Annotated in this window: 51 protein-coding genes and 1 pseudogene (1 of these 52 only partly in view); 20 read left to right on the top strand and 32 right to left on the bottom strand. The window is 61.7% G+C overall.

What is annotated here, in order from left to right:
• Nucleotides 1-670, bottom strand: a pseudogene (locus AC1RLZ_RS25475) (ring-cleaving dioxygenase) (it extends 273 nt beyond the left edge of the window).
• Between the two features lie 128 nt (nt 671-798).
• On the opposite strand from AC1RLZ_RS25475, the gene AC1RLZ_RS25470 reads away from it, so the two are divergent.
• Entirely contained in the window at nt 799-1,710 is a 912-nt protein-coding gene (locus tag AC1RLZ_RS25470) for a LysR family transcriptional regulator (protein WP_493190888.1), read from the top strand.
• On the opposite strand, the gene AC1RLZ_RS25465 is transcribed toward AC1RLZ_RS25470, so the two are convergent.
• From AC1RLZ_RS25465 to AC1RLZ_RS25450, 4 genes are all read right to left on the bottom strand, one after another.
• Entirely contained in the window at nt 1,707-3,791 is a 2,085-nt protein-coding gene (locus AC1RLZ_RS25465; RefSeq protein ID WP_493190887.1) for an ATP-dependent helicase, read from the bottom strand. The two genes, AC1RLZ_RS25470 and AC1RLZ_RS25465, sit on opposite strands and share 4 nt — an antisense overlap.
• Before the next feature lie 90 nt (nt 3,792-3,881).
• A complete protein-coding gene (locus AC1RLZ_RS25460; protein WP_493190886.1) occupies nt 3,882-5,843 on the bottom strand; it encodes a methyl-accepting chemotaxis protein in 1,962 nt (653 codons plus the stop codon).
• Nucleotides 5,844-6,039: 196 nt separating this feature from the next.
• Complete coding sequence (locus tag AC1RLZ_RS25455) at nt 6,040-6,444, bottom strand: response regulator (RefSeq protein WP_493190885.1); 405 nt, start codon at nt 6,442-6,444, stop codon at nt 6,040-6,042.
• A 68-nt stretch (nt 6,445-6,512) separates the two neighbouring features.
• Entirely contained in the window at nt 6,513-7,202 is a 690-nt protein-coding gene (locus AC1RLZ_RS25450) for a Crp/Fnr family transcriptional regulator (RefSeq protein WP_493190884.1), read from the bottom strand.
• 262 nt (nt 7,203-7,464) lie between these two features.
• Between AC1RLZ_RS25450 and AC1RLZ_RS25445 the strand changes: the two genes are divergently transcribed.
• Nucleotides 7,465-8,217, top strand: a complete 753-nt coding sequence (locus AC1RLZ_RS25445; protein ID WP_493190883.1) for an ABC transporter ATP-binding protein — start codon at nt 7,465-7,467, stop codon at nt 8,215-8,217.
• Nucleotides 8,214-9,737 carry a permease gene (locus AC1RLZ_RS25440; RefSeq protein WP_493190882.1) on the top strand — a complete coding sequence of 508 codons (1,524 nt, stop codon included), beginning with the start codon at nt 8,214-8,216 and terminating at the stop codon, nt 9,735-9,737. Before AC1RLZ_RS25445 ends, AC1RLZ_RS25440 begins: the two co-directional genes overlap by 4 nt.
• Before the next feature lie 62 nt (nt 9,738-9,799).
• Here the strand turns inward: AC1RLZ_RS25440 and AC1RLZ_RS25435 are convergent, their stop codons facing one another.
• Both AC1RLZ_RS25435 and glgX read right to left on the bottom strand, forming a co-directional pair.
• A complete protein-coding gene (locus AC1RLZ_RS25435) occupies nt 9,800-10,648 on the bottom strand; it encodes a transglutaminase-like domain-containing protein (RefSeq protein ID WP_493190881.1) in 849 nt (282 codons plus the stop codon).
• Nucleotides 10,649-10,787: 139 nt separating this feature from the next.
• Nucleotides 10,788-12,893 (bottom strand): glycogen debranching protein GlgX, encoded by a 2,106-nt coding sequence (gene glgX / locus AC1RLZ_RS25430; RefSeq protein ID WP_493190880.1) that lies wholly within the window; start codon nt 12,891-12,893, stop codon nt 10,788-10,790.
• Nucleotides 12,894-13,020: 127 nt separating this feature from the next.
• On the opposite strand from glgX, the gene rocF reads away from it, so the two are divergent.
• The 3 genes from rocF to AC1RLZ_RS25415 all read left to right on the top strand — a co-directional run bounded on the left by rocF (nt 13,021) and on the right by AC1RLZ_RS25415 (nt 16,068).
• A complete protein-coding gene (rocF, locus tag AC1RLZ_RS25425; protein WP_493190879.1) occupies nt 13,021-13,989 on the top strand; it encodes an arginase in 969 nt (322 codons plus the stop codon).
• 132 nt (nt 13,990-14,121) lie between these two features.
• Nucleotides 14,122-14,394 carry a hypothetical protein gene (locus AC1RLZ_RS25420; protein ID WP_371423346.1) on the top strand — a complete coding sequence of 91 codons (273 nt, stop codon included), beginning with the start codon at nt 14,122-14,124 and terminating at the stop codon, nt 14,392-14,394.
• An 87-nt stretch (nt 14,395-14,481) separates the two neighbouring features.
• Nucleotides 14,482-16,068: an alpha-amylase family glycosyl hydrolase gene (locus tag AC1RLZ_RS25415; protein ID WP_493190878.1), complete on the top strand. Its 1,587-nt coding sequence runs from the start codon at nt 14,482-14,484 to the stop codon at nt 16,066-16,068.
• Nucleotides 16,069-16,138: 70 nt separating this feature from the next.
• Here AC1RLZ_RS25415 and AC1RLZ_RS25410 read toward each other — a convergent pair whose 3' ends face one another.
• Nucleotides 16,139-17,830: an alpha-amylase family protein gene (locus tag AC1RLZ_RS25410; RefSeq protein ID WP_493190902.1), complete on the bottom strand. Its 1,692-nt coding sequence runs from the start codon at nt 17,828-17,830 to the stop codon at nt 16,139-16,141.
• 153 nt (nt 17,831-17,983) lie between these two features.
• Complete coding sequence (locus AC1RLZ_RS25405; protein WP_493190877.1) at nt 17,984-19,582, bottom strand: ABC transporter substrate-binding protein; 1,599 nt, start codon at nt 19,580-19,582, stop codon at nt 17,984-17,986.
• 234 nt (nt 19,583-19,816) lie between these two features.
• Here AC1RLZ_RS25405 and AC1RLZ_RS25400 point away from each other — a divergent pair, with 234 nt between their 5' ends.
• From AC1RLZ_RS25400 to AC1RLZ_RS25370, 7 genes are all read left to right on the top strand, one after another.
• Nucleotides 19,817-21,484 carry an ABC transporter substrate-binding protein gene (locus tag AC1RLZ_RS25400; protein WP_493190876.1) on the top strand — a complete coding sequence of 556 codons (1,668 nt, stop codon included), beginning with the start codon at nt 19,817-19,819 and terminating at the stop codon, nt 21,482-21,484.
• A gap of 104 nt (nt 21,485-21,588) precedes the next feature.
• On the top strand, nt 21,589-22,542 hold the full coding sequence (locus tag AC1RLZ_RS25395) for an ABC transporter permease (protein ID WP_175365626.1): 954 nt from the start codon (nt 21,589-21,591) through the stop codon (nt 22,540-22,542).
• A gap of 28 nt (nt 22,543-22,570) precedes the next feature.
• Nucleotides 22,571-23,449: an ABC transporter permease gene (locus AC1RLZ_RS25390; protein WP_493190901.1), complete on the top strand. Its 879-nt coding sequence runs from the start codon at nt 22,571-22,573 to the stop codon at nt 23,447-23,449.
• 4 nt (nt 23,450-23,453) lie between these two features.
• Nucleotides 23,454-24,518: an ABC transporter ATP-binding protein gene (locus tag AC1RLZ_RS25385; protein ID WP_493190875.1), complete on the top strand. Its 1,065-nt coding sequence runs from the start codon at nt 23,454-23,456 to the stop codon at nt 24,516-24,518.
• Entirely contained in the window at nt 24,515-24,712 is a 198-nt protein-coding gene (locus tag AC1RLZ_RS25380) for a hypothetical protein (RefSeq protein ID WP_493190874.1), read from the top strand. The genes AC1RLZ_RS25385 and AC1RLZ_RS25380 overlap by 4 nt, the downstream gene beginning before the upstream one ends.
• A complete protein-coding gene (locus AC1RLZ_RS25375; protein ID WP_493190873.1) occupies nt 24,709-26,124 on the top strand; it encodes an amidase in 1,416 nt (471 codons plus the stop codon). Before AC1RLZ_RS25380 ends, AC1RLZ_RS25375 begins: the two co-directional genes overlap by 4 nt.
• Nucleotides 26,121-27,104 carry an ABC transporter ATP-binding protein gene (locus AC1RLZ_RS25370; protein WP_493190872.1) on the top strand — a complete coding sequence of 328 codons (984 nt, stop codon included), beginning with the start codon at nt 26,121-26,123 and terminating at the stop codon, nt 27,102-27,104. The genes AC1RLZ_RS25375 and AC1RLZ_RS25370 overlap by 4 nt, the downstream gene beginning before the upstream one ends.
• A gap of 7 nt (nt 27,105-27,111) precedes the next feature.
• On the opposite strand, the gene AC1RLZ_RS25365 is transcribed toward AC1RLZ_RS25370, so the two are convergent.
• The 4 genes from AC1RLZ_RS25365 to AC1RLZ_RS25350 all read right to left on the bottom strand — a co-directional run bounded on the left by AC1RLZ_RS25365 (nt 27,112) and on the right by AC1RLZ_RS25350 (nt 30,976).
• Complete coding sequence (locus tag AC1RLZ_RS25365) at nt 27,112-27,594, bottom strand: CinA family protein (protein ID WP_493190871.1); 483 nt, start codon at nt 27,592-27,594, stop codon at nt 27,112-27,114.
• Complete coding sequence (locus AC1RLZ_RS25360; RefSeq protein ID WP_493190870.1) at nt 27,591-28,547, bottom strand: MBL fold metallo-hydrolase; 957 nt, start codon at nt 28,545-28,547, stop codon at nt 27,591-27,593. Before AC1RLZ_RS25360 ends, AC1RLZ_RS25365 begins: the two co-directional genes overlap by 4 nt.
• A 95-nt stretch (nt 28,548-28,642) precedes the next feature.
• On the bottom strand, nt 28,643-29,962 hold the full coding sequence (locus tag AC1RLZ_RS25355; protein ID WP_493190869.1) for an MFS transporter: 1,320 nt from the start codon (nt 29,960-29,962) through the stop codon (nt 28,643-28,645).
• 114 nt (nt 29,963-30,076) lie between these two features.
• A complete protein-coding gene (locus tag AC1RLZ_RS25350) occupies nt 30,077-30,976 on the bottom strand; it encodes a transcriptional regulator GcvA (protein WP_371423357.1) in 900 nt (299 codons plus the stop codon).
• A gap of 136 nt (nt 30,977-31,112) precedes the next feature.
• Between AC1RLZ_RS25350 and AC1RLZ_RS25345 the strand changes: the two genes are divergently transcribed.
• Complete coding sequence (locus AC1RLZ_RS25345) at nt 31,113-31,316, top strand: DUF1127 domain-containing protein (RefSeq protein WP_371423358.1); 204 nt, start codon at nt 31,113-31,115, stop codon at nt 31,314-31,316.
• 30 nt (nt 31,317-31,346) lie between these two features.
• The gene (locus AC1RLZ_RS25340; RefSeq protein WP_493190868.1) at nt 31,347-31,961 is read left to right on the top strand and encodes a GNAT family N-acetyltransferase; all 615 of its coding nucleotides are present in this window, start codon (nt 31,347-31,349) and stop codon (nt 31,959-31,961) included.
• 241 nt (nt 31,962-32,202) lie between these two features.
• On the opposite strand, the gene AC1RLZ_RS25335 is transcribed toward AC1RLZ_RS25340, so the two are convergent.
• Together AC1RLZ_RS25335 and AC1RLZ_RS25330 are read right to left on the bottom strand one after the other, a co-directional pair.
• Nucleotides 32,203-33,036, bottom strand: coding sequence for an enoyl-CoA hydratase (locus AC1RLZ_RS25335; RefSeq protein WP_493190867.1), 834 nt, complete (start codon nt 33,034-33,036; stop codon nt 32,203-32,205).
• 22 nt (nt 33,037-33,058) lie between these two features.
• Complete coding sequence (locus AC1RLZ_RS25330; protein ID WP_493190866.1) at nt 33,059-33,760, bottom strand: SDR family NAD(P)-dependent oxidoreductase; 702 nt, start codon at nt 33,758-33,760, stop codon at nt 33,059-33,061.
• 90 nt (nt 33,761-33,850) lie between these two features.
• Between AC1RLZ_RS25330 and AC1RLZ_RS25325 the strand changes: the two genes are divergently transcribed.
• Nucleotides 33,851-35,608, top strand: coding sequence for an acyl-CoA dehydrogenase family protein (locus AC1RLZ_RS25325; protein ID WP_493190865.1), 1,758 nt, complete (start codon nt 33,851-33,853; stop codon nt 35,606-35,608).
• 14 nt (nt 35,609-35,622) lie between these two features.
• Here the strand turns inward: AC1RLZ_RS25325 and AC1RLZ_RS25320 are convergent, their stop codons facing one another.
• The 8 genes from AC1RLZ_RS25320 to AC1RLZ_RS25285 all read right to left on the bottom strand — a co-directional run bounded on the left by AC1RLZ_RS25320 (nt 35,623) and on the right by AC1RLZ_RS25285 (nt 44,535).
• Nucleotides 35,623-36,777 (bottom strand): alpha/beta hydrolase, encoded by a 1,155-nt coding sequence (locus tag AC1RLZ_RS25320; protein WP_493190864.1) that lies wholly within the window; start codon nt 36,775-36,777, stop codon nt 35,623-35,625.
• 67 nt (nt 36,778-36,844) lie between these two features.
• On the bottom strand, nt 36,845-38,083 hold the full coding sequence (locus tag AC1RLZ_RS25315; RefSeq protein ID WP_493190863.1) for a class I SAM-dependent RNA methyltransferase: 1,239 nt from the start codon (nt 38,081-38,083) through the stop codon (nt 36,845-36,847).
• Nucleotides 38,076-38,831, bottom strand: a complete 756-nt coding sequence (locus AC1RLZ_RS25310) for a TlyA family RNA methyltransferase (RefSeq protein WP_493190862.1) — start codon at nt 38,829-38,831, stop codon at nt 38,076-38,078. The genes AC1RLZ_RS25315 and AC1RLZ_RS25310 overlap by 8 nt, the downstream gene beginning before the upstream one ends.
• A gap of 2 nt (nt 38,832-38,833) precedes the next feature.
• On the bottom strand, nt 38,834-39,376 hold the full coding sequence (locus AC1RLZ_RS25305; RefSeq protein WP_371423366.1) for a nucleoside 2-deoxyribosyltransferase: 543 nt from the start codon (nt 39,374-39,376) through the stop codon (nt 38,834-38,836).
• Nucleotides 39,377-39,577: 201 nt separating this feature from the next.
• On the bottom strand, nt 39,578-41,503 hold the full coding sequence (gene dxs / locus AC1RLZ_RS25300; RefSeq protein WP_493190861.1) for a 1-deoxy-D-xylulose-5-phosphate synthase: 1,926 nt from the start codon (nt 41,501-41,503) through the stop codon (nt 39,578-39,580).
• Nucleotides 41,504-41,846: 343 nt separating this feature from the next.
• The gene (locus AC1RLZ_RS25295; protein WP_493190860.1) at nt 41,847-43,154 is read right to left on the bottom strand and encodes a hypothetical protein; all 1,308 of its coding nucleotides are present in this window, start codon (nt 43,152-43,154) and stop codon (nt 41,847-41,849) included.
• A gap of 101 nt (nt 43,155-43,255) precedes the next feature.
• The gene (locus AC1RLZ_RS25290; RefSeq protein WP_089265989.1) at nt 43,256-43,507 is read right to left on the bottom strand and encodes an exodeoxyribonuclease VII small subunit; all 252 of its coding nucleotides are present in this window, start codon (nt 43,505-43,507) and stop codon (nt 43,256-43,258) included.
• Between the two features lie 92 nt (nt 43,508-43,599).
• Complete coding sequence (locus tag AC1RLZ_RS25285; RefSeq protein ID WP_493190859.1) at nt 43,600-44,535, bottom strand: histone deacetylase family protein; 936 nt, start codon at nt 44,533-44,535, stop codon at nt 43,600-43,602.
• 373 nt (nt 44,536-44,908) lie between these two features.
• Here AC1RLZ_RS25285 and AC1RLZ_RS25280 point away from each other — a divergent pair, with 373 nt between their 5' ends.
• Nucleotides 44,909-46,975, top strand: a complete 2,067-nt coding sequence (locus AC1RLZ_RS25280; RefSeq protein WP_493190858.1) for a putative bifunctional diguanylate cyclase/phosphodiesterase — start codon at nt 44,909-44,911, stop codon at nt 46,973-46,975.
• Nucleotides 46,976-47,845: 870 nt separating this feature from the next.
• On the opposite strand, the gene AC1RLZ_RS25275 is transcribed toward AC1RLZ_RS25280, so the two are convergent.
• From AC1RLZ_RS25275 to AC1RLZ_RS25245, 7 genes are all read right to left on the bottom strand, one after another.
• Nucleotides 47,846-49,474 carry a bifunctional metallophosphatase/5'-nucleotidase gene (locus AC1RLZ_RS25275; RefSeq protein ID WP_493190900.1) on the bottom strand — a complete coding sequence of 543 codons (1,629 nt, stop codon included), beginning with the start codon at nt 49,472-49,474 and terminating at the stop codon, nt 47,846-47,848.
• A gap of 338 nt (nt 49,475-49,812) precedes the next feature.
• Nucleotides 49,813-50,574, bottom strand: a complete 762-nt coding sequence (locus tag AC1RLZ_RS25270; protein WP_493190857.1) for a crotonase/enoyl-CoA hydratase family protein — start codon at nt 50,572-50,574, stop codon at nt 49,813-49,815.
• Nucleotides 50,575-50,681: 107 nt separating this feature from the next.
• The gene (locus AC1RLZ_RS25265) at nt 50,682-52,457 is read right to left on the bottom strand and encodes an acyl-CoA dehydrogenase family protein (RefSeq protein WP_493190856.1); all 1,776 of its coding nucleotides are present in this window, start codon (nt 52,455-52,457) and stop codon (nt 50,682-50,684) included.
• A gap of 314 nt (nt 52,458-52,771) precedes the next feature.
• Nucleotides 52,772-53,902: a sensor histidine kinase gene (locus AC1RLZ_RS25260; protein ID WP_493190855.1), complete on the bottom strand. Its 1,131-nt coding sequence runs from the start codon at nt 53,900-53,902 to the stop codon at nt 52,772-52,774.
• Nucleotides 53,903-54,170: 268 nt separating this feature from the next.
• Nucleotides 54,171-54,431, bottom strand: coding sequence for a hypothetical protein (locus AC1RLZ_RS25255; RefSeq protein ID WP_493190854.1), 261 nt, complete (start codon nt 54,429-54,431; stop codon nt 54,171-54,173).
• A gap of 88 nt (nt 54,432-54,519) precedes the next feature.
• Complete coding sequence (locus AC1RLZ_RS25250) at nt 54,520-54,750, bottom strand: hypothetical protein (protein ID WP_493190853.1); 231 nt, start codon at nt 54,748-54,750, stop codon at nt 54,520-54,522.
• Nucleotides 54,751-55,006: 256 nt separating this feature from the next.
• The gene (locus tag AC1RLZ_RS25245; protein WP_493190852.1) at nt 55,007-55,222 is read right to left on the bottom strand and encodes a hypothetical protein; all 216 of its coding nucleotides are present in this window, start codon (nt 55,220-55,222) and stop codon (nt 55,007-55,009) included.
• 543 nt (nt 55,223-55,765) lie between these two features.
• Here AC1RLZ_RS25245 and AC1RLZ_RS25240 point away from each other — a divergent pair.
• Nucleotides 55,766-56,104 (top strand): hypothetical protein, encoded by a 339-nt coding sequence (locus AC1RLZ_RS25240; RefSeq protein WP_493190851.1) that lies wholly within the window; start codon nt 55,766-55,768, stop codon nt 56,102-56,104.
• Nucleotides 56,101-56,307 carry a hypothetical protein gene (locus AC1RLZ_RS25235; protein ID WP_493190850.1) on the top strand — a complete coding sequence of 69 codons (207 nt, stop codon included), beginning with the start codon at nt 56,101-56,103 and terminating at the stop codon, nt 56,305-56,307. Before AC1RLZ_RS25240 ends, AC1RLZ_RS25235 begins: the two co-directional genes overlap by 4 nt.
• 21 nt (nt 56,308-56,328) lie before the next feature.
• On the opposite strand, the gene AC1RLZ_RS25230 is transcribed toward AC1RLZ_RS25235, so the two are convergent.
• Together AC1RLZ_RS25230 and AC1RLZ_RS25225 are read right to left on the bottom strand one after the other, a co-directional pair.
• The gene (locus AC1RLZ_RS25230; RefSeq protein WP_493190849.1) at nt 56,329-56,517 is read right to left on the bottom strand and encodes a TenA/THI-4 family protein; all 189 of its coding nucleotides are present in this window, start codon (nt 56,515-56,517) and stop codon (nt 56,329-56,331) included.
• Nucleotides 56,518-56,702: 185 nt separating this feature from the next.
• On the bottom strand, nt 56,703-56,834 hold the full coding sequence (locus AC1RLZ_RS25225; protein ID WP_493190848.1) for a hypothetical protein: 132 nt from the start codon (nt 56,832-56,834) through the stop codon (nt 56,703-56,705).
• Between the two features lie 235 nt (nt 56,835-57,069).
• Here AC1RLZ_RS25225 and AC1RLZ_RS25220 point away from each other — a divergent pair, with 235 nt between their 5' ends.
• Nucleotides 57,070-57,273: a cold-shock protein gene (locus tag AC1RLZ_RS25220; RefSeq protein WP_068734860.1), complete on the top strand. Its 204-nt coding sequence runs from the start codon at nt 57,070-57,072 to the stop codon at nt 57,271-57,273.
• The last annotated feature ends 102 nt before the right edge of the window (nt 57,274-57,375 follow it).

Raw genomic sequence — 57,375 nt, 5'->3', positions numbered from 1 at the left:
ATCGACGGCGCGGAAGGCGACGTGATGCACCGAACCGCGGCCCTGACGGCCCGGCAGGAAACCTCCGGCCTCGTAGATGTCGACGATGCCGCCTTCGACACTGTCGGCGCTCAGGCGAATGATCGAGCCTTCGCGGGCGGTTTCCTTGAAGCCGAACACGTCGGTGAGGATGGCGCTGGTCTTCTCGGCCTTCTCGAGCAGCAGCGTCACGCCATGGAAGCCGCGGATCGCGTGTTCGGCCGGGACGTCGCCATTGCTCCAGCCGGGCTCGTTCTCCGCGCCGCTGATACCGACCAGCGCGAGGCTCATGCCGTCCGGATCGGTGAAGGGCAGCACCGCTTCGCCGAAGCGCTTTTCGAGCGCCTCATGGGCAATGCCCTTCTCGATAAACCGATGCGTCCAGTAGCCGAGCGAACGGGCCGGGACCCGGAACGAGGTCTGCTGGGTCTGACCCACGCCGCCGCGCCCGGGGGCGGCATGCTCCCACGGGAAGAAGGTTAGGATGGTGCCCGGCTTGCCGGTCTCATCGCCGTAATAGAAAGTGGTAAGTGCCCGGATCGTCGAAATTGACGGTCTTCTTGACGAAGCGCATGCCCAGCGCGCGGGTGTAAAAGTCGAAGTTCCGCAAGGCGTTACCGGCGATTGCGGTCACATGGTGGATACCTGACATGGTCTGTCTCCTGGTTGGGAAGGCGTTTCGTCTTCCGTTGCCGGGATAATTGGGCGATACCAGATCAAAGACAATCCGGCCATTTGTGACATTACTGTCTATATTTTGAGGACAGTCAGGACGATCCCATGGACAAGCTCAACAGCCTGCGCGCCTTCGTCAAAGTGGTCGAACTCGGCTCCTTCTCGGAAGCCGGGCGGCAGTTGCGGCTGTCGCGCTCGGTGATCTCGAAATATGTCGGCGAGCTCGAACAGGATCTCGGCGTTCAATTGCTCAACCGCACGACGCGTCACGCCAGCGCCACCGAGAATGGGCAGGCCTATTTCGAGCGGGCCCTGAGTATTCTCGCCGATCTCGATGCCGCCGATCAGGCGGTGGCGCAGGCGCAATCGACGCCGCGCGGACTGCTGCGCGTCAATGCGCCGATGTCGTTCGGCACGCTGCAGCTTGGCCCGGCCATCGCCGATTTCATGGCGCAGTGTCCGGAGCTGCAGATCCAGCTCGTGCTGTCGGACGACCAGGTCGATCCGATGCAGGGCGGCTTCGATGTGACCTTGCGCATCGCCGATCTGGAATCCTCCAGCCTCATCGCGCGAAAAATCGTCGCCATTGATCGCGTGGTCTGCGCGTCACCGGACTATCTCAAGCAGCACGGCACGCCGAAACTGCCGGAAGATCTGCGCAGCCACGCGCTGCTGACCTACGGTTTCTTGCTCACCGGCAATCAGTGGAAGCTGACCGGAAAAAATGGCGACGATCACTGGATCCAGCCGAGCTGGACGCTATGCGTCAACAATGCCGAGGTGCTGCGCGATGCCGCCATCAAGGGCAGGGGCGTCGCGCTGCTGCCGACGTTCATTGCCGGCAATGCATTGCGTGCGGGCTCACTGCGCAGCATGCTCAATGCCTATAAGGCACCGCCGCTGACGCTCTATGCGATCTATCCGCCGACGCGGCACCTTGCCGTGAAGGTGCGGCTGTTCATCGATTTCCTGGTGGCACGCTTCAGCGGCGTGCCGGAGTGGGACAAGAAGCTCTAGCGCCAGATCGCGCGCATCCGCGAATTGATGTCCATGCGCACGCCCTGTGCTGCCGCACGCGCCGGATCTGCCGCGGCCACCTGCGGCCAGGTCGTTCGCTCGAACAGGCCGAGCAGCGCCTCGGGGATGAAGCGGGTACGCGACGCATAGACGTGGCGATCACCCTGCGCGTGCTGACCTTGGGTAAAGAAACGCTGCGGCACCATCAGATGCAGATCATCCTTGGCGCGCGTCATCGCCACATACAGAAGCCGGCGCTCTTCCTCGATCTCGGCGGATGTCCCGGTGCCCAGATCCGACGGCATGCAGCCATCGACCACATTCAGCACATAGACTGATTTCCATTCCTGCCCCTTGGCGGAATGGATGGTCGAGAGGATCAGATAGTCCTCGTCGAGCAGCGGTACGCCGGATTGATCGCTGGTTGCATCCGGCGGATCGAGCGTGAGTTCGGTGAGAAAACGCTCGCGCGACGGATAGCCCGAGGCTATCGCTTCGAGCTGGATCAGGTCTGCGCGACGCGTCAGCGAATCCTCGTGAATGCGATCGAGATGCGGCTCATACCAGCGTCGCGCCAATTCCAGCTCGGCGGGCCAGCCCGGGCGGCGTGACTTGATCTCGCTGATGACTTCGACAAAGCCGCGCCAGTCGGTGGCCGCGCGCGGCGGCGCCGGTGCATGCGTCAGCGCGTCAATCGGATCGGGGGCCGCGATCATGTGATCCAGCGCGCGCTGTGCGGATGCCGGGCCGACGCCGGGCAGCAATTGCATCAGCCGGAAACCGGCGACGCGGTCGCGCGGATTCTCGACGAAACGCAGCAGTGCCAGCATGTCCTTCACATGCGCGGCATCAAGAAACTTCAACCCGCCGAATTTGACGAACGGAATGTTTCGCCGTGTCAGTTCGACCTCAAGCGAGCCGCTATGTGACGAGGTGCGGAACAGCACTGCCTGCTCCTTGAGCTTCATGCCGCCTTCGCGATTGTCGAGCACGCGTGCGACGATGGCGCGGGCCTGATCGGTCGCGTCCCGAATGGTGACGAGTTGCGGCTTGGCGGAGGAGGCGCGGTCGGTCCAGAGATTCTTGGTGAAGCGTTCGCGCGCGAGATCGATCACGCCATTGGCCGCGGCCAGGATCGGCTGCGTTGAGCGATAGTTGCGGTCGAGCGTGATAATCTGTGCCGGCGGGCTGAACTGCCTGGGAAAATCGAGAATATTGCGCACGGTGGCGGCGCGAAACGAATAGATCGATTGCGCGTCATCGCCGACAACGGTGAGGCCCGCCCCGTTGGGCTTTAGCGCCAGCAGGATCGCCGACTGCAGCCGGTTTGTGTCCTGATATTCGTCGACCAGCACGTGATCGAAGCGGCCGCCGATATCGCTCGCAAGCAAAGGTTCGCTGGCCATCTGCGCCCAGTACAAAAGCAGGTCGTCGTAATCGAGCACGTTCTGCTTCTGCTTGGCCTCGAGATAGCCGGCGAACAATTCGCGCAGCTCGGCCGACCAGGCCGCGCACCACGGATAGGACGCGCCGAGCACCTGATCGAGTTCGGTCTCGGCATTGACGCAGCGGGAATAGATCGCGAGGCAGGTGCCCTTTGTCGGGAACCGCGTCTCGGTCCTGGAGAAGCCGAGTTCGTGCCGGACCAGATTCATCAGGTCGGCGGAATCCTCGCGGTCGTGAATGGTGAAAGCGGGATCGAGTCCGATCTGTTCGGCATAGTCGCGCAACAGCCGCGCGCCGATGCCGTGAAAGGTGCCGGCCCATGCCAGCGCGTCGGTCATGACGCCGGCATTGTCGCCCATCACCTTGCGCGCAATGCGTTCGACGCGGCGGCTCATTTCGCTGGCGGCGCGGCGCGAGAATGTCATCAGCAGGATGCGGCGCGGATCGGCGCCATTGACGATCAAATGGGCGACGCGATGGGCCAGCGTATTGGTCTTGCCGGAACCGGCGCCGGCGATGACCAGCAATGGCGGCGCGGATGGTGCGTTATCGTCCCCAGGCGGGAACACGCCATGTTCCACGGCGCGGCGCTGTTCCGGATTCAGGGCGTCGAGATAAGAGGCTTGGGCGAGCACGAGATGTATCCGAGGTGACGAATCACGCTCGCTGATTCCCGCTTTGTTCGCAATGGAAGAGCGGCGCGCCTAAGCGCGCCGCTGGAAGAATTATGCCGCCCGCACTTCGCGCAGGAACATATCGACCTGCGTGCGCAGGTCTTCGCCGTTGCGCGAGAGGTCCCCGGCCGATTCCACCACGCGCGATGCGGCGAGGCCGGTCTCGCGGGCGGCGTCATTGACGCCGGCGATGTTCTGCGAAACCTCGCCGGTGCCCCGGGCGGCTTCTGCGACGTTGCGTGCGATTTCGAGTGTGGCTGCGCCCTGTTCCTCGACGGCGGCGGCGATGGTGCTGGCGATCTCGCTGACGCGGCCGATGGTCGAGGTGATGCTCTGGATCGAATCCACCGAGAGCTTCGTTGCGCTCTGGATCGCGCCGACCTGTGCCGAGATTTCATCCGTCGCCTTCGACGTCTGGGTGGCCAGCGCCTTTACTTCGGATGCGACGACCGCGAAGCCGCGGCCGGCTTCACCGGCGCGGGCGGCTTCGATGGTGGCGTTGAGTGCGAGCAGGTTGGTCTGCGCCGCGATCTCGCTGATCAGCTTGACCACGTCGCCGATCTTCTGCGCGGCCTCGGCGAGGCTGTGCACTTCGCCATTGGTGATATTGGCCTGCGATACTGCATCGCCGGCCACGCGCGCGGACTCGTTGACCTGCTGTGCGATCTCGTTGATCGAGGCATTGAGCTCCTCGATGGCGGCAGCAACAGCCTGTGCGCTCTGCGTGGCTTCTTCGGAGGCTGCCGCAACGGCGGCGGTCTGCCGGGTGGATTCCTCGGCGGTGGCGGCCATCGACTGCGCGGTGTTGCGGAGTTCGCCGGCGGCCGAGCCGACGGCATTGACCACGGTGCCGACGCCGCTCTCAAAGCGCGAAGCCAGCGCGTTCATGGTGTCACGGCGATCGTGCTGGGCCCGCTCGCGCTGTTCTTCCTGCGCGGCGCGCAACTGCTCCGTCTCGATCAGGCCGGTCTTGAAGATCTCAACGGCGCCCGCCATCGAGCCGATCTCGTCCTTGCGGCCTGCACCCGGCACTGCGATCGTGTGATTACCGCCCGCAATGGTGCGCATCGCAGTTTCGAGTGCGCGGATCGGCTTCGCCATCGAGCGGCCCATGAAGGTTGCGATGGCGCCGGCGAGCAGCAGCACGCAAGCAGAAATGATAGCCAGCCAATTCAGCGAGGATCGCATCAGGCTGTGATATCCGCTGGTATCGCGGGTGATCTCGAAGACGGCGATGTTATCGCCGGAAAAGCTTTTTATCGCGCCGAAGGTTGTGGCAACGGGCTTGTTGTCGAGTTCGCCATATTGGGTCACGACCTCACCGGCGAGCGCGCGACGCAGCGTATCGACACCCGGAGCAGCCGATTTCAACGTGGAAGCCAGTGTCTTGCCGGCCTGGCCGTCGATCTGGTGGATGCCGACATCGACACCGAAGCGCGACTTCATGGTGTCGACGAAAGTCTTGCCGAACGGAGCGCCGACATCGATGGTGCCGAGAATGGTGTCGCCATCCATCGCTGGTGCTACGCCGAAGACGTTGAGCGCATCACGGCCGGGCTCGATGCCGCCAACCGACTTCTTGCTGGTCATCGTCTGCACCACCATCTTGCGGCGCTCGGAAACGTTGTCGCCGAACGTGCCGGGATTATGGATGCGGGCGAAGCTGATCGCCGGAGGTGTTTGAATCGTGATCAGTTCAAGGCCGCGCGGTTTGATACGCTGATGAGCTTCCTTCAGATGCGCAAGCGCATTGGCACGATCCTGCGTCTTGATGGCGTCCTTGATCGGCTGCGACGACGCGATCGACTCGGCGACCGCGAGCAGGGTTCGCGTCTCTGCGTTCAGCGCCGCGGTGAGGTTGGCGTAGTCGTCATGCGCTTCGCGATTGAGGGCGGTATCGATGATCGCCTGCTGCTGCCACATGCTGAAGGCCGCAAGCGCGCCGCACGATCCGGCAGCAACGAGCGTGATGGCCACAATCATACGTGCCGAAATAGAATTTAGTGCTTGCATCGATATGCCCCTTGGACCGCGGCAAGCAATTTTGCTGCGGCACTCATAGTTCCCACTCAAAAAATAGGGAGGCCGAATGAAGGAGCTCTTAATTACCTTTGGATTGCAGGTGTTATGGTATCATGATCCCTTTATGCCGCAGCATATCGAGGCATCGGCAATGCCAATGCTGGTCGCGATTGATTGTGTGACCATCCTAGTGGAGCCAGGATGAGCCATTTCCCTGCATCAGGCATCGATCCACATGCGACAGCAGAACCGCTGATTTGAAAGGCTTGTGCAGGCTGGAGACGGCGCCGAGCCGGATGGACATTGCGGGAAAATCGGGCGCAGGCGCGGCGGCGGATGACACCGGGTGAGATGAAATGACGATGATCGGAACTTCCGGCCGGCATAGATGCGCGAGCTTCATGGTCTCCAGCCCGTCCATCTCCGGCATGAAAACATCGATAATGAACAGATCGAAGTCCATATGGCGGAACATATGGAGCGCGCGCGGACCGGCGCTCGCGCAGGTGACGCTGTGGCCTTCGCGCTCAAGCATCAATTTGGTGACGATCTGAACTGCCTTGTCATCGTCGACGATCAGGATGCTTGCCATCTGCCGGTCTTCCGAATGCCGTCGCGTCAAGGCGCACTATGGTCTTGTCACACGCGCATCGTTGCACGTTACGAATGCAAATGCGGTTTCCTGTTCAACACCGCAGCGAGCAGCGAGCTGTGGACCTGAATATGTCCGTCATAGCTGACGAGGCCGAGCTTGCGAAACTTGTTCATGAAGAAGCTGACACGGGACCGTGTGGTGCCGATCATCTCCGCCAGCATCTCCTGGCTGATGTCGATATCAATGGGATGGCTGACGCCTTCCTCGCCATAGTGGGCGAGGATCAGCAACAGGCGCGCGAGGCGCTTCTCGCTTGAATTGAACAGCTGGTCGATCAGATCTTCTTCGATACGGTTGTTGCGCGACAGAAGATAGGCGACGAAGAATTCCGCGAAAGCCGGCTCGTCGCGCAGATGGGCGAGCATCGCCGATTTGGTGATCGTAACGATCGTGCAGTCTTGCATCGCCGTCGCTGTGACGGTGCGCAGCGGATGACCATTCAGGCAACCCTCACCGAGGAACTGTCCGGGTTCGAGCAGGCCGACGACGGCTTCCTTGCCTTGTTCGGACAGGACCGTGAGCTTGATACGCCCGTTCAGGATGTAACAAACCGAATCTGCGGTCTCTCCCTGACAGAAGATGTTCTGGTTCTTCTTGTAGTCGGTCGTAACCTTTCCCATGCCGGGACAGGTCAGAAAATACGCCGCATCGAATTCGGCTGGAGCAGGGACCTTCAAGGCAGCTCGCCGCGTCATCACGAATCTCCGAACGTCGATCTTTGTCAGGTTAGCGTAAATCTATTCAAGGTTGTATTGTTCCCGTCCGATCTAGTTAAATTGCTGATCCGAGATCAGAAACGCACGTGCGCGAGTGCAGGGATTAATGGGGGCATCAATCGTGATGCGCATATAGATACCACCAAGCGGGGGAGGCGGCATAGTTACGTCGTCGGATTCACGGCCCTGAAACAACTTCGATCCATGTTGCTACGCAACGTAACGCGCAGATCGTCTGGTCATGATCACAACACACGCTGCCCTTGAATTGCGAGGGTTAATGAAACGTTTCGATCGGCCCGCCGTCGACGGGCTTGATCTCACGGTTCGTGCCGGCGAGTTTTATGCGCTGCTGGGCGCCAACGGCGCGGGCAAGACGACGACATTGCGCATGGTCGCGGGATTGCTGCGTCCTGATGCAGGATCGGTGTCCATACTTGGCATCGATGCGCTTGCCGATCCCGTTGCGGCAAAGCAGGTCATGGCCTGGGTCTCCGACGAGCCGATGATCTATGACAAGCTGACGCCGCTTGAATATCTCGAATTCGTCGCCGGTCTATGGGGCTGCGATGCTGAAACGGCAGAGCGCTCGTCGCATGGACTGTTGGCATCGCTAGGTCTTGGACCACATCTGCATGAGCGATGCGAAGGCTTCTCCAAGGGAATGCGTCAGAAGGTGGCGCTGGCCGGTGCGCTGGTGCACGAGCCCCGGCTGATCATTCTCGATGAACCTTTGACGGGGCTCGATGCCGTGTCGGCGCGACACGTCAAAGGCCTGCTGCAGGATCGCGTGCGCGCCGGCTGCGCTGTCATCATGACCACGCATATTCTCGAAGTCGCCGAGCGCATGGCCGACCGGATCGGCGTGATCGCCGCAGGCAGGCTGATCGCCGAAGGTACCCTTGCCGAATTGCGCCAGCAGAACGGACAGGGCGACACCAGCCTCGAGGATATGTTCGTGGCGCTGGTGGACGGCGCGCCGGTCGCCGCATGACGCCATCCGCCAATGTGATGTGGTTTGCCGGCCACGAAGTCCGGCTGGCATGGCGCGAGATGCTGGGCATGCTCACGGCGGGCCGTCGCTGGCGTCCGCGCAGCATTTCGCTCTTGCTGATCGTTTTCGTGATCTTTCTGCATCTGCCGGCCTATGCGGTGGTTGGCCGCTTTGCCGACGTGCAGACGCCGCTCGATCAATCGACGGCCATTGTCATTACCGCCAGTATCTTCCTCGCCTGGGCGCTGGTTCTGTCGCAGGCTATCGAGTCGGTTACCCGCGTATTTTATGCGCGCGCCGATCTCGATCTCATCATGTCGTCGCCTGCGCCGCTCACCAACCTGTTCTCCGTCCGCATCGCGGCCATCGCATTGACGGTGACCCTAATGGCGATGCTGCTAGCGACGCCTTTCGTCAACGTACTGGTGATCGGCGGCGGCGCGCGCTGGTTCTCCGCCTATGCCGTCGTCATCGCGATGGGTCTTTCCGCATCGGCCTGCGCGATCGCCATCACCGTCGGACTGTTTCAGCTTTGCGGCCCTGCGAAGACGCGACTGGTCGCGCAGATCATTTCGGCGGTTACTGGCGCCGGTTTCGTTATCGCATTGCAGGTCGCGGCGATTCTCTCCTACGGCACGCTGTCACGTTTCGCCGTGCTGACCTCCGATGCCGCGGCAGCCTTTGCGCCTGAGGCCAACAGCCCGGTGTGGTGGCCCGCACGGGCGATGCTCGGTGATGTCGCGACGCTGGTGCCGTTGCTGGCAGCTGGGTTGTTCCTGCTCGGAATCGTGATGGCGATCTTTTCGCCGCGCTTCAGTAACTACGTGGCCAGTGCCGCACCATCGGCGCAAGTTCGTCGCAAGAAAGCAGCAAGACCGTTCCGAACCGGATCTCGGCGTAGGGCCTTGCGGCGCAAGGAGTTTGTCCTGTTGTGGCGCGATCCGTGGTTGGTCTCGCAAACGCTGATGCAGCTATTGTATCTGCTGCCGCCGGCCTTGATGCTGTGGCGCAGTTTCGGCGAGGGGACGGGCGCCTTCATCGTGCTGGCACCGGTGATCGTGATGGCCGCCGGTCAGCTCGCCGGCGGCCTGGCCTGGCTGACGATCTCCGGCGAAGACGCTGCCGATCTGGTCGCAACTGCGCCGCTTCCGGCCAACACGATCATCACGGCCAAGGTCGAAGTCGTGCTTGTGATTATCGCTGCGGTGTTCACGCCGATGATCGCGGGTCTTGCGCTCGTCTCGCTACGACTTGCTGCGGTCACAGCATTGGCAACCGTCGTGGCGGCAGCCTCGGCGACGGCCATCCAGCTCTGGTTCAGGGTGCAGGCACGGCGCAGCCAGTTCAGGCGACGCCAGACGTCATCGCGCATCGCGACCTTCGCGGAAGCCTTCTCGTCGATCGGCTGGGCTGCGACTGCGGCACTGGCACTGGTGCTGCCGATTGCGTCCGTGATCTCGGGTGTCATGACGGCAGGCCTCATGGCACTGACGTGGAAGATCAGTCCTGTCAGGACCTGAAACAACAAAGCCCCCCGCGGACACGAGTGGCTTTGAAATTAACAACAGTCTTGAAACGACGATCAGGCCACCATCGACATCGGTGCGATGGCAGGGGTGGCTTCGCTAAAAACCTCTTCCGTGACCACCGTAAAACGCACCAGCGGCGTCGGACCGAAGTTGGTGGAGATCGCGACGTCCGCGGCATCGCGGCCGCGAGCCATCACGATGCGCCCGATGCGCGGATGATTGTGGCGTGCATCGAACGTGTACCACTGGTTTCTGAGATAGACCTCGAACCAGGCGCTGAAATCCATCGGAGCCGGATCGATGGGCACGCCGATATCGCCGAGATAGCCGGTGCAATAGCGCGCCGGAATGTTCATGCAGCGGCACAGCGTGACGGCCAGATGCGCAAAGTCGCGGCACACGCCGATACGCTCTTCATGACCTTCAAAGGCAGTACGATCGTTGCGGGCATGGTGATAGCCGAATTCGATGCGTTGATGCACGTAATCGACAATGGCCTGGACGCGCGCTGCGCCATCCTCGATATGGCCGAACAGCGCCCATGCCAGATCGGACAGCTTCTGCGTGTCGCAATAGCGGCTGCCGAGCAGGAAGACCATGACATCGTCAGGCAATTCACTGACCGGCTGCAACGGTCCCGATGGCGGAGCTGCGTCCGGCAGCCCGCTATCCGAAATCAGAAAATCGTTCTTGATCTCGATCAGTCCGGGCGGTGCGACGATCCGCGTACAGGTATTGCCGAACATGTCGAGATAGTCATGCGCCTGCACGTCGTGGGAAAACCGGATGCAGTGCGGGCTCTGCAAATCCTTCGCGCGCGAAGGATGGATGCTGAGCATCAGGATCATGGGCGTTTCCTGGGTACACTGGAATGCGATGTCATAGCCCGCGCGAATCTGCACTTTTACGTCTCCACCAGCTTGGCAAATCAGAAATGACTGCCTGACAAGTGTAGTCACCAAACTTCGTTCCGAAGTTCAGTGACAGGAATGTGCAGAAAATGTGGGCAGCGAGGCCGCGTTGGCTCCACTGCGCCAAAAGCTATTTCTTTAAGGACAACAGCAGCAGCGATCTACCGGTGACCTGATAGATGTGGCCGAACGGGAAGTCCTCGCCGCCCTTCGTGTCCGGGATATTGGTGTCCACCAGAAGTTCCCAGGCCTGTCCGCCGAAGGCCTCGGGCATCGTGAAGTCGACCAGCCCCTCGAAGCCGTTCAGGATCATCAGCATGGTCTGATCCTCGGCGGGCTTGTGGATGCCGGTCTTCTGCGCCCGCCCGTCCAGCAGCATGCCGAAGCACTTCATGTTGTCGTCTTTCCAATGCACATCCTGCATCGGGCCGCCATTGGCGTTGATCCATGTCACATCGCGAACATCGAGGTCGGGATCGTGTTCGCCGGTCAGGAAGCGGCTGCGGCGCAGGACAGAGCAATTGCCGAGCAACTTGATGAGCCTCTTGGTGAAAGCGAGGAGGTCCTTGCCCTCGGCCGTGAGGCTCCAGTTGAACCAGGAAATCTCGCTGTCCTGGCAATAGGCATTGTTGTTGCCGTTCTGTGTGCGGCCGAATTCGTCGCCGCCGAGCAACATCGGTGTGCCCTGAGAGAACAGCAGCGTCGCCAGCATATTGCGCTTCTGGCGCTCGCGCAGGGCGATGATCGCCTTGTCGTCAGTCGGCCCCTCGACGCCGCAATTCCATGAGCGGTTGCTGGAGCTGCCGTCCTTGTTGTTCTCGCCATTGGCCTCGTTGTGTTTCTCGTTATAGCTCGCCCAGTCGTTCAGCGTGAAGCCGTCGTGCGCAGTGACGAAATTCACGCTGGCCCAGGCGCGACGCCCCTGATGGTTGAACATGTCGCCGGATGCGACGAGACGCGGTGCAAGTGCCGAGACCGGCGCCTTGCCACGCCAGAAATCGCGCGCGGTATCGCGGAACTTGTCGTTCCATTCCGCCCAACCGGGCGGGAAACCGCCGACCTGATAACCGCCGGGGCCGATATCCCAGGGTTCGGCGATCAGCTTGATTGTCGTCAGCAACGGATCCTGATCGACGGCTTTCAGGAAGCCGCTCTGTTCGGTGAAGCCGTAGACTTCGCGCGCCAGGATGGTGCCGAGATCGAAGCGGAAGCCGTCGATATGCATCTCCCGCACCCAGTAGCGCAGGCTGTCCGCCACCATCTGGATGACGCGGGCGTTGGACAGGTTCACCGTGTTGCCGGTACCGGTGTCGTTGATGTAATAGCGCGGCTTGTCCGGCATCAGCCGGTAATAGCTGGCATTGTCGATGCCCTTGAAGGACAGCGTCGGGCCAAGCTCGTTGCCTTCGGCGGTGTGGTTGTAGACCACGTCGAGGATGACCTCGAGACCGCCGGCATGCAGCGCCGACACCATCTCCTTGAACTCGCGCAGCGAGTTCGGCACGTCGGACGCGTAGCGCGGATCTGGCGCAAAGAAGCCGATGGAATTGTAGCCCCAGTAATTCACCAGCTTCTTGTTCAGCAGATAGTCGTCATTGATGAAAGTGTGGATTGGCAGCAGCTCGACCGAGGTGATGCCGAGGCCGCAGAGATGATCCACCACAGGCTTGCTGCCGAAGCCGGCATAGGTGCCGCGCAGCTTTTCCGGCACGTCGGGATGCAGCTTGGTGAAGCCCTTGACGTGGGTCTCGTAGATGATGGTCTGATCCCATGGCACGGGCTGCCGGCCGGCCTCGCCGGCCCAGTCGAAGTCGCGATCGACGATCACGCATTTCGGCATGAACGGGGCGGAGTCGCGTTCGTCGAAAGTGGTGTCGTCGCCGCTCTCCATCTTGTAGCCGAATACGGCCGGATTCCATTCGAGCTGACCGGCGTGGGCACGGGCATAGGGGTCCAGCAGCAGCTTGTTCGGGTTGAAGCGATGACCTTTCTCGGGCTCATACGCTCCATGGACGCGGTAGCCATAGAAGGTGCCGGGGCCGACATCGGGGATGTAACCGTGAAAGACCTCGTCGGTATATTCCGGAAGTTCGATTCGTGTTTCCTTGTCGCCGTCGAACAGGCAGACCTCGACCCTGGTGGCATTGGCCGAGAACAGCGCGAAGTTGGTGCCCTTTCCGTCCCAATGCGCGCCAAAGGGATAGGGAAGACCTTCTTCGATCACTCTGTTCGTCACGATTGCCCCACTGTCTGGTGATGAAAATGCGCGGGATAACTGCATTGCCGCATTTCCGTTGCAATGCAATCAGGCCATTTCGGAATATATCTTGGCCTGCGAGGGTCTCTAGCCCGGAGTTCTGCTTATGACCGACGTCTCCCATCACAAACGCATCGCATTGCTGGGTGCGCCGGTCGAAGTCGGCGCCTCACAGCGCGGGACCTTGATGGGACCGGCAGCGATGCGCACCGCGGGGCTCGGCCCGTTGCTGGAAGAGCTTGGTTTCGCGGTGGAAGACCACGGCGACCTCACGCCGCCGCCTGTGCCTCGATCGACCGATACACCGCCGGAGAACGCCAGGCATTACCGCGTGATCCAGAACTGGATCCAGGCGCTGAGTGCCCGGGCCTACATGCTGGCACGATCAGGGGCGCTGCCGATCTTCATGGGCGGCGACCACAGCCTGTCGATGGGGTCGGTCAATGGCGTGGCGCGCCACTGGCACGAGCAGGGGCGCGAATTGTTCGTGCTGTGGCTCGATGCGCATGCCGACTACAACACGCCGCACACGACCATCACGGGCAACATGCATGGCATGTCCGCAGCCTTTCTGTGTGGCGAGTCCGGTCTCGACGGACTGCTCGGTGCGGAGCCTCGCGCCTCGATCAAACCTGACAATCTCGATCTGTTCGGCATCCGCTCCATCGACAAGCTCGAGAAAGAGCTGGTGCACGCCCGCAAGGTAGCCATTGCAGACATGCGGCAGATCGACGAATTCGGTGTAGGTGTTTTGATCCGCCGTGTCATCGAGCGGGTCAAGGCGCGCAACGGCGTGTTGCATGTGTCCTTCGATGTGGACTTCCTCGATCCTGCGGCAGCGCCCGGCGTTGGCACCATGGTTCCGGGGGGCGCGACCTATCGCGAAGCGCATCTGATCATGGAGCTGCTGCACGACTCAGGCCTGATGTGCTCGCTGGATGTCGTCGAGCTCAATCCGTTTCTGGACGAGCGCGGGCGAACGGCACGGATGATGGTCGAACTGGTCGGCAGCCTGTTCGGTCAGCAGATCACCGACCGGCCGACGCCCAGCAACGCAATTATACCGCCCGGCTAGCTCACGGTCGGCAAAACCTCGATTGGTTCCCGGTCTTTGCGCGCGTTACGCATGATCGTTTTGCTATCTTCACGGAACTAACCCTGCAGCGCGGGATTTCTACTCCATCGTTCACACACGGAGGAGCACGCCATGATTAAGCATCTCGCCATCATTGCCGTTGCTGCGGCGGGCATCAGCAGCGCAATTCCAGCCAAGGCCCAGGAGATCGGCGTCGGCGTCGGTCCGGGCGGCGTTACGGTCGGTGCCGTCGGGCGCGACCGCTATCGCGACGATTATGACCGTGGTTATTATCGCGATCGCCGCGACCGCAACGAGACCGTGATCATCAAGCGCAGCCGCGATCGCGATCGTGGCTATTACGATGGCGGTGTCGAACGTCGTACTGTCATCGAACGCTACTAATACTACGTCGACCGAAAGGCGGCCCTTCCTCGGAAGGGCCGTTTTTTCGTGCGTGATGGCAGCCTCAGAACATTGAGTGACAGGACCATGGCAATTGCAGCGACAGTCTGGTGGCAGGCCGGCACCATCTACCAGATCTATCCACGCTCGTTTCAGGATTCCAACGGCGATGGTATCGGCGATCTCGCGGGGGTCGTCAGTCGGCTTCCCTATTTGCGGCAGCTCGGCGTCGACGCCATCTGGCTGTCGCCGATCTTCCCATCTCCGATGGCAGACTTCGGCTATGATATCTCGGACTATACCGGCGTCGATCCGATCTTCGGGACAATGGCCGATTTCGACGCACTTGTGGCGGCCGCTCACGGCCATGGGCTGAAGATCATTCTCGATCTGGTGCCGAACCACACGTCGGATCTGCATCCGTGGTTTATCGAGAGCCGATCGTCGCGCGACAATCCCAAACGCGATTGGTATATCTGGCACGATCCGAAGCCGGACGGCAGCGCGCCGACGAATTGGATGTCGGAGTTTGGCGGGAGTTCGTGGGAATATGATGAGGCCACAGGGCAATATTACTACCATGCCTTTCTCGATAAACAGCCTGACCTGAACTGGCGCAATCCGGCCGTCCGTGACGCCATCTATGAGGTGATGCGATTCTGGATGCGGCGCGGCGTCGATGGCTTCCGCGTCGATGTGATCTGGCATCTGATCAAGGATTCCGAATTTCGCGATAATCCCGTCAATCCGAATTTCACGGCGGGCCGGCCGCCGCACGAAGCCTTCCTGCAATTGTACTCTACCGATCGTCCGGAGACCCTGGACGTGGTCACAGAAATGCGCCGCGTCATCGATGAGTTCGACGATCGCGTACTGATCGGGGAGGTTTATCTCCCGATCGATCGGCTGGTTTCCTATTACGGCAAGGACCTCTCCGGTGCACATTTGCCCTTTAACTTCGCGCTGCTCTCGGCGCCCTGGAATGCCTTTGCCATCGGCGATCTGATCGCGCGCTATGAAGCGGCGCTGCCGTTCGGTGCCTGGCCGAACTGGGTACTCGGTAATCACGACCGGCCGCGCGTTGCCAGCCGGGTCGGCCCAGCCCAGGCCCGTGTCGCCGCGATGTTGCTGCTGACGCTGCGCGGGACGCCGACGCTGTATTACGGTGACGAGATCGGCATGAAACAGGTGCCTATCGCGCCGGATCAGGTGCAGGACCCGTTCGAAAAGAACGTTCCCGGCATCGGTGTCGGCCGCGACGGATGCCGCACGCCGATGCAATGGGCTGCCACGGAGCACGCGGGTTTCACGACGGCCGAGCCCTGGCTGCCGCTGGACATGGACTATCACCATCAGAATGCTGCTGCGCTCGCGGCCGATCCCCATTCGATCCTGAGCCTCTATGTGAAGCTGATCGATCTGCGCAAACGGACGCCCGAACTGGTGTTCGGCAATTATGAGCCGGTGCAGACCCCCAGCGATCTGCTTGCCTATCGGCGCGTCTATGACGGACAGGCGCTCCTGATTGCCCTCAATTTGAGCGGCGAGCCTGTCGCATTGCATGTGGAGGGCGGCGAGATTTTGCTGGCGACGGCGCTGGGGCGTAAGGGCGAGAACGTGTCGGGCCAGTTGGAGTTGCGCGGCAATGAGGGCGTTATTGTAAGGTTACGATAGCTCATGTCCATCAGCCATCTTCCTGGATCGTCTCGCTTGCGCTCGCAATGACGCGGAGGGGCTGGTGCGATTATCCCAGATGCGCATCCGTCTCGCCATCGATGTCGCTTCTGCGCAGCAGATAATCCAGACCACCGACGCGATACCAGCGATAGGCATAGGCCTCCAGCATCAGATGATGCTTGCCCTTGGTGTCGGCGTGGCTGTGGTCTTCAGCCAGAAGGTTGATCAGGTGCTCGCCCTGCTGGCCGTCTATCCCGACGGCAAAGGTAACTTCGCAGGGTTTCTCGTCGAGATTATGCACGAACAAGACCGAGTTGTTGCGCCAGTCATAGCGGATCGCGAGCACGGCTGGATTGCGCGTGGCGATGATGGCAAAGTCACCCCAGCCGATCTCCGGCACTTCCTTGCGCATGCGGATCATGCGCTCGGTCCAGTTCAGCATCGAATTGGGATCGCGGCGTTGTTTGGCGACATTCACGTGGTCGTAGCCATAAGGGCCTTTGTCGATCACCGGGTTTTTCGACCGGTCACTCTTGGTGAAGCCGGCATGCGGCTCGGTCGACCATTGCATCGGCGTTCGTGCGCAATTGCGTTCCGGTAGGGATAAGTCGTCGCCCATGGCAATTTCGTCGCCATAGCGCAGCACCGGTGTGCCGGGCAGTGTGTACATCAAGCTATAAGCGAGTTCGAGCCGACGGCGGTCGCCGCCCAGCATAGGCGCCAGCCGACGGCGGATGCCGCGGTCGTAGAGCTGCATGTCCTTGTCCGGCCCGAATTTGGAAAAAACCGTCTGGCGTTGCTTTTCAGTCAGTCGTCCAAGATCGAGCTCGTCATGATTGCGCAGAAACAGGCCCCATTGCGCCGTCGCCGGGCGCGGCTTGGTCACCTTCATGGCTGCCGCCAGTGGGCGTACATCGCCGGAGGCCAGCGCATAGAAAAGGTTCTGGTTGACGTGGAAGTTGAATATCATCTGCATGCGGTCGCCATCGTCGCCGAAATATTCCATGTCGGTTTCCGGCAGCACATTGGCTTCGGCGAGAATGATTGCATCACCCTTGCGCCATTGCAGGAATTCGCGGAAGGCGCGCAGCATGTCGTATTGTTCGGTCGGCTTATTGACCTTCGGTCCCTTAGTGGCGATCACGAAGGGCACGGCGTCCATGCGGAAGCCGGAGACGCCGAGCTGCAGCCAGAAGCCCATGATCTTCAGGATCTCAGCCTGCACATAGGGATTTGACGTGTTGAGGTCGGGCTGGAAATCGTAGAAGCGATGGAAGAACCAGGACTTCGACGTGGTGTCGTGGGTCCAGGTCGATTTCTGCACGCCGGGAAATACCATGCCCTTGTTGGCATTGGCTGGCTTCTTGTCCGACCAGACATACCAGTCGCGATACTTCGAATCCCTGGCGCTGCGCGCGTCCTTGAACCAGGCATGCTGGTCCGAGGTGTGGTTGACCACGAGATCGATGATGACGCGGATGCCCCGCTGGTGGCAGCCATGGGTGAATTCGACAAAGTCGCCGAGCGTGCCGTAGCGCGGATCAACGCCGTAATAGTCTGAGATGTCGTAGCCGTCGTCCTTGCCGGGCGACGGTTGGAACGGCATCAGCCAGATCGCGGTAATGCCGAGGCCATGAATGTAATCGAGCCGCCGCGTGAGGCCCTTGAAATCGCCGCAGCCGTCACCGTCGGCATCCATAAAACTGCCGACGGACAGGCAGTAGAAAACGGCGTTTTTGTACCAGAGGTCGTCGATCATGATGGCACCGGTATGCAGGACGGTGCGGTTCAAGTCGTGGCGCAAGCTAGGGTTCCGTTTTCGCCAGCGGAGTCCATCGTTCTTACTGCAAACAAAAACGCCGCCGGTTGCCCGACGGCGTATTGATAATGCGATCGGCTGGTGTGCCGAAGCTCAGTCCAGACCGATCGTGGTCAGGTCCTGGAACCAGTGCTGGGCCTGCACGAACTTCTTCACTTTCGGCGACAGCGCATGCGGGTTGGTGTCGTGGACGACCCAGACCAGCACGGCATCGTCGACGATCAGCGCATGGGCGTCAGCGAGCAATTCATCCTGCTTCTTCGGATCGAAGGTGTTCTTGGCTTCGTCGATCAGCGCATCGACCTTCGGATTCTTGTAGCCGCCCCAGTTCACACCGACGGGTGCAATCTGGCCGGAATGGAAGAAGCGCACGATGGCATACAGAGGATCTGAGGTGACATAAGCGATATTGTTCGCGGTGATGCCCTTCATGCTGTCGTCGGCCGCGCCCTTGCGCCACGCGGTGTAGAGAACCTCAAGCTCGACGACCTTGAATTCGACCTCGACGCCGATTTCCTTGAAGCTCTGCTGCAGGAATTCGTTGATCGGCAGCGACAACATCTGGCCGGTGCCACCATTGGCGATGATAAAGGTCGCCTTCAGCGGCTTCTCCGGACCATAGCCGGCTTCCTTCACCAGTCTCTTGGCCTCGGCAAGATCGTACTTGATCTTGAAGTTCGGCTTGCCGAACCACGGGCTCGATGGGTCGACCTGACCGATCGCGGGTTTGGCGAGGCCGTTCATGAGGGCCACGACCGCATCGCGATCGATCGCGAGATTGAGTGCCTTGCGCAGGCGAACGTCGGTCCAGGGCGAGCCTGGCAGCACGCTGAGGTGATAATTCCAGACATGCGGCGTCACGTTGTCGACGATCTTCATGCCGGCACCCTTGAGCTGCGGTACAGCGTCGGGAGCGGGCGTTTCGATCAGATCGACCTGACCGGCGAGCAGGGCGTTGGTGCGGGTCAGCGCTTCCGGCATGGGGACGAGCACGAGCTTGTCGGCCTTTGGAATGCGCTTCTTGTCCCAGTAGTTGGGGTTCTTGCTGAGCTCGGCGAGTTCGCGCGGCACCAGCTTGGTCAGCTTGAACGGACCGGTGCCCGAGGGCTGCGATGCGAACTTGTCCCAGTCCTTGCCGACCTTCTCATATTGCGCCGGGCTCGAGACCAGGAACCAGAGCATCTGATAGGGGAAGAAGGAGTCGACGCTCTTGGTGGTGATCTCGACGGTGCCGTCGTCGATCTTCGCGTAGCTGGCGACCGAAGGCAGGCGAGTCTTCACCTGTGCGCTCTGGCGCTTGTCGAACTGCGGCGCCTTCTCGTTCAGCACCTTGTCGAGATTCCAGATCACCGCATCGGCGTTGAAGTCGCTTCCGTCATGAAACTTGACGCCCTTGCGTAGCGTAAAACGCCACTTGGTCTTGTCGGTGTCGTCCACCTTCCATTCGGTGGCGAGGCCGGGAACGAGTTTGCCCGGACGATCGGCGACATCCATCTCCCACGCAACCAGCGGATCGTAGATCGTGTAGCCGGTGAACTGGTAGCCGCCAGCGCCGCGATCGGGCTGACCGGTGGTCAGCGGCACGTCCGCCATCGAGATGCCATAGCGCACGACCGTTTCGGCTTGCGCCGGCGCAGCTGCACCCATGACGGCGGCGATGGCCGCAACAAACAACGAGCTTCGAACGCGCATAAACCGGACTCCGTATGGTGGGATATTGTCTGCCACATACCTGCAATCCTGATGCCAGATTGAGCATCCGGAACGGTTCGTGTGTGCCGGTGTGCTGCAGTGCCGCAGTTTGAGTCATTGCGGTGCAAGGTTGCGGGCCTTGGCACAAGCGTTGCATAAGAATTAGCCAGTTTAGAACAAGCCAACACTGGCGGAAGCCAACGTGTCATCCAAAGCCAAGAGGGACTGATTACGATGCGTATCGAAAAGCCGACAAAGAGCCGTCTTGCGACAGCTATCACGATGCTGACGCTCGCCACGGCCCTGACCTTGCCACAGGTGGCGCGCGCCGAGACGGTGCTGCGCATCGGCATGACCGCTGCAGATATTCCGCGCACGCTCGGCCAGCCCGATCAGGGTTTTGAAGGCAATCGTTTCACCGGGAACACGATGTATGACGGCCTGACCGGCTGGGATCTCTCGTCAGCGACCAAGGCGAGCGTTGTCATTCCTGCGCTCGCCACCGAATGGAAGGTGGACAATGCGGACAAGAAGAAGTGGACCTTCAAACTGCGTCCCGGCGTCGTGTTCCACGACGGTTCGGCCTTCAACGCCGACGCCGTGGTCTGGAATGTGGACAAGGTGCTCAAACAAGATGCAGTCCAGTTCGACGCCAGCCAGGTTGGAGTGACCGCCTCGCGCATGCCGACTTTGGTGTCCGCGAAGAAGATCGACGACATGACCGTCGAACTGACCACGAAGGAGCCGGACTCCTTCCTGCCGATCAATCTCACCAACCTCTATATGGCGAGCCCCACCAAGTGGCAGGCGCTGTTCGACAAGGCCGAAGGCGCCGATGCCAAGGCCAAGTCGCAGGCGGCCTGGGCGGCCTTTGCCCGCGAGGCCTCCGGCACCGGCCCGTGGAAGATGTCGAAGTTCACGCCACGCGAGCGTCTGGAATTGGTGAAGAACGACGCCTACTGGAACAAGGACCGCGTTCCGAAGACCGATAAGATGGTGCTGCTGCCGATGCCGGAAGCCAATGCCCGTACCGCGGCGCTGCTGTCCGGACAGGTTGACTGGATCGAGGCGCCGGCGCCTGACGCGGTCAAGGAAATCACCGCGCGGGGCTTCAAGATCGAGAAGAACGAGCAACCGCATGTCTGGCCGTGGCAGTTCTCGCGCGTCGAAGGCTCGCCTTGGAATGACATCCGTGTCCGCAAGGCCGCCAATCTCTGCATCGATCGCGAGGGCCTGAAGGACGGCCTGCTGGCCGGCCTGATGGTGCCCGCAACTGGCACGTTCGAGCCCGGCCATCCCTGGCGCGGCAAGCCGACCTTCGAGATCAAATACGACCTGAAGGCCGCGCAGGCGCTGATGAAGGAAGCCGGCTTCGGTCCCTCCAAGAAGCTCGAAGTGAAGACCCAGACCTCGGCGTCCGGCTCCGGCCAGATGCTGCCGCTGCCGATGAACGAATATCTGCAGCAGGCGCTGGCGGAATGCTACTTCGACGTCAAGCTCGATGTCATCGAGTGGAACACGCTGTTCACCAACTGGCGTCGCGGCGCCAAGGATCCCTCGGCGAACGGCTCCAACGCCACCAATGTCACCTATGCGGCGATGGACCCGTTCTTCGCGCTGGTTCGCTTCCTGCAGTCGTCGATGGCGCCGCCGGTTTCGAACAACTGGGGCTTCATCAACAACCCGAAGTTCGATGAACTGGTGACCAAGGCCCGTACCACCTTCGATCCCGCGGCGCGCGACGAGGCTCTGGCCGAGTTAAACGCCGCGTCGATCGACGACGCCGCGTTCCTCTACGTGGCCCATGACGTCGGTCCGCGCGCGCTGAGCCCGAAGATCAAGGGCTTCGTGCAGCCGAAGAGCTGGTTCGTCGACTTCTCACCGGTGTCGATCACGCCGTAAGAGCTCGGTCACGCGTCCAGCCGATCCTTGGTCCCTCTCTCTTCGCCGGGAGAGGGACCAGGTCGGTGGAGACGGCTCTCTGAATTCAGAACTAAAGGTGACCAGTGTTCGTCTATATCGCGCGACGTGTCGTCTACGTCATTCCCATCGTCCTCAGCGTGGCGCTCGTGTGTTTCCTGCTGGTGCACATTACGCCTGGCGATCCTCTCGTTGCCATTCTTCCCGCCGACGCGTCGCAGGAACTGGCGCAGCAACTGCGAGTCGCCTACGGCTTCGATCGTCCGCTGCCGGTCCAGTTCGGCCTCTGGCTGTGGCGCGCGCTGCATGGCGATCTCGGCAGCTCCATCGCCACCGGACGTCCTGTTCTGGCGGAGGTGATGAAAGCCGTCGGCAATACTGTGACACTGGCGATCGCGGCCGCCGCCATCGGCTTCACGCTCGGTTTGTTCTTCGGGCTGATCGCCGGCTATTTCCGCGACACCTGGGTCGACAAGGTCGCGACCTCGATCGCCATCGCCGGCGTCTCCGTGCCGCATTACTGGCTCGGCATGGTGCTGGTCATCATCTTTTCGGTGCAGCTCAACTGGCTGCCTGCGGTCGGCGCCGGGCCAGGCGGTTCGGGCTCATGGGCCTGGGACTGGGAGCACATCAAATATCTCGTGCTGCCGGCGATCACGACCTCGGTCATTCCGATGGGCATCGTGACGCGCACGGTGCGCGCGCTGACCGGCGATATCCTGTCGCAGGATTTCGTCGAAGCACTGCGCGCCAAGGGCCTGCAGGAAACCAAGGTGTTCCGTCACGTCATCAAGAACGCTGCGCCGACCGCACTGGCCGTGATGGGTCTGCAGCTGGGCTACATGCTTGGTGGCTCAATCCTGATCGAGACTGTTTTCTCCTGGCCCGGTTCGGGGCTTCTTCTGAACTCCGCGATCTTCCAGCGCGACCTGCCGCTGCTGCAGGGCACGATCCTGGTGCTGGCGCTGTTCTTCGTGTTCCTCAATCTTCTGGTCGATATCGCGCAGGCGTCGATCGATCCGCGCATCAAGCGGAGCTGACCATGCTGGATATCCTCTCATGACCGCAATGACAGACACCGCATTGCAGGTGGCGCCCGCCACCAAGGCCCGCGGCTATTGGGCCACGGTTGGCCGCCGCATCGTGCGCGACAAGGTCAGCATGGCCTGCGCGTTCATTCTGCTGCTGATCTTCCTGTCGGCGATCTTTGCGCCCTATCTGCATCTCGCAGATCCGTATCAGGGCTCGATGATCCGCCGTCTGCGTTTCATCGGTACTCCCAACTATCCGCTCGGCACAGACGAGCTCGGTCGCGACATGCTGGCCAGGTTGATCTATGGCGGCCGGCTGTCGCTGCTGATCGGCATCCTGCCGGTGATCCTGGCCTTCTTCATCGGGACGGGTCTTGGCGTTGTGGCCGGTTATGTCGGCGGCAAGCTCAACACCGCGATCATGCGCACCGTCGACGTGTTCTACGCGTTCCCGTCGGTGCTGCTGGCGATCGCGATTTCCGGTGCGCTTGGCGCCGGCATCGTCAATTCCATCGTCTCGCTGACCATCGTGTTCGTGCCGCAGATCACCCGCGTCGCCGAAAGCGTCACCACGGGCGTGCGAAACATGGATTATGTGGAAGCCGCGCGTGCCTCCGGCGCGAACGCCTTCACCATCATGCGGGTGCACATGCTTGGCAACGTGCTGGGGAGTATCTTCGTTTACGCCACCGGCCTGATCTCGGTGTCGATGATCCTCGCTGCCGGCCTGTCCTTCCTCGGCCTCGGCACCAAGCCGCCGGAACCGGAATGGGGCCTGATGCTGAACACGCTGCGCACTGCGATCTACGTCAATCCATGGGTGGCAGCACTCCCCGGTGCGATGATCTTCGCGGTGTCGATCTGTTTCAACCTGCTGAGCGACGGCATGCGCAGTGCCATGGATATCCGGAACTGATGGCATGAGTGATATTGTAGAAGAAATCGACAAGCTGGAGCCGCTGGAAGATATCGGCGGTATTGCACAGCCGCTGTTGCAGGTGGTCAGCCTGACCAAGCATTTCCCTGTGCGCGGCGGATTGTTCGCGCCGAGCAAGACCGTGCGCGCGGTGGACGATGTGTCGTTCGCCATCGCCAAGGGCGAAACCGTTGGCATCGTTGGCGAATCCGGATGCGGCAAGTCGACGACGGCGCGGCTGCTGATGCATCTGATGCCGCGCAATTCCGGCGATATCATCTATGACGGACGCGCTGTCGGGCGCGAACTCTCGTTGCGCGAGCTGCGCCGCGGCATGCAGATGGTGTTTCAGGACAGCTATGCCTCGCTCAATCCGCGCCTGACCATCGAGGAGTCGATCGCGTTCGGGCCGAAGGTGCATGGCATGGCCGACAAGGCGGCCCGCGCGCTGGCGCGCGAGCTGCTCGGCAAGGTCGGTCTGCGGCCGGAAACCTTCGCCAACCGCTATCCGCATGAAGTCTCCGGCGGCCAGCGTCAGCGCGTCAACATCGCGCGCGCGCTGGCGTTGTCGCCGCGTCTCGTCATTCTCGATGAGGCTGTCTCGGCACTCGACAAGTCGGTCGAGGCGCAGGTGCTCAACCTGCTGGTCGATCTCAAGCGCGAGTTCGGCCTGACCTATCTGTTCATCAGCCATGACCTCAACGTGGTGCGTTATATCTCCGACCGCGTGCTGGTAATGTATCTCGGCGAAGTCGTCGAACTCGGCCCGGTGGACGAGGTCTGGGACAAGCCGGCGCATCCCTATACGCGTGCATTGCTCGCGGCGATGCCGTCGTCCGATCCCGACAAACGGACGGAAACGCCACCGATCACCGGCGATCCGCCGAATCCGATCGATCCGCCGTCCGGTTGTCGTTTCCATACACGCTGCCCGTTTGCCGAAGCGATGTGCGGCGAGGCGACGCCGAAACTGACCGAAATCACGGTGACTGGCCATCAGGCTGCCTGTTACATGGCGATCCCGGGTTCGGGACACAGCAAGGCACCTGCCGCAGGAGCACTGACATGACCAAACCGACTGCCAAGCAGATCAAGGCGCTGACCGACGTCAGCGGCCTTCCCGCATCCGACGAAGTTGTCGAGCGCATCGCCAATTCGATGGGCCCGGCGTTCGAGGGATTCGCGGCCGTGGCGGGGACGCTGCCGTTCGATCTCGAGCCTGCGACCTTCCTCGCCGTTCAGAATAGGAAGGCTGCCAAATGAGCATTACCGAACCCGCATTGCTGTCGCTGACGGAAGTCGCCGACGCCATCGCGACCAGGAAAATCTCCTCACGCGAAGCGACGCAGTCCTGCCTCGACCGGGCGGTGAAATCGCAACCCAGTCTCAACGCCTATATGTCGATCGAGGCCGATGCGGCGCTGGCGGCGGCCGACGCGGCCGATGCCGCGCTTGCCAAGGGACAGAGCCGCGGTGTGCTGCATGGCGTGCCGCTGGCGCACAAGGACATGTATTACGACGAAGGACACGTCGTGACATGCGGCTCCCTTATTCGTCGCAACTGGGTTGCGACCACGACGGCCACGTCGCTGCAGCGCCTGAAGGATGCTGGCACGGTGCGGCTCGGTTCGTTGCAGATGGTCGAATTCGCCTATGGTCCGCTCGGCCACAACGTGCATTACGGCGCCGTGCACAATCCCTGGCATGTCGATCATGTCACCGGCGGCTCATCGTCGGGGTCGGGCTCGGCCGTTGCGGCGCGCCTGACTTTTGCGGCGCTGGGTTCCGACACCGGCGGCTCGATCCGCCTGCCAGCGCATTTCTGCGGCGTCTCCGGTTTGAAGACGACGGTGGGTCTGGTCAGCCGCGCCGGCGCGATGCCGCTGTCGCAATCGCTCGATACGGTCGGCCCGCTGGCACGCACCGTCGAGGATTGCGCGCTGCTGACCGGCCTCATGGCCGGTGCCGATCCGCTCGATCCGACTTGCAGCACGCGCCCTGTGCCGGACTACATGGCGGCGACGCGGGCTTCCGCCAAAGGCATGACGGTCGGCATTCCCAAGGCTTTCTATGTCGACGATCTCGACGCGGATACGGCTGCCATTCTGCAGAACACGATCGCAACGCTGAAGAATGAAGGCATCAAGATTGTCGAAGTCGACCTGCCCAATCAGGGGCAGCTCACGGCGGCCTGCCAGTTCGTACTCGCGACGGAAGCCGCGGCGATGCACAAGCGATGGATGATCGAGCGCCCGCAGGATTACGGCGCGCAGGTGCTGATGCGCCTGCAGAACGGTCTCGCCGTCACCGGTGTGTCCTATATCGAGGCGCTGCGCTGGCGCGGTCCGGCGCTCGCCGCCTATCTCGCCGCTGTGACCGGCACGGATGCCGTGCTCGCACCGGTTTCGCCCGGCGCGGCTCCGGCTATTGCCGAGACCGATGTCGGCAACAGTTCAGGCGCCGAAGCGATGATTCAGCGGCTGACGCGCTTCACACGCCCGATCAACTATCTCGGTCTGCCCGGTCTCTCGATTCCAGCGGGCTTCACGAAGTCGAAGCTACCGGTCGGCATGCAGCTGATCGGCCGTCCGTTCGATGAAGCGACGCTGCTGACCATCGGTGCCGCATTCCAGCGTGCAACCGACTTTCACAAACAGTGCCCGGAGTTGGCATGAGCAATCTTGTCGACGTTCGCAATCTCAACGTCCGGTTCGGCGGCGAACGCACCGTCTATGCGGTGAACGATCTCAGCCTCACACTAGGGGAGGGCGAGGTGCTCGGTCTCCTCGGCGAGTCCGGGTCGGGCAAGAGCGTCACCTTGCGCGCGCTGATGCGGCTGCTGCCGAAGAAGCGCACGCAGATCACCGGCACAGTGAACGTGCTCGGCAAGGACGTGCTGGCGCTCGACGATGACGAGCTCTCGGCATTTCGCGGCCAGACGGTGTCGATGATCTTCCAGGAGCCGGCGCTGGCGCTGGACCCTGTCTATACGATCGGCCAGCAGATCGCGGAAAGCGTGATGCGCCACGAGGGCAAGAGCCAGGCCGAGGGCGTGAAGCGCGCGCTCGAGATGCTTGAGGTCGTGCGCATTCCCTCCGCCAAGCGTCGCCTTGATGCCTATCCGCACGAAATGTCCGGCGGCATGCGCCAGCGCGCGATGATCGCACTGGCATTGGCGTGCAAGCCGAAAATCCTGCTGGCGGACGAGCCGACCACTGCACTTGATGCCACCGTGCAGATCCAGATCCTGCTCTTGCTGCGCGAACTGCAGCGCGAATTCGGCATGTCGATCATCTTCGTCACGCATGATATCGGCGTGGCCATCGAGATCTGCGACCGCGTCGCAGTGATGTATGCAGGCCAGATCGTCGAGCAGGGCACGCTGAGCCAGATCGTGCGCTCGGCCGTGCATCCCTATCCGCGTGGCCTGTTGGCTTCGACCGTACACGGCGCCAAACGCGGGGAACGGCTGGAGACAATCCCCGGCACGCCACCGTCGCTGGACAAGCCACCGGTGAATTGCTCCTTCGCGCCGCGCTGCAAATTCGCCCAGCCGCGCTGTGTCGAGGCGCCGCCGCCGAATGTTGAACTCGCAGACAATCGCGTGGTGCGATGTATTCTGGCGGAGCAGGCGGCAGCGGCAGTGCCGGCCTGACGCCGTCCTACGCCGACAAATTCTTCAGCAGGAACGTCAACGCCGTATGCGCGAATACGTGCATGTTGCCGGATCGGTCGTTGCTGCCGGTCTCAAGCGTCATGACCTCGTTTCGCGGGCCGGCGACAGACATGCAGCTATGACCGGCAGCGTCGCCATAACGATTGCCGGAGGGGCCGGTCGCGCCGGTCTCCGACAGGCCCCAGTCACAGCCAAGCCGATCCCGGATCTGCTGCGCCAGCATCTGCGCGTAAGGCTCGGATGCCGAGCGCACGCCTTTCATGGCGTCGTTCGGAATATCCATCAATACGCGCCGTGCGTCGCGCGTATAGATCACGCCGCCGCCGATGAAATAGGCGGAGGCGCCCGGCACTGCGAGCAGAGCGGCGGAGATCAAGCCGCCGGTGGAGGATTCGGCGACGCCGATGGTCTGTTTCCGCGCGATCAGCTCGATCGCAATCTTCTCTGCAAGCGGGATGAGATCTTTCATGACTTCTTGCCCCAAGGTTTAATCCACGGCTTCTTGGCCAGTGATGCATAGACCGCGCGAATGAAATTCTTGCTGGCCGTCTCGTTTGGCGCCCACTTGGCATCGAGATCGGCGAACGGCTTGGCCGCCAGCACATCGTCCTCGGTCTTGCCCTCCTTGATCAGCCTGGTCATGCGGTCGCGTGCGGTCACCAGCATGGTGCGATAGTCGACCAGCGCCGCCTTGCCGGCGAGCGGACCGTGGCCGGGAACGATTTTGGTGTTGTCGTTCGCCAGCTTCAGATAGGCGTCGGTCGCTGCGATCATGCCCTTGATATTGCCGCCGTTGAGGGTGTCAATATTGGGATAACGGCCATTGGTGAAAGTATCGCCGGTCGCAATAACATTGGCGCTCTTGAAGTAGACATAGGTGTCGCCATCGGTGTGCGCGTTGTCCGGGTGCCGCAGTTCGGCGATACGGCCGGGCAGACTGAGTTTAAGCTGATGCGTGTAGGTGTTGGTCGGCAGCGCCGCCTTCGGCGCAGGCGGATTCTGCGTGCCGGTCAGGAAATTAGCGGATCCTTTTTTGAGCTTTGTCCTGACCTTGATGTGAGCGACGATCGTCGCGCCTTCGTTGGCAAAGGCTTCGTTGCCGCCGGTGTGGTCGCCGTGGAAATGCGTGTTGACGAGATACTTGACCGGCTGCGGCGTCACCGCTGCGATGGCGGCCTTGATCTTGTCATGCAGCGGCGCGAACTGGCTGTCGACAAGAATGGCGCCGGACTTGGCTGTCGCGAGCGTCATGTTGCCGCCCTGGCCTTCGAGCATGTAGACGCCGTCGCCGAGGTCTGTGGTCTTGATCTCGACCTTGGAGAAGTCGGGCGGTGGCGGCGCCGGCGGCGTGGAGGCCTGCTGCGCGAGCGCAGGCGCCAGCGTCAGAAGAGTGATAACCGCGGCCAGTGTCGTCCGATTCATCGCAAGCTCCATCCGAAACAGGCCAGACTTCTAGCATGTTTCGGATGGCAATCTGCTCGCGAACACGTGATGTCGGCAACGCCGACAGAGAAACGTCAGGCGGGAACAGGCTCATGTGCTTCCACGGTCTGGCCGCCGCCACGATAGATCGCGAGCGTCGCCAGGAAGCCGCTCGCTGCGGCGAACATCAGCCAGAAGCCGGGGGAGGCACGATCCGTGGTGTGTTCGATCAGCCAGGTCGAGGCCAGCGGGGTGAAAGTGCCGAACAAAGCTGCGGCCAGCGCGAAAGCCAGCGAGAAGCAGGTCGTGCGCACATGCGTCGGAACGATCTCGACCAGAGCGCCCAGCATCGTTCCGCTGTACATGCCGAAATAGAACGAGAACAACATTTCCACGGCGAGCATCTTGCCGAATGTCGGGCTCGCGGTGAGCCAGAGCAACGCCGGATAGGCCGTTACAAGCGCGAGGCCCGAGATCGCCAGCAGCACGGGCTTGCGCCCGATGCGGTCTGACAGTGCCCCGCCGACCGGATTCCAGATGAAGTTGGTGACGGCCACGGCAAGCGTCACCAGCAGGCTGTCTTGCGTCGTCAGCTTCAGTACATTCTTCCCGAAGGTCGGCGTGTAAACCGTCACGAAGTAGAAGGTCACCGTGGTCATTGCGGCGAGGAACATGCCGAGCACAATGATCTTCCAGTTCACGGCGGCGGACGCGAAAATCTCCGATGCAGTCGGATGCTTCTTCATGGCCAGAAAGGCCGGCGTTTCCTCAAGCGAACGGCGCAGCACGAAAATGAAAGGCACGATCAGGCAGCCGACGAAGAACGGGATACGCCAGCCCCACGCCGCGACCTGATCCGCGGGCATGAACTCGCTCAGGAAAAAGCCGAGCAATGCGGCGACGAAGATCGCAACCTGCTGGCTGGCGGACTGGAAGGACGTGTAGAACCCGCGATTGCCGGGCGTCGAGATCTCGAACAGATAGACCGATACGCCACCGAGTTCGACACCGGCGGAGAAGCCCTGCAACAAACGGCCGATCAGCACGATGATCGGCGCAGCGATGCCTATGCTGGCATAGGTCGGGCACACCGCGATAAAGACGGTGCCGAGTGCCATGATGGCCAGCGTTACGATCAGGCCCTTGCGACGACCGATGCGGTCGATATAGGCTCCGAGAAAGATCGCGCCGAGCGGGCGCATCAACGCACCGAGCCAGAAGGTGGTGAAGGTCAGCAGCAGCGCATTGGTGTCGTTGCCGGGCGGGAAGAACGCCTTCGAGATCGCGGTGGCATAGAAGCCGAACAGGAAGAAGTCGAACTGTTCGAGGAAATTGCCCGATGTCGAGCGCAGGATGGCGCCGAGGCGCGATTTGAGCTCGGCTGGCTGGGCAAGTGTCGTATTCGATGCCGTCATTGGTCTCTCTTCCGATCACGGACGACCGGCAAGGCGCGCGGTCGGGCAGTTGGTTGCCGTTGTGCGACAAACTGCCACACTGCACGCGGCGCGCCAACCCGGACCCCCTGCAAATCAACGCGTTGGAGGAACCTGAGAGAGCAGCCAGTCGCGAAAGGCCTTCAGCTTGCGCGAGTCGGAAGAGGCTTCGGGGGACACCAGATAGAAGCCGGCGTCGGCGGGGAGACTGATGTCGAACGGCACCACCAGCCGGCCCTTGGCGAGATCGCCCTCCACGTAGGTGGAGCGGCCGATTGCGACGCCGAGGCCATCGATCGCCGCCTGCAGCGTCATGAAGATCATGTCGAAGGTCAGGCCCGGCTGCTTCGAAATATCGGCCGGCAATCCGGCGGCGGTGAGCCAGAGCCGCCAGTCATCGTCATAGCCGCCGCTCGAATGCAGCAGTGTATAGCCCGCGAGGTCCTGCGGCTGTCGCAACGCCTTTTTGCCGGTCAGGAGCGCCGGGCTGCACACCGGAAACAGATGATCGGCGGTGAGCCAGTCCGCGCGCAAGCCCGGCCATTGGCCGCGGCCATAGCGGATTGCAGCATCGACATCGCCGCCCTTGAAATCGACCATGCTGGTCGACGTCGTGATACGCACATCGATATCGGGATGGGCTTTCTGGAATGCCGAGATGCGCGGCAGGAGCCACTTCGATGCCATCGACGCGAGCGTGCTTACTGTCAGCACGTGGTCGTTATCGCGACGCTTGAGCCGGTCTGTGGCAAGACGCAGATCGTTGAAGGCCGCGCGTACGCCCGGCAGGTAGTCGAGTCCTTGCGGGGTGAGTGCGAGAGCTCGGTTTTGCCGAATGAACAGTTTGAGACCAAGCTCTTCTTCCAGCCGCTTGATCTGATGGCTGATCGCCGTTTGCGTGACGTTCAATTCGCTCGCGGCATTGGTGAAACTCAGATGGCGTGCGGCGGCTTCGAAGGCGCGCAGTCCGTTGAGTGACGGCAACCGGGTGCTCATCCGCGCTCTCCCCCTGGCGTTTCACCTCTCTTACCATCCATGAGTTTGTCTCATGTGACGCGGTGCACAATGTCGTTTGTGCAATGTGAGAATGAAGCCGATATTTCCCTCATCAATTTAGCTTCAGGAGAGCAAAATGTCTAGTTGCACCCATGAATCGATGACAAATCATCATGCTTCACTGAGTCTGGCGACGATCGCCGAGACATTTCACGTCTGGCGCGAACGCTCCCAGCAACGACGCGAACTGGCGCAGTGGAGCGAGCGCGACATCCACGATGCCGGTTTCTCCGTGAATGACGTCATGGCTGAAGCCAGCAAGCCATTCTGGCAGGCGTAAGGACGATCCAATCGTTCGGGAGCAGCTGTCATGCAACATCTCAACCTCGATGACCTCGGTCAGTATTCCGATGTGGTGATGTCACGGAGCGGCGCTGTCGTGACGGTGCGGTTTGTTGAACCTGGCGATGCGGACGCGCTGCAGGCCTATTTCCGCAGCCTGTCGACGCGGTCGCGCTACAATCGCCTGATGGGCGCCGCCAGCGAATTGCCGGCGGCGCAGCTCGACAAGTTCGTCCATGTCGGCGAGGCCGATAGTTTTTCGGTGATCGCCACGGTCTCGCGTAACGGCTTGGAGACGGTTGTCGGCGAAGCTCGCTATGCATTCGATGAGGCGACATCCCGTTTCGAGCTCGGTCTGTCCGTTGCCGACTCCATGCAAGGGCAGGGTATCGGCGCGGCGCTCCTCTCCAACCTGGAATGTCGCGCTGCGGCGCTGGGGGCCGAACGTCTCTTCGGCGATACATTACGCTCCAATGAGGCAATGCTCGCACTGGCCCGCAAGGCCGGCTTCACATTCGCGCCGACACCGGGCGACTGGAAGCAGGTGCGGTTCGAGAAGCAGATCAATGTCGCGCCGAAGGATATTCCCTGCGCGAGCTGGCGGCTCGCGGCTATGGACAAGCTTGGTGCTATCCGCCTTTGATCACCTTGTTCGGCCAAGGTTCGTCCAAGGATTGATGCCGCCGTGCAGCCACAGCAGGGTATCAAGCCAGAAGCCGGAAGCATGTCTTGCGTGGCAAAGGCCGAAATGACCGATGGCGGTGCAGTTGAGATCGTCTGGTGTCAGCACCACTTCAGCAGCAGCTCCGCTGCGATAGTAGCGGAGTGTTCTGCGAATGGCGGCGATCGTAGCTTGCCCTGCCGGTTTGCCGCTGTCCCGCGGCTCAGTTGCCGTTGAAGTTCGGCTTGCGCTTCTCGATGAAGGCTTGCACGGCCTCGCGATGATCGGCCGTCATGGTGGTGCGGATCAGCCGCTCGGCTTCATGGTCCCGCGCCGTCGCAAAATCGAAGGCGAGTGCTTCGTCGAGATTGTCCTTCATGTAGCGTAGTGCCAGCGTCGGCCCCTGCGCCATGCCTCGCGCCAGTGCGAAAGCCTCGTTCTGCAGCCTGTCGTCCGGCACCACGCGATTGAACAACCCGATGGCTTCGGCGCGGCTGGCTTCGACCTTCTCGGCGGTGAACATCAGCTCGCGTGCGCGGGCCGTGCCCACAAGACGCGTCAGCAGCCAGGCGATGCCGTAATCGCCGCTGAGACCGACGCGCAGATAGCCTGTCGAGACGAAAGCCGATTGCGCGGCGATGCGAATATCGCAGGCCATGGCGATGGCAAGGCCGGCGCCGGCGGCGGGGCCAGGCAGCGCAGCAATGGTCGGCTTGCGGACGGCGACGAGGGCGCCGGTCAGCAGGCGCTGACGCTCCTGCAGATCAGCGACCCGCTCGTCAAACGAGATCTCCAGCACGGCCTGCCTGCGATGGGCGCCCATGCCCTTCACGTCTCCGCCGGAGCAGAAGGCGGTGCCAGCGCCGGTGATCAGCAGCGCGCCCACGTTCGGATTCTCGCCGCAGACGCGGATCATGGTGCGCAATGCAGGCGTGAGATGATCCGACAGCGAATTGCGCGCGTCCGGTCGGTTCAGCGTGATGACGGCAACGCGCTCGCGGATCTCGCACAGCAGTTCATCCGTGCCGGTGTCGATCGCCTCTACAGTTTCACTCATATGTCCCGCCCCTGTCTTCGCGTCAGAATTTCTCGACCCATGGACGGATTTCCAGTTCCGAACTCCAGGCACTGCGGGGCTGCTGTAGCACGTTCCAGTAATTCGCGGCGATGGCATCGGGGTCGAGCATCGAATCCGGCCTGTCCGCTGGCTCGATGCGGACCGAACTGCGAATACCGCCGTCGATGACAAAGTGGGCGACATGGATGCCCTGCGGCGCGAATTCGCGGGCCAGCGATTGCGCCATGCCGCGCAGTGCGAACTTGCCCATGGCGAAGGGGGCCGATTGCGCGAAGCCCTTGATGCTCGCGGAGGCGCCGGTGAACAGGATGGCGCCGTGCCTGTTGGGCAACATGCGCTGCAATGCCTGTTGCGCGACCAGAAATCCACCGAAGGCGCTGACAGCGATCGCCTGTGCGACATCGGCAGGGGCAAGCTCGATAAAGGCCCCACGGGCGCGCTGGCTGGCATTGTAGACGACGATATCGGGTGCGCCGAGGTCGCGTTCGACGTCCGCGAACAATCTGGCGACATCGTCGGCCTGGGTCGCATCGCAGGCAAAGGCCTTGGCGCCGGTCTCCTGGCACAGTGCATCGAGCTTCCGGGGATTGCGCGCTGCGAGCGCGACGCGGATGCCCTGCTTGGACAATAGCCTCGCCAGTGATGCGCTGATGCCTTCACCGACACCGACGATCAGAGCGGTTTCGTAACGCGGAATTTCCATGGATCAAATCTCCGGCTGGGCACTTTATTCGTTAGCGCGGCGGGCGCATGATGAAGATGGAAACGCAACTGCCAAACACAAGAGGCCGTCATGAACGCCCATGCCCAGATTGCCGCCAATCTGATCGCGCCCGATACGTCCGGCATGAACTTTTATCGCGCCGATCCGGCGCTGACCGATCTGCTGCGCATTCATCTGCCGGAGGATCTGTTCAACTATATCGAACCGCATCTTGATCGGTTGGGCCGTCTTGTCGGTGGCCCGCTCGATGAGGCCGGGCGGATGGCGGACAAACATGGGCCGGTGCTGCATCAGCGTGACAAGTTCGGCCAGGACGTGCAGTGGGTGGAATATCACCCGGCCTATCGCGAACTTGAGAACGCAGCCTTCGGCGAGTTCGGCATTCACGCTTTGTCGCATCGCAAGGGGATTATGGGCTGGCCATCGACCTATCCGGTAACAGCCAAACACGCCTTCACGTTCCTGTTCAATCAGGCCGAGTTCGGCATGGGCTGTCCGATCAACGTCACCGACGGTGCTGCGAAACTGCTGTCGAATTACGGCGATGATGCGCTGAAGGCGAAATATCTCGACGGGTTGACGCAGACCGACATGAGCAAGCTGACCCAGGGCGGCCAGTTCATGACCGAGAAGGAAGGCGGCTCCGACGTCGGCAAGCTGACGACATCAGCCGTGCAGGAAGGCGATCACTGGCGGTTGTATGGAGAAAAGTGGTTCTGCTCCAATGCCGACGCGAAAGTCGTGATGCTGCTGGCGCGGCCGGAAGGCGCCGTCGGCGGCACCAAGGGCGTCGGCCTGTTCCTGATGCCGCGGATGCTCGATGACGGCACGCCCAATCACTACCGGATCGTGCGGTTGAAGGACAAGCTCGGGACCCGTTCGATGGCGTCAGGCGAGATCAAGCTCGAAGGCGCCATTGCGTATTCGGTGGGCAAGCTCGATCGCGGCTTCGTGCAGATGGCCGAGATGGTGAATTCGTCGCGCCTGTCGAATGGCGTGAAATCGACGTCGCTGATGCGCCGGGCCTATCACGATGCGATGGCAGTCGCGCGTGGCCGTGTCGTGTTCGGCCAGCGCATCATCGACATGCCACTGGCGCGGCGGCAGTTGATGAAGATCATGGTGGCGACCGAGCAGGCGCTGTCGATGAGCTTTCTCACAGCGGATGCGCTGGACCGTGCCGAAGCCGGCAGCCAGGACGCTGCAGCGCTGCTGCGGATCCTGACGCCGACGCTGAAGTTCCGTGCCACCCGCGACGCGCGCAAGGTCTGCGGCGACGCGATGGAGATGCGTGGCGGTGTCGGCTACATCGAGGAATTCGCTACCGCACGCCTGCTGCGTGATGCGCATCTCGGCTCGATATGGGAAGGCACCGGCAATATCGTCGCGCTGGATGCCTTGACGCGTGCGGTAGGGCGGCATGGCGCGGAAGCCGCGCTTGCGGCCGATCTGCATGCGCGGCTCGATGACTCTCCAAGCGTACCGCAGGCATGGCGCGACCGGTTACGTGGTCTCGCCGACCGCGCCGTCGGCTTCGCGCGCGAGGTTGCGGCGCGCCCGGACAACGAAGGTGATGCGCGCCGCGCAACGAGTTCGCTGTATCATGTGGCCAGCGCCATCGCGATGACATGGGAAGCGCATCGCATTCACGCACGACGCGGCGATGCGCGGCGCCTGCTGCTGTCGCGCCTCGTGATCGATCATCGCCTGAGGGCGCCTGATCCGTTTGCAGTGATCGAAAGCGAAACCCAGAAGGCGATCGTTGCGCATTTGCTGGGTGATCGCGATGTCAGCATGGCGGAGGCAGGCCGGTTGGTGACGGCCTGACCTGATCGCAAAGACTACGACGGCGGACCGTTGTCTTTCAGGAACCCGAGCAGCAAGCGGCTGACCTCTTGTGGTTGTTCCTGCTGCACCCAATGGCCTGCGCCGTCGATCAGATGGATCGCGCGCATGTCGGTGCAGGCGGTCTTCTGCATTGCCTCAATGGCGCCGGGGCGCTGATAGATGCCCCAGTCTTGTCTGCCGGAGATAAATGTGGAGGGCACGTCGATGGTGCGGCCGGAAAACAGTTCATAGTCGGCATTGAACGCGCCTGTCGTGTTGCAGCGATACCATTGCAGCCCACCCTGGAAGCCGGTGCGGGCATATTCGCCGGCATAGAAGGCCAGTTCGTTGTCCGGCAGCCATTTGCATGATGCGATCTGCCCGGGCGTCGGCATTTCCGCGGCGACGGTTTCCGCCATGGTCTGATCGCGGTCCATCACATAATAGGTCGGTAGCTTGGCCAGTTCGCTTGCCGTCCAGCCCTGCAGTGGAGTGGGCTTATTGCCCGCCCAGTCCGCGCTCTTGTGGTGATAATAGGCGCGCAGGAAATCATGCACGCCTTGCGGCGCATGCTGCATGTGATCGTTCGCATCGCGCGTCGCGTAGTACCACTGATAGTGGATCCGCGGCCGCGGCAATGCGGCGAGGTCGCGATGCACGGGATCTTCGGCCTTTGGCGGCGCCGGCTGATCGGCGGTGCCCAATGGCAGCGGCGGAGGCCCGGCGAAGGGCGCGCTCATCAGCGCAACGGATCTGAAGATATCCGGCCGCACCAGCGCACACCAGGCTGCGACCGAGCTGCCATAGTCATGTCCGACCACCGCATCCACATGGGGATAGCCGAAGGCTGCGACCAGTCCGACCGCATCGCGCACGAGGTTGAGCAGATTGAAGGGACGCAGATCGCCGTCATAATCGGCGCTCCATCCGGTGGTGCGACCATAACCGCGCTGGTCCGGCGCGATGACGTGATAGCCGGCGGCAGCAAGCTGCGGCATTACCTTGCGCCAGCTGAAGGCAAGTTCGGGAAAGCCGTGCACCAGCAGGATGCAGGGGCGACCTTTCGTCTCGAAGCCGGCCTCCAGCACATGGACGCGCAAACCGTTGATGCCCTCGACGAAGCGCGAGCGAATTCCGGCCGGCAGAATGTGGGACTCGATGGGTGTCACGTCGCCTCCATGCTGCACTTGTCTGGCAGCGTGGGCGCACTCCAGCGCAAGCAACGCGAAAAGACAACTAGCGTTTGAAGCGGGCCACCAATTCGATATGCGGCGTATGCCGGAACTGGTCGACGGGCGTAACGCTGTCGATCTTGTAGCCGCCATCGATCAGGATCTTTGCATCGCGTGCGAATGTCTGAACGTTACATGACACGGCCACGACTGTAGGGATCTTGCTTGCCGCGAGTCGCTCGACCTGAGCCTGTGCGCCTTGACGCGGTGGGTCGAACACCACGGCGTCGAAATCGCGCAATTCCTGCGGCACCAGCGGACGGCGAAACAGGTCGCGCATCTCCGCCTTGATCGGCTTCAGTCCTTTCGTGTCCTTGATGGCCTGTTGCAGCGATATGATCGCGCCACTGTCGCTGTCGAACGCCGTGACTTTGGATTTGGCTGCAAGCCGGAACGCGAAGGGGCCGATACCGCAGAACAGATCGGCGATGTTTTTCGCACCCTTGCAGAGCTTCAGCACAAGCGCTGCCAGTGTCTCTTCACCGGCCGCGGTGGCCTGCAGGAACGAGCCCGGTGGTAAGACAACCTGTGCGCTTCCCATCGTGACGACAGGCGGTACGCGCATCAGCACGAGTTCGCCATGTCGTGTCAGCCGCGCCAGCTTGTGCACTTCGGCGATGCGCGACAGCGCTGTGATGATCGCAGTCGGCAACGGACCGGTGCCGCGGACGTCGATATCGAGGCCGTTGCTGGCTGCCGTCACCTGAATATCGAGCGGCTTGCTGACGGGCTTGAGCACCTCGGCCAAGGCGCGCGCCGCATCGAGCGCGCCACCTAGCGCTGGATCCAGGATAGGGCACTCATCGATGGCGATGATGGCATGGCTTGCAGCAGTCGCGAAGCCGACGCGCAATTCGCCGTCGCTGCCGCGGCGGGCATGGAGCGTAACGCGGCGGCGACCGGCACCATGGGCGTCGATGATCGGATCGACCGGGCAGGTGATCTTCGCCTGCGCAAGCGTGTCGATGACGATCTGGCGCTTCCAGGCCTGATAGGGGTCGGGCTGCCAATGCTGGATGGCGCAGCCGCCACAGCGCGTGAAGTAGGTGCAGAACGGGTCGATCCGCTCCGGGCTGGCGGTGTCGACGCGCAACAATTGTCGACGTTCGGGATGACCATCGTCGCGTTCCGCCTCGACGATCTCCCGTGCCAGTGCGTAGGGTACGAAGATCGGCGCGCCGCCTGCGAGGCTGACGCCGTCGCCGCGCTGGCCGACGTGATCGATGGTCAGGCGTTCAGCCACGCCGTGCACCCATGAAGAATTCGATATTGCCGTCACCGCCGGTGATCGACGACGGAAAGACCTCGATATCGGTGCAACCGAGTGTCTTCGCGAAATCGGTGATGTCGTCGCAGATCGCCTGATGCACGGCGGCGTTTTTGATGATGCCGCGCTTGGATTGTTTTCGATCCGCCTCGAATTGTGGCTTGATCAGCGCCAGGAGGCTCATCGGCGCCGCCGCGAGCGACAGCGCGACAGGAAGCACCGCCTTGAGCGAAATGAAGCTGACATCGATCACCACAACGTCGGGACGCGCCGGAAGGCGCTTGTTCTCATAGCTGCGGATATCGGTCTCTTCCATTGAGATGATTTTCGGGTGGCCATGCAGGGATGGATGCAACTGGTTGTGCCCGACATCGATGGAGAACACCATGCTGGCGCCATTGGCGAGCAGCACTTCGGTAAAGCCGCCGGTGGAGGCGCCGACATCGAGGCAGACGTGGTCCTCGATCTCGATCGGATAATGTTCGAGCGCAGCTGCAAGCTTGACCCCGCCGCGCGAGACCCAGGGATGCGCCGGTTCTGCCTCGATCGCGGCATCGAGCGGTATTGGCTCCGACACTTTGGCGACTGTTTTGCCATTGGCCTTCACAAGCCCCGCTTCGATGGCGGCTTGCGCACGCGCGCGGCTTTCGAAAATGCCGCGTTCGACGAGGAGTGTATCGGCGCGTTTGCGCGGCGCAGCAGCAGTGGTCAGAGATTTCGTCATGGTCAGTACGATGCAGCAAGTTTCAGGCAGGCTTCGAAGCTCGTCAGATCCTGCCAGAGATCATCAGGTGCTTCGCGGGGGACGATCATGGGCGCGCCATAGAGATCAAGCGCGTGGATCATCATCAGATTGTCGGCGAGGCCGAAATTTTCGACGGTGAGCCCGTTCGCATCGACCAGATGGCCATCATGACCGGTGACCTCCATCATGCGGCGGACGCGATCGAGATAGGGCGTGGGGTCGTTGCAATAACCGAAGCAGAGCTTGCCGTGACCGGCCATATAGCCAAGCTCGAATACTGTGCCGGCATCGGCGCTTGGACCGCGAAACGGCGTGAGATTGGCAATGATGATGTCGCAATGATTCATCATCGCTTCGTTGCCGTGGAAAATCTGGCGCGAGGCATCGCTGGCGCTGAGGTCGATGGTGTTATCGAGCGGGAAGAACCCGCGCGCGCCATGGCGTTTGCAGAGCGCGACCTTCTGCCGGCCGATCTCGGCGGCATTGGGCAGGAATACGTCGGGACCTGCGAGATAGATATTCATGAAGTCCCCGTCGTCATGGTGAGCTGCGCCGACATTGACGAGCCAATTCAGACGAGAACGAGGCAATCCGGATTCTGGCTCTGGATTGCCGCGTCTTTCACCGCTTGTTGTCACCCGGCTGACCGGGTGACCCAGTAATCCCGTAGCAACCGTCTCTACTGGATCGCCCGGTCAAGCCGGACGACGACATTTCCGTGTAGATCAGGCGAGCTTGACAGTCTCGGCCTTGAAATCCTTGCCGAGCGTCTCGAACACCTTCTTGACGATGCCCTTGGAGTCCAGACCCGCCTGGGCATACATCGCTGCCGGCGTGTCGTGATCCTGGAACATGTCGGGCAGCACCAGCGAGCGCATGCGCAGACCGCCGTCGAGCATGCCGTGCTCGGCCAGCGTGTGCATGACATGCGAGCCGAAGCCGCCGATGGAGCCTTCCTCGATTGTGAGCAGGATGTCGTGTTCGCGGGCGAGCTTGAGCAGCAATTCGACGTCGAGCGGCTTCATGAAGCGCGCATCGGCGATCGTTGCCGACAGACCGTGCGCCGCGAGTTCATCGGCGGCCTTTTCGCATTCGGCGAGACGTGTGCCGAACGAGAATAGCGCGACCTGCTTGCCCTGCCGGATGATGCGGCCCTTGCCGATTTCCAGGGGGATGCCGACTTCCGGCATTTCGACACCGCGGCCTTCGCCGCGTGGATAGCGTAGCGCGCTCGGCGAGTCGTTAATGGCAACCTGGGTGGCGACCATGTGCACCAGCTCAGCTTCGTCGGAGGCCGCCATGATCACCATGTTCGGCAGACAGCCAAGATAGGCATTGTCGAACGAGCCGGCATGGGTCGCGCCGTCGGCGCCGACAAGGCCGGCGCGATCGATGGCGAAGCGCACGGGCAGGTTCTGGATCGCCACGTCATGGACGATCTGGTCGTAGCCGCGCTGCAGGAAGGTCGAGTAGATGGCGCAGAACGGCTTGTAGCCTTCGGTGGCGAGGCCGGCCGCAAAGGTCACTGCATGCTGCTCGGCGATGCCGACGTCGAAGGTGCGGTTCGGGAACGCCTTGTTGAAGATGTCGACGCCGGTGCCCGACGGCATGGCCGCGGTGATGGCGACGATCTTGTCGTCCTTCTCGGCTTCCTTGACGAGGCTCTGGCCGAACACGTTCTGATAGGCAGGTGCGTTGGGCTTGGACTTCGACTGGGTGCCGGTCGCGACGTCGAACTTGACGACCGCATGATATTTGTCAGCCGCGGCTTCGGCCGGACCATAGCCCTTGCCCTTCTGGGTCACGACGTGAAGCAGGATCGGGCCGGTTTCCATGTCGCGGACGTTCTGCAGCACGGGCAGCAGGTGATCGAGGTTGTGGCCGTCGATCGGACCGACATAATAGAAGCCGAGCTCTTCGAATAGCGTGCCGCCATTGACCATGAAGCCGCGCGAATATTCTTCGACGCGCTCGGCACGATCGGCGATCAGCTTCGGCAGATGTTTGCCAAGTTGTTTGGCGGCATCGCGCAGCGAGCGATAGGTCTTGCCCGAATACATGCGCGACAGATAGGCCGACATGGCGCCGACCGGCGGTGCGATCGACATGTCGTTGTCATTGAGGATGACGATCAGGCGGGAATTCATCGCGCCTGCGTTGTTCATGGCTTCATAAGCCATGCCCGCCGACATCGAACCGTCACCGATCACGGCGATAACGTTGTTCTTGCCGCCGGAGAGGTCGCGGGCGACGGCCATTCCGAGGCCAGCAGAAATCGAGGTCGAGGAATGCGCGGCGCCGAACGGATCGTATTCGCTCTCGCTGCGCTTGGTGAAGCCCGACAGGCCACCGGCGGTGCGCAGCGTGCGAATACGGTCGCGGCGACCGGTGAGGATCTTGTGCGGATAGGCCTGATGGCCGACGTCCCAGATGATGCGGTCGCGCGGCGTATCGAAGACGTAGTGGAGGGCCGTGGTCAGTTCGACAACGCCGAGACCGGCGCCGAAGTGACCGCCGGTGACGGACACCGCATCGATGGTTTCCTGACGAAGCTCGTCAGCAACCTGACGAACCCGCTCGATCTTGAGCTTCCGGAGATCTGCCGGAGTCTTGATGGTATCGAGCAGCGGTGTCTTACTAAAATCGGTCACGGCACTATTCCAATTTTACATGTCCGGGACTGCGTCTGGCATCGGAGCCGTCGCGTTTCCGCGCGCCCACCGGGCAACCGCAGCCTCCAGAACCGGGAAGCCTGTTTCGAGGCCTTATAATGGGCTTCGATTTTTCAGTGTGATATCTAGCATGCTTGGCGGCGACTTCATCTGATCATTTTTGCCAGATGAATGAAGCGCTTATCTACGTTAACGGCCGGCGTTTCAGCCTGATCGTCAGCGCATATTCCAAATCCCTTTACACCAAAGCGATGGCCAAAGCCAACCGCCGTGCCTGCGGGGGTGGCAGCACAAAGGCGCTATGGACATTCGCGTGGTGGGTCTAGCCGATGCGCCGGGCGACCGGTTCCGCTTCATGGGAGCCCGAACGGATAGGGCTCTTCCCGCCCAAATCGAGCTTTTTCCATGCATTTTCGCGGGTAGCGGGGGCGCCATGGACTAGCGCCAAAGTTGTGGTTGGCTGGCTGACTCGCTCCCTGAGAGGTACGGGTCCGCAAACGATCATGAAGAAATCGTAGGCATGCGGCCGCTCATTGGCCATGACGAACTGGAAATGCACCCGGAAGAACTTCCAGCGGAACCGATTGTAATGTTCCGGGCGGATGATTTCGCGGAACCGGACGGGGACGATGGTTGGATTCCGGCGGGCCGCACCAGCGTCGATCCCGTGACCGGCGATGGGATCGAACGGGAAGAAATTCATCACGTCCTTGCGGGACTGGCAGTCGATCCAGTCGATGGAAGGCTCCACGGCCAGCAGCCGCAAATTGTCACGGAAGCCTTGCGCAACCTTATGGAAACCGACGATAGGCATATTCCCGCCGAGCGTCAGCAGCACGACACGGGGGCCGTGGCTGCCGAGTTCCGGATCGAGCTTCAGCGCGCGGGCGAGGATTTCGGAGCCAAGGAACGACCCTGAGCTGTGACCGACCAGCACGATCTCCTGCGCCTCGGTGGTCCGGGCGACATTGACCAGATGCTGCGCGAAACGGTCGATCCGGGCGTCCCAGTCCGGCCGGTTGCCGTGGGAGAACTGCCAGGTGAAGATGGTGTCGGCCATCAGGTAAAGCAGGTAGGTGTGCTTTTCGGTGTATTTCAGCAGCGAGCCGAGCACGGCCACGAACACCGCCGCGGCGCCGAGACCGACAAGGAATCCGTGTATTCCGATGGCCTGCAGCCCTGACGCGAAAAGCCAGGCGATGGCCGCCGACCAGATCGCTCCGTTGAGCAGCAGGAAATGGGGCCAGCTGATGAAGGTGGCGAAGCGCCAATGTGCCTTCCAGAACCGGCCCATGGTGCCCGAGAAGACCAGACCCCAATAAATGGCGATGGCGTGGATCAGCGTGCGCCAGATCGGCACGGCCAGATCGCGCTGGATCATGTCTTCCCAGCGCAGGAAATCGTAATCGGTGGTGGTCTGCCAGCCATCGCCTGAGGTTTCGATGCGCCAGGAGGCGGATTCATGGGCGAATTCGCCGTCGGTATGGCCTTTTGGCCGGCTGACCGAGGTGGTCAGGCCGTAAAGCCGGCCGAACTTGCGCAGTTCGGTCCGAAACATGCGGTAATACTGCGCGAGGCCCCGCGGATCGTATCCCTGCACATAGATGACATGACGGTGCTGGACGCGCACGCTGGTTCCCCGGACTGACGGCGGACTATAAACAGGCCGCGCCATGCGCCAAGCGCTAATTCGGCCGCGGGGTGGTGCGAGGTCTCAACCCGGCGCGATTCCTACTGGACGTCCAGCGGCTCGGTGCCGACGGCCTTGCCGTTCGAATCCGTGGTGATCTTGTCCACGCGAGCTTCGGCCTGGCGCAGCAACTCGTCGCAGCGGCGCTTCAGCGCTTCGCCGCGCTCATAGATGGCAACCGACTCTTCCAGCGGCACCTTGCCGTCTTCGAGGCGCTTCACGATCGATTCCAGTTCTTCGATCGCGGTCTCAAAGGTCAGCTTCTTGACGTCAGCGTGGGTGTTCTCGGCCATTCGGTTTCCCGTGTGCGCATTTTGGAAGGACGGAGTCAAAGATATGTTTGAGGGCGTATTGTGGCGGGTACGTTTTGCGACCTGCGCTCCACTCAGCGCGATGCCCCCATCAGCGCAGAAACATGGGCCGCGGCCGATTCTTTCAGGCCCTGCAGATCATAGCCACCCTCGAGTACCGAGACAATGCGGCCACCGGCGGTGCTGTCGGCGAGATCCATCAGCTTGCGCGTCACCCAGCCGAAATCCTCGGCTTCGAGATTGAGCGATGCGAGCGGGTCGCGGCGATGCGCATCGAAGCCGGCGGAGATGATGAGCAGTTCAGGTGCGAATTTCTGCAGTTGCGGCAGGATGAGATTGTCGAAAGCGGAGCGGAATTTTGCACTGCCGTCGCCATCATGCAGCGGTGCATTGACGACCGTGTCGTGTTCGCCGCGCTCCTGGGATGCGCCGGTGCCGGGAAACAGCGGCATCTGATGGGTCGAGCAGTACATCACCGTGGGGTCAGCCCAGAAAATGTCCTGCGTGCCATTGCCATGGTGAACGTCGAAATCCACGACGGCCGCGCGGGTAATGCCGTAGGTGCGCTGCGCATACCGCGCTGCAATTGCAGCCTGATCGAAGAAGCAGAAGCCCATCGGCTTGTTGTGCTCGGCGTGATGGCCGGGCGGGCGGGTCGCGACGAAGGCATTGCTGTGCTCGCCTTTCATGATTGCGTCGGTCGCAGCCACAGCGCCGCCGACGCCCCGCATCACGGCTTCCCAGGTGCCGGGGGACATCGACGTATCGCCGTCGAGATAGACGAGCCCGCTGCTCGGTGCGACATGACGCAATTCGTCGATGTAGTGGTTGTCATGGCACAGGCTGACCACGTCGAGATCGCCCTCCGGCGCTTCGCCCCGCACCAGCGCATTGAAGCGGTCTTCGCTGAGTGCCTGCGCCACCGCGCGCATGCGGTCGGGGCGCTCAGGATGGCCGGGCGGGGTGAGGTGATCGAGCGATGCCGGATGGCTCAGAAGAAGTGTCGTCATGCAAATGATCCGCGAGCGTGGGGAGCGCTGGTATGATGGGACGATAACCTATCTGGTCGGGTCAGGTTCCGATAGGGGGCGCCGGCGAAACTCGGGCCCTCCAGCGTCTGGCGAGCGGGAGCCGGCGCTGAAAGTCGATGCGATCGCGTCGCTGCAGAAGAAACTACCGATCAAATTAGCTGATCGCTTTCTTTACGACCGATTCACAGCGATTCATCGATGCGTCATCACCGTGCGGAATCGAAACGCGCGTTAAGTCGCGACTGCTATCACTGCGGGCAGCGGCATTCTGCGGAGAAGGTACGCGTATCGAGCCCGTCCGAACTCCGCAGTTGCGCTTGCGTCTGTGTCGGGTTCGTGGGCGATGAGTGCGATGAGATATCCAAGGGGCGTGCCCCATTTGCTGCGTTCGGTCTGGCCGTTCGTTGCCATCGTATTGCTGCAGGCCTTCCTGGCAGGCACCAGCATCAATATCCTGTCGTCGGTCCGCGCCTATGTCACCGGCGAGAGCCGCTGGTCGAAGGGGCAGATGGAGGCGGTGCATTCGCTCAGCCTCTATGCCGAGACGGGCGACGACAAATACTATCAGCGCTATCAGGCGAGCATTGCCGTGCCGCTCGGGGATCTCAAGGCGCGCCACGCGCTTGAACAGCCGGTACCAGATCTGCAGGCCGCCTATGACGGATTCCTGCAAGGCGCCAACGATGCCGCCGACATCCCCGGCATGATCTCGCTGTTTCGCAATTTCAGCGAGGTCGTCTATCTCGCCCGCGCCATCGAGATCTGGCGCGCTACCGATCCCGTGATCCGGCAATTGGTGGATACGGCCGATGCGATCCACGCAAGCGTCAGCGAAGGCAAGGGCGGCTCGTTGCGACTGGCGGTCCTGAAGGCCCAGATCGATCAGATCAATGAACAGACTACGCCGCTTGCTGTCGCATTCTCGCAGCGTCTCGGCATCGGTTCGCGCGCCATTCAAAGCATCCTGCTCATTGCCAATGGACTGACCGCGGCCCTGCTGATCCTGCTCGGCATCTGGCGGACGCGCAAACTGCTGATCCAGCGCCAGCGTTTCGAGACAGCCCTGAAGACCGAGAAGGAGCGTGAGCAGGAATATATCTCCCGTCTGGCGTTTCAGGCCTCGCATGATGCGCTCACGGGGCTGGCGAATCGCCGCGAATTCGAGCGTCGCGTCGAGGAAACGCTGCCGCGCATCGATATCGACTCGCGGCCGCATGCGCTGATGTTCCTCGATCTCGATCAATTCAAGATCGTCAACGACACCTGCGGTCATGCCGCCGGCGATCATCTGCTGCGGCAGGTCTCCGGCATGCTGCAGAAGCACTTGCGCGTGGACGACCTGCTGGCGCGTCTCGGTGGCGATGAATTCGCGGTGCTGCTGGAACGCTGCGAGCCGGATCGCGCCGCTGCGACGGCCGAGCGGCTGCGGCAGACGGTGGAGGAATTGAACTTTGTCTGGAACGGGCGTTCGTTCAACGTCACCGTGAGCATCGGCCTCGTCTGCATTGCACAGCCTGAGGTGACGCTGGAGGAAGCCCTGCGTGCTGCCGATGTGGCCTGCTACATGGCCAAGGAGAAGGGCCGCAATCGCGTTCAGCTGCATCAGGCCAGTGATTCCGAATTGCTGCAGCGCTTCGGCGAGATGACCTGGGTGCAGCGCATTCGCGATGCGCTGGAACAGGATCGCTTCTGTCTCTATGCCCAGAAGATCATTCCGCTCGGCGAGCGCGACAATGACAGCCTGCATGTCGAACTGCTGTTGCGGCTGTGCGACGAGGCCGGTCAGCTGGTTGCGCCAGGCCATTTCATTCCCGCAGCGGAACGCTATGGCCTGATGACGCTGATCGACCGCTGGGTGGTCAGGAATGCTTTTGCCATTCTTGCCGCGCGATCGGTTCAACGTGCCATCCCGGTCTCAACCTGCGCCATCAACCTGTCTGGCGCGACATTCAGGGATGAAAGCTTTCTGGACTATGTCCGCGAGCAGTTCCGCATCTATCGGATACCGCCGACCATCATCTGCTTCGAGATCACCGAGACCAGCGCCATCGCCAATCTCGCCGATGCCAACAAATTCATTCATGCGCTGCAGCAGATCGGCTGCCGCTTCTCGCTGGACGATTTCGGCAGCGGCATGTCGTCCTTTGCCTATCTCAAGCATCTGCCGGTGGATTATCTCAAGATCGACGGCTCCTTCGTCAAGGACATGCTCACCGATCCGATCGACCGCGCCATGGTCGAGATGATCAGCCATATGGGCAAGATCATGGGCAAACGCACGGTGGCCGAATTCGTGGAGAGCGACGAGATTGTCGCGGCACTCACCGAGATCGGTGTCGACTATGCCCAGGGCTACGCGGTGGGCAGGCCCGAGCCGTTCGATATCCGTGGCGAGATCGACCAACGGCATGTGGCGTAGAAGGTGGAAGGTTATTGAATGCCATCACTGTCGTGGCGGGATTGAGATGTAGATGGGGTGAGCGCAGCGAAACCCATCGCTTTCGTGCGCGTGAATGATGGGTTTCGCTTCGGCGCAAGATGCGCCTGCGCTCACCCCATCCTACGGCCTGACGCTTCGGCCTCATCGCAGATTCAAATTTCAAACAGCCACTACCCTTCAGACATGCGTCATCGCCCCTGTTGTTGGCGGCGCGGGGGCGCCGTCGTCGCTTGCATTCCCGCCCCCTCGTGAGAGGGCGTGCGGAACGCCGGGTGCCCGATGCACCCCTGGGCCTGATGCCGATGCGGTCTTCCGCAAGTTGGCGCATCAGGACTTTCGGAAAGCACGGGCGATTGCCCGACGTTCCGCCTGCGGTGTTTTGTCGGCTTGCTGAATGCTTGCCCAGATGACCGATCAAGGTCATCCTTGTTGGGCCCTGCGCGACAGGGCCGGGGAGCACAAGCGATTGGGCCGGACGCGTTTCGAATCTGGTCGTCCGTCACTTGATCCGCAGGCCCGTTCCATCCGAAGGCAAGCCATGCCGCCTGTCCCAGTGGTATCCTGACCACAGGCGATGCGGCCTGTCCGAAGACAGCCGTTACCCACGTCTCCCGTGACGCCGCATCTCCGGCGTCCACCGCATCCCGCCCCGCAATCGTGACGATCGCGATCGCCCCTCTCGGTGGGGCAGGATAGAGGGGAAAATAATCAATGTAGGGATATTGTCAATATAAGTAGGAAAAAATGTTTGGCGTCTTCCAGCCCCAAACTGTCATTCCGGCTTCGCGCTCTGCCGGCCGCGCCGCTTCGCACGCCCCGGAATGACGGGTCAGAATGACAGGCGTTCTGCTAATCCACCCGCGAGATCCGCCCCAGCGGCATCGGCGACAGCGGGCTGTTGGCTTTCATATAGGCGTTCAGCGCATCGACGTCGTAAACGCCGACCAGCGGATCCTTGCCATCTTTCAGCACCGTGAAGCCATCGCCGCCGACGGCGAGAAAGCCGTTCACGGTGACGCGATAATTTGCAGCGGCATCGATCACCTGGCCATCCAGCATCATGCGCCCGGGCGGAATGCGCTGGCCGGGCGCAGCCGTGTTGTCCCACGCGTAGCTGAAGCCTTTCGACACCTGCAGGATGCGCGGCCGGCTCGGGGTATTCCATTGCTGCTCGAGCATCGCCTTGATCTGCGCGCCAGTGAGCGTCAGCGTCACTAGCTGGTTGCGGAACGGCTGCGCGGCGAAGACGTCGCCATAGGTCACGGTGCCGTCGGCTGACTTCACGATATCGGCGCGGATGCCGCCGGGATTGGTGAAGGCGATCACGGCGGCGCCGAGATTGCCGGCCGATGTCGCGGCGTGATGTGCGTCGGCGATGATATCGCCGAGCGGGCTTTCGCCGGTGGTCATGTCGGGCATGCGCGACAGCGTTGTGGTGACCGATCCGGCCGGGCGACTGGCGATGGGCGCGGCCACCTTGTCATAGGCGGCGAGCAGGGCCGTCTGGGCGGGATCTGCGGGATAGGTTGCCGTGCGCACGATGACATTGTCGACCTTGGCGCTGACGACATCGCGCGTGGTGCGGTCGAGCTTGAGATCGATGGTGGTGACCAGCGTGCCGTATTTGTCGCCCGAGGTGACGAGCCGTCCGTCGACCTGGCAGGTATAGGCGCGGTGGGTGTGGCCGCTGACGACGACGTCGACGGCCTTGTCGAATTTTTTGACGATGTCTACGATCGGGCCGGAAATACCCGGGCATTCATTGTAGTCGCCGGTGGGGAAGCCGCCTTCGTGGATCAGCACCACGATGGCCTCGACGCCCTTGGCTTTCAGCTCGGGCACCAGCGCATTGACCGTGTCGGCCTCGTCCCTGAATTCCAGACCGGCGATTCCCGGCGGCGCAACCAGACCCGGCGTGCCTTTCAGCGTCAGTCCGATGAAGGCCACGGGAATGCCGTCGAATGTCTTGATCCGATAGGGCGGCAGCAGCGGCTTGCCGGTCCTGCTATCGATGGTGGACGCAGCGAGATAGTTGAACGTCGCGCCGGCAAAGGGATGCGGGCCCTGGCAGCCATCGACGGGGTGGCACCCACCGTTCTGCATGCGCAGCAGCTCCTCGCGGCCCTCGTCGAATTCGTGATTGCCGACCGAGGCGATCTCCAGCCCCATCATCGACAGCGCCTCGATGGTCGGCTCGTCGTGGAACAGCGCGGAGAGGAACGGGCTGGCGCCGATCAGGTCGCCGGCGGCCACGAACACGCTGTTCGGTTTTCCGGCGCGCAGCTGTTTGACCAGCGTCGCCATATGCTCGGCGCCGCCGGCGGGCACGGTGATCTTCTTCGTCCTGTCGGCGGGATCATCAATGGTGATACCGCCCGGGGCAGGGCGCAGATTGCCGTGGAAGTCGTTGATGGCGAGGACGGTGACATCGACGGGAGATGCTGAGGTCTGGGCGTGGGCGGCCGGTGCCAAACACAGTAGTGCGCCCGCTAGAGCGGTGCACGCAGCGATCGCTGCAGTCTTAACCTCTCCCCGTTCTTTACGGGGAGAGGTCGACGGGCGAAGCGCAGCGAAGCCGGTCGGGTGAGGGGCAGGGCAGGATGTCAGCAATTCCGGAAGATCCCTCGGGTCGGATATCCGCAACTCTCGCTGCGATAGGTGGTTATTCATGGCTTGATCGTTTGACGCGATAGCGACACGAGGCGTCACGATTGCGTTGGCGACAGTGCCATGCCCCTCACCCGACCGGCTTCGCTACGCTTCGCCGGTCGACCTCTCCCCGCGCAGAGCGGGGAGAGGTTAAGAGAAACCAGCGCCTACGCCTTCTTGCGCGCGAAGAACGCCTTGAAAGCCGCGACTGCCTCGTGGGACTTCATGCGCTCGCCGAACAGATGGCTTTCCTGATCAATGCGCCGCGTGAGATCTTCGGGAGGCAGTTTGAGCAGCCGGCGCGAGATCGCCACGGCTTCCGCCGGCAGGGCGCAGATTTCGCGGGCCACCTTGTGGGCTTCCACCTCGGTGTGGCCGGGCGCAACGACCTCATTGACGAAGCCGGCAGCCTTGCCATCCTCCGCATCCATGGTGCGGCCCATCACCAGCGCCGCGAAGGCGCGCTGATGGCCCATGGTGCGCGGAAACAGCAGGCTGGATGCGCCTTCCGGCACCAGGCCGAGATGGATGAAGGGCGTCTTGAAGGTTGCCGTGGTCGAGGCCAGCACATAATCGCAGTGAAATAGCATCGTGGTGCCGATGCCGATGGCGACGCCGTCCACCGCGGCGATGAGCGGCTTGACGTTCTGCGCCAACGAATACAGAAATTTGACGGCGTTCGATGCCCTGGGCGCTTCGGCCTTTGCGGCGCTGTCCTTGAGGAAATCCTCGAGGTCGTTGCCGGCGGTGAAGGCACCGGAACCGCCAGTGATGATCATGCAGCGGATCGCCGGATTGTTCTGCGCGGTGTCGATCGCGTTCGACATGGCGCGATACATGTCCTGCGTCAGCGCGTTCTTCTTTTCCGGCCGGCGCAGCGTGATCACGCGCGTGGCCTCTTCGTCGGTCACGATCAGATGTTCGCTCATGTCAATTCCCTGCAGCTCCTTGCAGCGCCCCGCAAAAAGCGCGGCGGGCACGTTTCCTCTGCCGGATATTACATCAATCCGCTGCGACCGATATGGCCCGCGACGGCCTATGCCAGCAAAACTGCGTCGGCCGACATCACGGATTCACTGGAGTCCATCACGGTGCGTTCGAGAGAACCCGCCTGTACCGCAATATTCTCCGCGAAGAACCGCGCAACCGTCACATAGCGCGCGGAATCGCCGTCGCCATCGCGGGCTGCGAGCGCTTCGTTGGCCAGCATGCAGCCGCCGAGGGCGGAGCCGAACAGCCGCAGATAGGGCGTGGCGCCCGAGAGTGCGTCGTTGGGAGCCGAGGCCAGCTTCTCGAGCAGCCACTTGCTCGAACGCTCCAGCGAGCCGAGCGCATCGCGGAGTTTTGCGCCGGTGGTGCCGAAAGCCGGATCGTTGGAGGCCTCGACGCGCGACACGATGCCGCCGAGTTCATCGAGCAGGGCCCAGACCGCTTCGCCGCCTGATGCCGCGAGTTTGCGCGTGACGAGGTCGATCGACTGGATCCCGTTGGTACCTTCATAGATCGCCGTGATGCGCGCATCGCGGTAGTGCTGCGCCGCGCCGGTCTCCTCGATGAAGCCCATACCGCCGTGGATCTGCACGCCCAGTGACGTCACTTCATTGCCGATATCGGTAGAGAAGGCCTTGGCGATCGGCGTCAGCAATGCGCCGCGTGCGGCGGCTGCGGTGCGCACCTTGGCGTCGGGCGAACGCGCGGCGACGTCGAGCGCGACGGCCGTGGCGTAGCAGATCGTGCGCGCAGCGGCGGTGAGCGAGCGCATCTGCATCAGCATGCGCTTGACGTCGGGATGCACGATGATCGGATCCATGCCGGCCGTCTTGCTGCCGATGCCGCGGCCCTGCTTGCGTTCCTGCGCGAAGGCCAGCGCCTGCTGATAGGCGCGGTCGGCAATGCCGACGCCTTCGAGGCCGACGCCGAGGCGCGCCTGGTTCATCATCGTGAACATGCACAGCATGCCGCGATTTTCCTCGCCGATCAGGTAGCCGACCGCACCGCCCTTGTCGCCCATGGTCATGGTGCAGGTCGGCGAGGCGTGCATGCCGAGCTTGTGCTCGACGCCGGAGGCATAGATGTCGTTGCGTTCGCCGAGCGAGCCGTCGGCATTGACCAGGAACTTCGGAATCAGGAACAGCGAGATGCCCTTGGTGCCGGCGGGCGCATCGGGCAATCGCGCAAGCACGAAATGCACGATGTTGTCGGTCATGTCGTGATCGCCATAGGTGATGAAGATCTTGGTACCGGAGATGCGATAGCTGCCGTCGGCCTGGCGCTCGGCGCGCGAGCGCAGGGCGCCCACATCGGAGCCGGCCTGCGGCTCGGTGAGTTGCATGGTGCCGGTCCATTCGCCGGTGACCAGCTTCTCCAGATAGATCTTTTTCAGTTCGTCGCTGCCATGGGCATCGAGTGCTTCAATGGCGGAGAGTGTCAGCAGCGGGCACAGGCCGAACGCAATATTCGACGCGCTCCAGATCTCGGTGCAGGCGGCATTGATCGCCAGCGGCAGGCCCTGGCCGCCAAAGGCCTCGGGGCCGGAGACTCCGTTCCAGCCGGCGGCAGTCCAGCGCTGGTAGGCATCGGGCCAGCCGGGGGCGGTGGTGACCTTGTTGTCGGCAAGCTTGATGCCGTTCTTGTCGCCCACCGTATTGAGCGGCGCCAGAACGTCACTGGCAAAGCGGCCGGCCTCTTCGAGCACGGCAGCGGTCATGTCGGCGTCGAAATCGCCGTAATGGCCGGCTTTCAGGGCCGCCTGCAGGCCGGCGCCATGGTTGAGGGCCAGCAGCATGTCATTGATGGGTGCACGATAGGTCATGGCATCTCGCTCCGCGGTAACTTTTCAGCTTTCCGCCGTCTTCCCACGAAACGGGCGGTCCCTCAACACGCCAAAGGGCGCATCCGGACCTGCCCGGGAGGCGCGGCTGCGCCCGGTCCACGCGCCATCGGAGTGAAATGCGGGCGTTTACTTCATGAGACAGAGGCAACGGGGCGTCGATGGGCCTGCATTGGCCGGGGCGGGAATGCCGTTCGCACCTGTCGCCGCGCAAATTTCCTGGAAATAGGAGATTTCACAGGAGAATCATGCACTTTGACAGCGGCGGTCGTCCCGCGGCAAAGAGCCCCGCCGGCTTATTTGCTCAGCGAAGCGATCGGTACCACCAGGGTGTAGGTGAAGCCTGATGGGGGATAGGCCAAACGCACGGTGCCGCTCAGTTGCCGTCCGAGCGATTCCATCATGCGTGTGCCGAAGCTGCGGCGGACGGGCGGATTGACGTGCGCGCCGCCGCTTTCGATCCAGCTCAAGGTCAGTTGCTGCGACGCCTGATCGATCGTCCAGTTCACCTTAACAATACCGCTTGGATCCGAAAGCGCCCCGAACTTGGTGGCGTTGGTGCAGAGTTCGTTGAGCGTCATCGCCAGGGCGATAACTGCGCCCGACCCCATGTCTACTTCCGGTCCTGAGATAGCGAAGCGACCAACACCTTTGTTGTCGTAGGGCTCGGTGGCGTTGCGGATTATCATCCCGAGGCCGGCACTCGCCCAACTGACCTGCATCAAGAGGTCATGTGCGCGACCGAGCGCAAGGAGCCGCCCCTCGATGGCTTGCTGCGCATGCTGAACGCTGGTGGCGGTGCGAAGGCTCTGTGAAGCGATCGCACTCACGGTCGCGAGGGTGTTCTTGATGCGGTGGTGCAATTCACCGAGCACAAGCTTCTGCAGCTTGTCGGCGGCTTCCCGCTCCTTGGCGTCTATGCCGGCCTGCGCGAGCAATAGCTTGGCATCTATTCCAGCCTGTTCCAGCAATAGTCGCAGGCTGTCGTTCTCGGCCGTGAGTGTTTCTTCCGCGACAGACTGGCTCGGCCGCGTCGGATTGACGGCCAAACTTGCCTGGCCAGAGACGACCTCAAGGGTGCCTGTACCGATCATGTCCTGCAGTTCGGCGATCATCTGCTTGTCGTCGATGGGCTTGCCGAAGAAGCGGCTGTTTTCCGGTTTCTCGTCGCTCGAAGGGGTTATCTGGCCGGATACCAGGATGATCTTGATCTGTGGCCAGCGTTCATGGACCGCGTGAGCAAGTTTCAATCCGTCCATACTGCCGGGCATCTGGATGTCCGAAAACAAGAGCGAAATGTCGGATCGCGCCTCGAGTACGCCGATGGCCTGATCGGCATTCGTCGCTTCGATGGCCGTAAATCCTGCATCCTCAACGATGTCGACCGCTCGCATACGCAGCACCATCTCGTCTTCGACGACAAGCACGTGGGTCTTATCTCGAGATGATGACACCTAAGCTGCTCCCATCAAGGCGGGAGCATACACGGCCCTCAGTCACCGAGTGCCTATCGTACCGAGGTGATGTGAAGGAACCTAGAGGTTTCTGCATCCGAAGTCGACATAATCCTGGGATCGCCTGTCGCACGTCATGCAAGGGGCCGCAGTCCCGGCGGAATTCGTCCCTGGGGCGGCGGAACTGCTCCCAAATCGATCCGGAATATGGGCGTTATGCCTCGCCAGCAGCTGGACGAGCTCAGTCGGTCTTGAGGTTATAGAGCTTCCGCAGTCTTTCCTGGGTGCCGTCAATCGCGCGGACTGTATTGAGCTCAGCGGTGAGCCTCAATTGCACGTCGGCCGCTCGGTGAAGTGACAGAATGCCCCAGTTCGTCTCAAAGCGAGGGTCTGCGATCTCGTCGATGATCACGGCCGTGACGTCTTCGCATCCGTAGCAGCTGCGGATCTGCAGCAATGCCGCATGTTCGAGGTCCTGTCTGGAGAGCAACGACTTCGCCATATCGGTATCCTTGCGTCGTCGTCCGAGCCAACGCGAAGACGAGGTTGCGCCTTTGTTTCACGGAAACGGAGAGCATGGCAGGCGACTTTTAAATCATCACCAGCTTGATCTCACCGTCGTTGGCTGCAGCCAGTTCCATCTGATCGCGGGCCAGTTTCTCGATCAGCGGCCTGTTGGCGTGGAAGTACTTCTTGGCCTGATCTTTGGTTGGAAATTTGGTCGTCAGGGTGCACGCAACCCGGCGATTGCCGTGTCTTATGTCGAACGCTACGCGCTGAAAGTCATCAGGCGCCTGAACCTGTGTCGAAATAGCAATCATGTTTGGATCCATAAAGCTCGGAGAAAGCCCGAACTCCAGGAATGTTACGACGTCTATGTGTTCAATGTATGGGGGGAGGGCCGCAAACAGCCTGAAGGCGATCTTGCTCTCGCTACGGTTCGCTCGCCACCGAAATGGCCGTCCGCGCGGCGACTGCAGGATGGATTGGTACAGGCGCGCGCTTACAGATACATGCGACTGCGGGATGGCAGGGCTGAAGAAGGTCGGATGTTGTCGTGCGGGTCTGCGTCCGGCTCTAGGCTGAGCGGCGCAGACTATATTTTCTGTCGACGACAGGTGGCGTTGCAATGAGCTTGACGGTCCACTTTGCCGCCGATGCATCCATCACGACAGATCTCACCGAACCCGTGACTGTTTGACCGTTCAGCTGAAGTGCACGCGGTAGCCCGTGATATTGAGCCAGACGCGCTCGTCTGGCCTCGACGAGGTCCGTGATTTCGATGACCTGCATCTGCGACTCCAGAGTTGGCGCGGTACGCTCGACAGGATCCGCGCTACAGGACGGGTAGCATCGTATGGTTAATGAAATGCATCAGACCGTCTTCAGCAGTTCCGATGCTGAAGGCAAGTCAACGGGCGGGACTGCCATCCAGACCTTGGGACCCCGTATGAGCGCTCGCGGGCCTTCATTGTCGCAGATGAGCCACTCGGTTTCGTCCCAGATGACGAGGCATGGAAATGCCTGGGGCAGCTTGTCCTTGTTTCCGCGTATCCATGTTCCACCCGCAACGATGATCCTTTCATCGTCCTTCGGTGCACTGCTGATTGGTTGCCACCCGTCGCTCATTCGATCGTCCCTCTGTCTGCGCCTCAGTGCGACTCAAACGCGAAGGCCGCAATGTCCAGTTAGGGCGTGCAGGCCATGACCGCCACATGAAACTTGCTCCCGGTCAGGCAGGCAGCCAGGGCCGCAACGGAAGGCCCGTGCATCAAGTCGACATGGCGTCGCGATGAATTTGATTGACCGTCACGGGCATAGGCGCATGGTCGGACAATGCCCTTCAACTTCACCTCCGACGTCAAACCCAAGCAAAAAGATTGCTGGCTAATTCTGAACTTCAGCGGAGAGGAGATTTCCCTGTCGTTCGACGATGCAATCGAACTCAAGATCCAGATCAGTCACGTGCTGGAAACGGGAACGCCCAACGAACGGAAGATCGTGAGCGAAGCTGACAGCTGGTCGGCGCTGTGCGTGCCAAATGCGGGCGGTTTCGGGGTTGCCTTTGTCCTGTCGGCGACGTCGACAGTAAAACTATGGCTCAATGCCGGGCAGGCCGAACGCTTTTCTGCAGAGCTTCAGACGTTTATCGATCTCGTCGGGAGCCGGAGTTGAAGGGGTTCTGGCATGGCCATGTTGAACTGGTGTTCGCCGGCAGGACCTACGAAGCCAATTACGACGTCCTGGATGATGCGCTTCAATTGACCATTGGCCAGTTGATCGTGATCGCGGAACCGCTGCCGGGCGCGACATATGAGGAAAGTGCGCTCCACGCCCTGGAACAGTTCGCGACCGGAAAAATCGTCGCGCGCGGCTAGAGCCGCTCCCCGAGTGCCGGGTCAGCTCGCGGCCACTTCGCCTGCTTTTGTCGCCTCATAGGCAATGTCTGTCTTGTTCATGACGAGGGGCGATAGCCACCCGAGATCGACAAGGCGCTGGTATCTGCTGCGATCGATATTGCCAGCGGTATATTTTGCGCCGCCGTGCAGGACGATCTCACGGATCAGTTCCAGGTCTTCATGTGTCATGATTGCTCCATCTGGCATGATCGCCGATGCGCGTCGGAGCGCCCCGGAAGGGGGTGAACATTCTTGATTGAATTTGATGGTTTTCGATCGCCGCGAACGCGGTGGCGCGATTGGGCGCATGGATCATGTGCCGGGTGCCCATGACCTCAGACGGTGCTGCACTGCTGGCGATGCGCTCCGTTAGATTATTTCTTTCTGGGCTTGTCTGCCTCGGGGTGCATCAGGTTCTTCATGCTCGGAGCTGCCGCGATCGTTTTGACCTTGTCCTTTTTGGGCTTCTTTACTTCGCGATTGTTTCGTTGTTCGCCTTTAGCCATGGTTTGGTCCTCCGCCCGAGTTGGGCTCCGATGACAGTAGCACGTCGGCCGGCCATCTCGTGGATTATGTTGCCCTGAACTGCCGGCACGTCGGGGCCGTGGGAGACGGGTGACGGTCGCCCGGTCGTCCCGATAGCGGATTGCAGGATCTGTTTGGCAAAATCAAACTTTGCTCGATTGACTCGCCGCCGAATAGAGCGCTGCTGTGTTTGCAGAGATAACCGGGAGAACTGACGTGACCACTGGCGTAGTAAAATGGTTCAACGCGACGAAGGGCTTCGGCTTTATCCAGCCGGATGATGGCAGCAAGGACGTCTTCGTTCACATCTCGGCCGTCGAGAAGGCGGGTCTGAGCACGCTGAACGAGGGGGCCAAGGTCAGTTTCGAGGAAGTGGCCAACCGTGGCAAGACTTCGGCAGAAAACCTCCGGGTTGGCTGATCGGCACCTGTTGCCGGGTACCGCAAGTCTGGCGGCGCCCGGCTGTCACCAAATGACTGAATAGCCTGCCGGATTTATCCCTGGCGGGCCTTTCGCGTAAAT

The organism is Tardiphaga sp. GW822-FHT04G09, assembly GCF_058800725.1.
Note: the sequence above shows the minus strand (reverse complement) of the source record. Positions and strands in the feature narration are given on the sequence as shown.

Bases quoted from the DNA above. Each gene is read 5' to 3' on its own strand.
- AC1RLZ_RS25470 (WP_493190888.1), top strand. From the start codon at position 799: ATGGACAAGCTCAACAGCCTGCGCGCCTTCGTCAAAGTGGTCGAACTC.
- AC1RLZ_RS25460 (WP_493190886.1), bottom strand. From the start codon at position 5,843: ATGCAAGCACTAAATTCTATTTCGGCACGTATGATTGTGGCCATCACG.
- AC1RLZ_RS25455 (WP_493190885.1), bottom strand. From the start codon at position 6,444: ATGGCAAGCATCCTGATCGTCGACGATGACAAGGCAGTTCAGATCGTC.
- AC1RLZ_RS25450 (WP_493190884.1), bottom strand. From the start codon at position 7,202: ATGACGCGGCGAGCTGCCTTGAAGGTCCCTGCTCCAGCCGAATTCGAT.
- AC1RLZ_RS25445 (WP_493190883.1), top strand. From the start codon at position 7,465: ATGATCACAACACACGCTGCCCTTGAATTGCGAGGGTTAATGAAACGT.
- AC1RLZ_RS25440 (WP_493190882.1), top strand. From the start codon at position 8,214: ATGACGCCATCCGCCAATGTGATGTGGTTTGCCGGCCACGAAGTCCGG.
- rocF (WP_493190879.1), top strand. From the start codon at position 13,021: ATGACCGACGTCTCCCATCACAAACGCATCGCATTGCTGGGTGCGCCG.
- AC1RLZ_RS25420 (WP_371423346.1), top strand. From the start codon at position 14,122: ATGATTAAGCATCTCGCCATCATTGCCGTTGCTGCGGCGGGCATCAGC.
- AC1RLZ_RS25415 (WP_493190878.1), top strand. From the start codon at position 14,482: ATGGCAATTGCAGCGACAGTCTGGTGGCAGGCCGGCACCATCTACCAG.
- AC1RLZ_RS25410 (WP_493190902.1), bottom strand. From the start codon at position 17,830: ATGATCGACGACCTCTGGTACAAAAACGCCGTTTTCTACTGCCTGTCC.
- AC1RLZ_RS25405 (WP_493190877.1), bottom strand. From the start codon at position 19,582: ATGCGCGTTCGAAGCTCGTTGTTTGTTGCGGCCATCGCCGCCGTCATG.
- AC1RLZ_RS25400 (WP_493190876.1), top strand. From the start codon at position 19,817: ATGCGTATCGAAAAGCCGACAAAGAGCCGTCTTGCGACAGCTATCACG.
- AC1RLZ_RS25390 (WP_493190901.1), top strand. From the start codon at position 22,571: ATGACAGACACCGCATTGCAGGTGGCGCCCGCCACCAAGGCCCGCGGC.
- AC1RLZ_RS25385 (WP_493190875.1), top strand. From the start codon at position 23,454: ATGAGTGATATTGTAGAAGAAATCGACAAGCTGGAGCCGCTGGAAGAT.
- AC1RLZ_RS25380 (WP_493190874.1), top strand. From the start codon at position 24,515: ATGACCAAACCGACTGCCAAGCAGATCAAGGCGCTGACCGACGTCAGC.
- AC1RLZ_RS25375 (WP_493190873.1), top strand. From the start codon at position 24,709: ATGAGCATTACCGAACCCGCATTGCTGTCGCTGACGGAAGTCGCCGAC.
- AC1RLZ_RS25370 (WP_493190872.1), top strand. From the start codon at position 26,121: ATGAGCAATCTTGTCGACGTTCGCAATCTCAACGTCCGGTTCGGCGGC.
- AC1RLZ_RS25365 (WP_493190871.1), bottom strand. From the start codon at position 27,594: ATGAAAGATCTCATCCCGCTTGCAGAGAAGATTGCGATCGAGCTGATC.
- AC1RLZ_RS25360 (WP_493190870.1), bottom strand. From the start codon at position 28,547: ATGAATCGGACGACACTGGCCGCGGTTATCACTCTTCTGACGCTGGCG.
- AC1RLZ_RS25355 (WP_493190869.1), bottom strand. From the start codon at position 29,962: ATGACGGCATCGAATACGACACTTGCCCAGCCAGCCGAGCTCAAATCG.
- AC1RLZ_RS25350 (WP_371423357.1), bottom strand. From the start codon at position 30,976: ATGAGCACCCGGTTGCCGTCACTCAACGGACTGCGCGCCTTCGAAGCC.
- AC1RLZ_RS25345 (WP_371423358.1), top strand. From the start codon at position 31,113: ATGTCTAGTTGCACCCATGAATCGATGACAAATCATCATGCTTCACTG.
- AC1RLZ_RS25340 (WP_493190868.1), top strand. From the start codon at position 31,347: ATGCAACATCTCAACCTCGATGACCTCGGTCAGTATTCCGATGTGGTG.
- AC1RLZ_RS25335 (WP_493190867.1), bottom strand. From the start codon at position 33,036: ATGAGTGAAACTGTAGAGGCGATCGACACCGGCACGGATGAACTGCTG.
- AC1RLZ_RS25330 (WP_493190866.1), bottom strand. From the start codon at position 33,760: ATGGAAATTCCGCGTTACGAAACCGCTCTGATCGTCGGTGTCGGTGAA.
- AC1RLZ_RS25325 (WP_493190865.1), top strand. From the start codon at position 33,851: ATGAACGCCCATGCCCAGATTGCCGCCAATCTGATCGCGCCCGATACG.
- AC1RLZ_RS25310 (WP_493190862.1), bottom strand. From the start codon at position 38,831: ATGACGAAATCTCTGACCACTGCTGCTGCGCCGCGCAAACGCGCCGAT.
- AC1RLZ_RS25305 (WP_371423366.1), bottom strand. From the start codon at position 39,376: ATGAATATCTATCTCGCAGGTCCCGACGTATTCCTGCCCAATGCCGCC.
- AC1RLZ_RS25290 (WP_089265989.1), bottom strand. From the start codon at position 43,507: ATGGCCGAGAACACCCACGCTGACGTCAAGAAGCTGACCTTTGAGACC.
- AC1RLZ_RS25285 (WP_493190859.1), bottom strand. From the start codon at position 44,535: ATGACGACACTTCTTCTGAGCCATCCGGCATCGCTCGATCACCTCACC.
- AC1RLZ_RS25280 (WP_493190858.1), top strand. From the start codon at position 44,909: ATGAGATATCCAAGGGGCGTGCCCCATTTGCTGCGTTCGGTCTGGCCG.
- AC1RLZ_RS25270 (WP_493190857.1), bottom strand. From the start codon at position 50,574: ATGAGCGAACATCTGATCGTGACCGACGAAGAGGCCACGCGCGTGATC.
- AC1RLZ_RS25265 (WP_493190856.1), bottom strand. From the start codon at position 52,457: ATGACCTATCGTGCACCCATCAATGACATGCTGCTGGCCCTCAACCAT.
- AC1RLZ_RS25255 (WP_493190854.1), bottom strand. From the start codon at position 54,431: ATGGCGAAGTCGTTGCTCTCCAGACAGGACCTCGAACATGCGGCATTG.
- AC1RLZ_RS25250 (WP_493190853.1), bottom strand. From the start codon at position 54,750: ATGATTGCTATTTCGACACAGGTTCAGGCGCCTGATGACTTTCAGCGC.
- AC1RLZ_RS25245 (WP_493190852.1), bottom strand. From the start codon at position 55,222: ATGCAGGTCATCGAAATCACGGACCTCGTCGAGGCCAGACGAGCGCGT.
- AC1RLZ_RS25240 (WP_493190851.1), top strand. From the start codon at position 55,766: ATGCCCTTCAACTTCACCTCCGACGTCAAACCCAAGCAAAAAGATTGC.
- AC1RLZ_RS25230 (WP_493190849.1), bottom strand. From the start codon at position 56,517: ATGACACATGAAGACCTGGAACTGATCCGTGAGATCGTCCTGCACGGC.
- AC1RLZ_RS25225 (WP_493190848.1), bottom strand. From the start codon at position 56,834: ATGGCTAAAGGCGAACAACGAAACAATCGCGAAGTAAAGAAGCCCAAA.